At 74.3% G+C, this 47,936-nt stretch carries 36 protein-coding genes and 3 pseudogenes; 25 read left to right on the forward strand and 14 right to left on the reverse strand.

The window, feature by feature from the left end:
• Positions 1 to 122: 122 nt before the first annotated feature.
• A complete protein-coding gene (locus P3T27_RS38410; protein ID WP_280685983.1) occupies positions 123 to 1,766 on the reverse strand; it encodes a translation initiation factor 2 in 1,644 nt (547 codons plus the stop codon).
• 439 nt (positions 1,767 to 2,205) lie between these two features.
• Positions 2,206 to 3,138: a LysR family transcriptional regulator substrate-binding protein gene (locus P3T27_RS38415; RefSeq protein WP_280685984.1), complete on the reverse strand. Its 933-nt coding sequence runs from the start codon at positions 3,136 to 3,138 to the stop codon at positions 2,206 to 2,208.
• A gap of 192 nt (positions 3,139 to 3,330) precedes the next feature.
• Here P3T27_RS38415 and P3T27_RS38420 point away from each other — a divergent pair, with 192 nt between their 5' ends.
• Genes P3T27_RS38420 through P3T27_RS38430 form a run of 3 tightly spaced genes read left to right on the forward strand, consistent with a single transcriptional unit; the run spans position 3,331 to position 6,287 of the window.
• A complete protein-coding gene (locus tag P3T27_RS38420) occupies positions 3,331 to 4,272 on the forward strand; it encodes a DMT family transporter (RefSeq protein WP_280685985.1) in 942 nt (313 codons plus the stop codon).
• A 9-nt stretch (positions 4,273 to 4,281) separates the two neighbouring features.
• Positions 4,282 to 5,646, forward strand: coding sequence for a sensor histidine kinase (locus P3T27_RS38425; protein ID WP_280685986.1), 1,365 nt, complete (start codon positions 4,282 to 4,284; stop codon positions 5,644 to 5,646).
• Positions 5,631 to 6,287, forward strand: a complete 657-nt coding sequence (locus tag P3T27_RS38430; protein ID WP_280685987.1) for a response regulator transcription factor — start codon at positions 5,631 to 5,633, stop codon at positions 6,285 to 6,287. The genes P3T27_RS38425 and P3T27_RS38430 overlap by 16 nt, the downstream gene beginning before the upstream one ends.
• A 23-nt stretch (positions 6,288 to 6,310) precedes the next feature.
• Here the strand turns inward: P3T27_RS38430 and P3T27_RS38435 are convergent.
• From P3T27_RS38435 to P3T27_RS38445, 3 genes and pseudogenes are all read right to left on the reverse strand, one after another.
• Positions 6,311 to 7,333: pseudogene (locus P3T27_RS38435) on the reverse strand (thiopeptide-type bacteriocin biosynthesis protein); the annotation flags it as partial.
• A 9-nt stretch (positions 7,334 to 7,342) separates the two neighbouring features.
• Positions 7,343 to 8,487: pseudogene (locus P3T27_RS38440) on the reverse strand (glycosyltransferase family 4 protein).
• Positions 8,373 to 9,770, reverse strand: a complete 1,398-nt coding sequence (locus P3T27_RS38445; protein ID WP_280685988.1) for a glycosyltransferase 87 family protein — start codon at positions 9,768 to 9,770, stop codon at positions 8,373 to 8,375. The pseudogene P3T27_RS38440 and the gene P3T27_RS38445 overlap by 115 nt, the downstream one beginning before the upstream one ends.
• 173 nt (positions 9,771 to 9,943) lie before the next feature.
• On the opposite strand from P3T27_RS38445, the gene P3T27_RS38450 reads away from it, so the two are divergent.
• From P3T27_RS38450 to P3T27_RS38490, 9 genes are all read left to right on the forward strand, one after another.
• A complete protein-coding gene (locus P3T27_RS38450) occupies positions 9,944 to 10,888 on the forward strand; it encodes a GNAT family N-acetyltransferase (protein ID WP_280685989.1) in 945 nt (314 codons plus the stop codon).
• Complete coding sequence (locus P3T27_RS38455) at positions 10,881 to 11,672, forward strand: aminotransferase class IV (RefSeq protein ID WP_280685990.1); 792 nt, start codon at positions 10,881 to 10,883, stop codon at positions 11,670 to 11,672. Before P3T27_RS38450 ends, P3T27_RS38455 begins: the two co-directional genes overlap by 8 nt.
• Before the next feature lie 179 nt (positions 11,673 to 11,851).
• Positions 11,852 to 12,709: an ABC transporter ATP-binding protein gene (locus tag P3T27_RS38460; protein WP_280685991.1), complete on the forward strand. Its 858-nt coding sequence runs from the start codon at positions 11,852 to 11,854 to the stop codon at positions 12,707 to 12,709.
• A 94-nt stretch (positions 12,710 to 12,803) separates the two neighbouring features.
• The gene (locus tag P3T27_RS38465; RefSeq protein WP_280685992.1) at positions 12,804 to 15,338 is read left to right on the forward strand and encodes an ABC transporter permease; all 2,535 of its coding nucleotides are present in this window, start codon (positions 12,804 to 12,806) and stop codon (positions 15,336 to 15,338) included.
• A 323-nt stretch (positions 15,339 to 15,661) separates the two neighbouring features.
• Positions 15,662 to 16,132, forward strand: a complete 471-nt coding sequence (locus tag P3T27_RS38470) for a hypothetical protein (protein ID WP_280685993.1) — start codon at positions 15,662 to 15,664, stop codon at positions 16,130 to 16,132.
• Positions 16,129 to 17,700 carry a multicopper oxidase domain-containing protein gene (locus tag P3T27_RS38475; RefSeq protein ID WP_280685994.1) on the forward strand — a complete coding sequence of 524 codons (1,572 nt, stop codon included), beginning with the start codon at positions 16,129 to 16,131 and terminating at the stop codon, positions 17,698 to 17,700. Before P3T27_RS38470 ends, P3T27_RS38475 begins: the two co-directional genes overlap by 4 nt.
• A 182-nt stretch (positions 17,701 to 17,882) precedes the next feature.
• The gene (locus P3T27_RS38480; RefSeq protein WP_280685995.1) at positions 17,883 to 19,241 is read left to right on the forward strand and encodes a DUF2252 domain-containing protein; all 1,359 of its coding nucleotides are present in this window, start codon (positions 17,883 to 17,885) and stop codon (positions 19,239 to 19,241) included.
• Positions 19,242 to 19,357: 116 nt separating this feature from the next.
• A complete protein-coding gene (locus tag P3T27_RS38485; RefSeq protein ID WP_280685996.1) occupies positions 19,358 to 19,897 on the forward strand; it encodes a GNAT family N-acetyltransferase in 540 nt (179 codons plus the stop codon).
• A gap of 60 nt (positions 19,898 to 19,957) precedes the next feature.
• Positions 19,958 to 20,878: a hypothetical protein gene (locus P3T27_RS38490; protein WP_280685997.1), complete on the forward strand. Its 921-nt coding sequence runs from the start codon at positions 19,958 to 19,960 to the stop codon at positions 20,876 to 20,878.
• 92 nt (positions 20,879 to 20,970) lie between these two features.
• Here the strand turns inward: P3T27_RS38490 and P3T27_RS38495 are convergent, their stop codons facing one another.
• Together P3T27_RS38495 and P3T27_RS38500 are read right to left on the reverse strand one after the other, a co-directional pair.
• On the reverse strand, positions 20,971 to 21,879 hold the full coding sequence (locus tag P3T27_RS38495; protein WP_280685998.1) for a diacylglycerol kinase: 909 nt from the start codon (positions 21,877 to 21,879) through the stop codon (positions 20,971 to 20,973).
• Complete coding sequence (locus P3T27_RS38500; protein WP_280686018.1) at positions 21,876 to 23,444, reverse strand: FAD-binding oxidoreductase; 1,569 nt, start codon at positions 23,442 to 23,444, stop codon at positions 21,876 to 21,878. Before P3T27_RS38500 ends, P3T27_RS38495 begins: the two co-directional genes overlap by 4 nt.
• A 74-nt stretch (positions 23,445 to 23,518) precedes the next feature.
• Between P3T27_RS38500 and P3T27_RS38505 the strand changes: the two genes are divergently transcribed.
• Together P3T27_RS38505 and P3T27_RS38510 are read left to right on the forward strand one after the other, a co-directional pair.
• Entirely contained in the window at positions 23,519 to 24,175 is a 657-nt protein-coding gene (locus tag P3T27_RS38505; RefSeq protein ID WP_280685999.1) for a TetR/AcrR family transcriptional regulator, read from the forward strand.
• The gene (locus P3T27_RS38510; protein ID WP_280686000.1) at positions 24,172 to 25,746 is read left to right on the forward strand and encodes a glycerol-3-phosphate dehydrogenase/oxidase; all 1,575 of its coding nucleotides are present in this window, start codon (positions 24,172 to 24,174) and stop codon (positions 25,744 to 25,746) included. Before P3T27_RS38505 ends, P3T27_RS38510 begins: the two co-directional genes overlap by 4 nt.
• Positions 25,747 to 25,834: 88 nt before the next feature.
• Here P3T27_RS38510 and P3T27_RS38515 read toward each other — a convergent pair whose 3' ends face one another.
• Positions 25,835 to 26,128 carry a hypothetical protein gene (locus P3T27_RS38515; RefSeq protein WP_280686001.1) on the reverse strand — a complete coding sequence of 98 codons (294 nt, stop codon included), beginning with the start codon at positions 26,126 to 26,128 and terminating at the stop codon, positions 25,835 to 25,837.
• A 248-nt stretch (positions 26,129 to 26,376) separates the two neighbouring features.
• Here P3T27_RS38515 and P3T27_RS38520 point away from each other — a divergent pair, with 248 nt between their 5' ends.
• Entirely contained in the window at positions 26,377 to 26,952 is a 576-nt protein-coding gene (locus P3T27_RS38520; protein ID WP_280686002.1) for a TerD family protein, read from the forward strand.
• Positions 26,953 to 27,013: 61 nt separating this feature from the next.
• On the opposite strand, the gene P3T27_RS38525 is transcribed toward P3T27_RS38520, so the two are convergent.
• Positions 27,014 to 28,291, reverse strand: coding sequence for a monooxygenase (locus P3T27_RS38525; RefSeq protein WP_280686003.1), 1,278 nt, complete (start codon positions 28,289 to 28,291; stop codon positions 27,014 to 27,016).
• Positions 28,292 to 28,474: 183 nt separating this feature from the next.
• Here P3T27_RS38525 and P3T27_RS38530 point away from each other — a divergent pair, with 183 nt between their 5' ends.
• The 5 genes from P3T27_RS38530 (at position 28,475) to P3T27_RS38550 (ending at position 33,649) form a co-directional block, all read left to right on the forward strand.
• On the forward strand, positions 28,475 to 30,541 hold the full coding sequence (locus P3T27_RS38530; RefSeq protein ID WP_280686004.1) for an NADPH-dependent 2,4-dienoyl-CoA reductase: 2,067 nt from the start codon (positions 28,475 to 28,477) through the stop codon (positions 30,539 to 30,541).
• A gap of 79 nt (positions 30,542 to 30,620) precedes the next feature.
• Complete coding sequence (locus tag P3T27_RS38535; RefSeq protein WP_280686005.1) at positions 30,621 to 31,160, forward strand: PadR family transcriptional regulator; 540 nt, start codon at positions 30,621 to 30,623, stop codon at positions 31,158 to 31,160.
• Between the two features lie 104 nt (positions 31,161 to 31,264).
• Positions 31,265 to 31,996 carry a hypothetical protein gene (locus P3T27_RS38540; RefSeq protein ID WP_280686006.1) on the forward strand — a complete coding sequence of 244 codons (732 nt, stop codon included), beginning with the start codon at positions 31,265 to 31,267 and terminating at the stop codon, positions 31,994 to 31,996.
• Between the two features lie 331 nt (positions 31,997 to 32,327).
• Positions 32,328 to 33,293: a DUF4331 family protein gene (locus tag P3T27_RS38545; RefSeq protein ID WP_280686007.1), complete on the forward strand. Its 966-nt coding sequence runs from the start codon at positions 32,328 to 32,330 to the stop codon at positions 33,291 to 33,293.
• A 116-nt stretch (positions 33,294 to 33,409) separates the two neighbouring features.
• The gene (locus P3T27_RS38550) at positions 33,410 to 33,649 is read left to right on the forward strand and encodes a helix-turn-helix domain-containing protein (RefSeq protein ID WP_280686008.1); all 240 of its coding nucleotides are present in this window, start codon (positions 33,410 to 33,412) and stop codon (positions 33,647 to 33,649) included.
• A gap of 53 nt (positions 33,650 to 33,702) precedes the next feature.
• Here the strand turns inward: P3T27_RS38550 and P3T27_RS38555 are convergent, their stop codons facing one another.
• The 3 genes from P3T27_RS38555 to P3T27_RS38565 form a co-directional block, all read right to left on the reverse strand.
• Positions 33,703 to 34,044: a hypothetical protein gene (locus tag P3T27_RS38555; RefSeq protein ID WP_280686009.1), complete on the reverse strand. Its 342-nt coding sequence runs from the start codon at positions 34,042 to 34,044 to the stop codon at positions 33,703 to 33,705.
• 462 nt (positions 34,045 to 34,506) lie between these two features.
• Positions 34,507 to 34,947, reverse strand: coding sequence for a hypothetical protein (locus tag P3T27_RS38560; protein ID WP_280686010.1), 441 nt, complete (start codon positions 34,945 to 34,947; stop codon positions 34,507 to 34,509).
• Positions 34,948 to 35,154: 207 nt separating this feature from the next.
• Positions 35,155 to 38,316 carry an EAL domain-containing protein gene (locus P3T27_RS38565; RefSeq protein ID WP_280686011.1) on the reverse strand — a complete coding sequence of 1,054 codons (3,162 nt, stop codon included), beginning with the start codon at positions 38,314 to 38,316 and terminating at the stop codon, positions 35,155 to 35,157.
• 223 nt (positions 38,317 to 38,539) lie between these two features.
• On the opposite strand from P3T27_RS38565, the gene P3T27_RS38570 reads away from it, so the two are divergent.
• From P3T27_RS38570 to P3T27_RS38590, 5 genes and pseudogenes are all read left to right on the forward strand, one after another.
• Positions 38,540 to 41,965: an amino acid adenylation domain-containing protein gene (locus tag P3T27_RS38570; protein ID WP_280686012.1), complete on the forward strand. Its 3,426-nt coding sequence runs from the start codon at positions 38,540 to 38,542 to the stop codon at positions 41,963 to 41,965.
• Complete coding sequence (locus tag P3T27_RS38575) at positions 41,962 to 42,717, forward strand: leucyl/phenylalanyl-tRNA--protein transferase (protein ID WP_280686013.1); 756 nt, start codon at positions 41,962 to 41,964, stop codon at positions 42,715 to 42,717. Before P3T27_RS38570 ends, P3T27_RS38575 begins: the two co-directional genes overlap by 4 nt.
• A gap of 160 nt (positions 42,718 to 42,877) precedes the next feature.
• Positions 42,878 to 43,513, forward strand: a complete 636-nt coding sequence (locus P3T27_RS38580; RefSeq protein ID WP_280686014.1) for an SRPBCC family protein — start codon at positions 42,878 to 42,880, stop codon at positions 43,511 to 43,513.
• Positions 43,514 to 43,636: 123 nt separating this feature from the next.
• Positions 43,637 to 45,136 carry a hypothetical protein gene (locus P3T27_RS38585; protein WP_280686015.1) on the forward strand — a complete coding sequence of 500 codons (1,500 nt, stop codon included), beginning with the start codon at positions 43,637 to 43,639 and terminating at the stop codon, positions 45,134 to 45,136.
• 154 nt (positions 45,137 to 45,290) lie between these two features.
• A pseudogene (locus P3T27_RS38590) lies at positions 45,291 to 46,498 on the forward strand (IS3 family transposase).
• Here the strand turns inward: P3T27_RS38590 and P3T27_RS38595 are convergent.
• Together P3T27_RS38595 and P3T27_RS38600 are read right to left on the reverse strand one after the other, a co-directional pair.
• Complete coding sequence (locus P3T27_RS38595) at positions 46,455 to 46,910, reverse strand: transposase family protein (protein ID WP_280686016.1); 456 nt, start codon at positions 46,908 to 46,910, stop codon at positions 46,455 to 46,457. The pseudogene P3T27_RS38590 and the gene P3T27_RS38595 sit on opposite strands and share 44 nt — an antisense overlap.
• 177 nt (positions 46,911 to 47,087) lie before the next feature.
• Entirely contained in the window at positions 47,088 to 47,570 is a 483-nt protein-coding gene (locus P3T27_RS38600) for a hypothetical protein (RefSeq protein WP_280686017.1), read from the reverse strand.
• Between the last annotated feature and the right edge of the window lie 366 nt (positions 47,571 to 47,936).

The following is a 47,936-nucleotide window of genomic DNA, read 5'->3' on the forward strand; positions in this document are numbered from 1 at the left end:
CAGCCGGACGGGCGTAGACCATCCGGCCTACGCCCACCAGGAAGATCAACAGCTAGGCCAACCGGGTGCCGTACACCTAGATCGTGATAGTCCCGATGGCGCGGGTCTGGTGAGCGTGGGGCTCAGGCCGGGTGGTCCAGCTCCGCCGCCGTGGCGGGTTGCAGGCGGACGCGGTGGGCGGTGCCGCCGAGGAGGGCGGTGAGGGTGGCGGGGAGGGGGTGGTCCGGGCCGGGGTGGGTGGCGAGCCAGGTGTGGACGGCGGAGAGCGCGGCGGCGGGGTCGGTGAGGCGGGTGCGGGTGCCGGTGCGGGCGGGCTCGATGCGGGCGGTGAAGGGGACACCGGCGTCGCGGCGCAGGAGGCACAGGGTGGGGGAGAGGACCACCGCCGCCGTCCGGCAGTTCGGGTACTCGTCGAAGGCCTCGGCCGTCCAGTCGGCGGCCGTCCGGTACTCGTGGTGCCAGCCCGGCGAGGGGGCTGGGCGGTCGGCGCGGCGGTAGAGCAGTGCGGCGCTCTGGAGTTGGCGTGTTCCGGCGCGGCCGTGTTCGGCGGTGCGGTGGTGGAAGGGCAGGTCCGTCCAGGGCGGGAGCCGGTCCACGGTGATCCGCCCGTTCCCGACCCCGGCCCGGACGGCGAACGCGGCCGGGGCGTGCGGGGCCCGCTCGGGCGTCGGTACCGGCAGCGGCCGGGGCTGGACGGGGTGGGGCGGCGGGACGAGCCCGAGGAGCTTGTAGAGCTCCGGGCGCAGGGTGTCCAGGGACTCCCCGGTGAGGGCGAAGGCCTGGTCGGCGAAGCGGCGGGTGCGCGGGGGCCCGGCCGGTTCGGCGAGGGCGGTCGGGGCCGTGTCGACGTCCAGGCGGGGGACGGCGGCGAGCAGGTGCGCCATCGGGCTGCCGGGGACGAGTTCGCCCGCGCCGTCGCAACCGGCGACCACGGGCCGGTCGAGGGCGGCGGCGTAGAGCGCCACCGACCCGTGGTCGGTGACGACGACGTCGCAGGCGACCAGCAGCGCCGCCCACTCCTGGTACGGAGCGGCGAGTACCAGACCGGCGTCCAGGGCGGGCCGCAGGCGGCGGGCGAGGTCGAAGGCGCCGGTGCGGCTGTACTCGTTGGGGTGCACGATCAGGGCCAGCTGGTACCCGTCGTACGGCAGACGGGCGGCGAGTTCGGCGGGCAGGTCGGGCCGGCGGGCGAGCAGCGACTGCGGGCCCCAGGTCGAGGAGAGCACCACCAGCCGTCGCCCGCCCGTGCCGAGTGCGGAGCGGATGGCGTCGCGGCGGTCCAGCGACTCCAGGATCCGGTCGAGCGTCGGGTCGCCGGCGACGAAGGCGTGATGCCGGGCGGAGGGGAGCCGGGCGGCCAGCCGCTCGACCTGGGCGGGGTGGGCGAGGGCGTGCAGGGTGGCGGTCGGGTGGCCGCCGCGGAGCAGGAACGCGGGGTCGAGACCGGACGGCAGTCCCGGCGAACCCTCCTCGGGCAGTGCCTTGTTGAAGCCCGCGCCGTGCGGCAGCAGCACCTGGTGGCCGCGCAGGTCGCCGAGGTCGCCCTTGGGGCTCGCGGTGAGGATCAGGTCGTGCCGGGCGGCGACGGCCTCGTCCCACGGGATGCACCGGGCTCCGGCGGTGTCGACGGCCGCGAGCGCGTCGGTGCCGAACTCCGACCCGGGGACGAGGGTGAACCGGCAGCGGACCCGGTCGTCACCCTCGAAGACGGGCAGCAGGTCGAGGAGCCGGTGTAGCGCGGCGGCCGAGCGGACGGCGAACAGCACCTCGGCGCATCCGGAGGGGGCGCGGTGCCGGCGCGGTGACGTGCAGCGAGGCGTGGCGGAGCTGGCTGGCTGGCTGGCTGGCTGGCTGGCTGGCTGGCTGGCTGGCTGGCTGGCTGGCTGGCTGGCTGGCTGGCTGGCTGGCTGGCTGGCTGGCTGGGGCGATGGTGGTATACCACACCTCAGCACCCCCCGTCGAGGGTGCGCCGGCACCTCCTCGTCGTGGTCGGGGTGGTCCTGCGGCGGCATAGAGGCGATGGTAACGGCCTCGGCGCGCCGATGGCCCGGATCGCCCGGACCCGCCCCTGCCCCCGCTCCACCCGCTCCTCCTCACCGGACGCCCCGTCAGCCCGGCCCCGAATCTACGCGACCTCCGTCGGGCGCATCGCGCCAGGTCAGGGCCGTGGTGGTGAGCTCCGGGACGGAACGCCGAAAAGCGCCGTCAGCCGCCCGCCGCCGCCCCGACCCCGCGCACGGCCCCGGACCCGACCTCGGCCCCGACCCCCTGCGCCGCCCCCACCGCCGCCAGCAGCCCGCCGACCGCCGGCGACCACGGCCGGCTGGTCGGCCCGGTGAGCGTGAGCGTGCGGTGGACGGCGGGCCGGATCGGGACGAGGACGCAGTCGGCCGGGACCATGGTCAGCGCCAGCGCGGGCATCACCGAGACCCCGACGCCCGCGTGCACCATCCCGATGAGCGTGTTGAGGTCGCGGATGCGGTGCCGGGGCGTGAAGCGGGTGCCGGCCCGGCGGTAGGCCTCGCGGATGTGGCGTTCGCAGCCGCCCTCGGAGAGCAGGAAGTCGTCGTCCTCCAGCTCGGCGACGTGGATGGTCTCCTGCCCGGCGAGCGGGTGGTCGCGGCGCAGCAGCGCGTGCATGGAGTCGGCGCCGAGCGCGACCGCCCCGGGCGGGAGCGGGCCCGCGTCGACCAGGACTGCGGCGTCGACGGTGCCCGCCTCCAGCCAGGCGGTCAGTTCGGCGTCCTCGCCCTCGAAGACCCGGACGGTGACCTGCGGGTAGGCGTCCTTCCAGTCCCGGAGCAGCCCGGGCAGCAGTGCCTGGCACACGGTGGTCGGCGCGGCGAGCCGGACGGTGCCGGTGGGGCCGCCGGAGTGCCGGGTGGCGATGGTGCGTACGGCGGCGGCGGAGGCGACGGCGGTGCGGGCGTGCGGGAGGATCTGCTCGCCCAGCGGGGTGGGCCGGGCCGGGTTGCCGCGCAGCAGGACGGGCGCGCCGAGGACGCGCTCCAGCGCGGCGACGGCGTGCGAGACGGCGGACTGGCTGATGCCCAGGTCGTCGGCGGCCGCGCCGAACCCGCCGGCGTCGGCGACCGCGACCAGGGCCCTCAGCTGGGCCAGGTTGACCTCCGAGGCCATGAGACTTCCTCATCCTTCCGGCACTGCCACTTGTTGGACTCATGGTCCGCCGCCGGGCCAGACTCTGTCCAGACGACACAGACGACACAGACGACACAGACGACACAGACGGAACGGACCGGGCGCACGCCTGGAACAGCCCCGGAACGGTACGGAACGGGACGGGGCGGGACGAACGGGGAGGTGGTCGGGGTGCGGCGCTGGTTGCCGGGCTTCGTGGCGTTGTCGGCGATCTGGGGCGCGAGCTTCGCGCTGATCAAGGTGGCGGTGGAGGCGGGGGTGCCGCCGCTCTGGGTGGCGCTCTGGCGCTGCGTCCTCGGGGCGGTCACGCTGTGGACGATCCTCGTCCTGCGTGGCGAGCGCGCTCCCCGCGACCGCGCGCTCTGGGGGCACTCGGCGGTGCTGGCGGTGCTCCTCAACACCGTGCCGTTCACCCTGTTCTCGTTCGGTGAGACCCGGGTCAGCTCCGTCCTCGCCGGGGTGATGAACGCGACCACCCCGCTGTTCACCCTGCTGTTCGCCGTCCTCACCGTCCCCGCGGAGCGCCGCCCGGGCGCGCGCCGGCTCTCCGGACTCGCCCTCGGCTTCGTCGGCGTGCTCACCGTCCTCGGGGTCTGGCGCGGCATCGGCTCCGGCGAGGCCGCCGGCGGCCTCGCCTGTCTGGTTGCCGCCTGCTGCTACGGCGCGGGCTTCGCCTACCTGCGCCGCTTCCTCTCCGGCCGGCCGGAGTCGGTGGTCACCCTCTCCGCCGTCCAGATCGCCTGCGCCACGGTCGAGTTGGCCTTCATCGCGCCGTTCGCCGCGGGCGCCCCGCACTGGCCGGGCGCGGGCGCGGCCGGCGCCCTGCTGGTGCTGGGCGCGGTCGGCACCGGCCTCGCGTACCTGCTCAACCTCGGCCTGGTCCGCACGGCCGGCACCGCGGTGGCCTCCGCCGTCACCTATGTCATGCCGCTGTGGTCCACCGCCCTCGGTGCGGCCTTCCTCGCCGAACCGGTCGGCTGGAACGCCCTGGTGGGCGGAGTGCTGGTGATCGCCGCCGTCGTCCTGACCCGCCCCCGCCCCGGACCCCGCCCGGCGGTCGCTGCCGCCAGTACCGCCGCTGCCGTTCCGAGGCCTGGTCAGACGGTTCGTTAGAGTGACCGGGTGAACGAGGAGGAGCAGCCGCCGGTGGCCGTCTGGGCCGCGCTGCGCGCCCACCCGCTGCGCTTCCCGTTCACCCGGTGGGTGCCGCGCTGCTGGGCGTACCTGCTCGGCGGCGCGCTGCTCGGACCGCTGCTGCTGGTCGTCCTGGCGGCGCTGCTGGCGGTCGGCCTGGGGCTGTCCGTGGTCGGCGTCGGACTGCTGGTCCTCCTCGCCCTGGCCCTCGCGGGCGTCCCGGTGGCCGCCGTCGAACGGCGGCGGCTGCGGCTGGTCGAACCGGTGCCGGTCCCCGACCCGCACCGCCCGCTGCCCGGAGCCGGCCGCCGCGCCCGGCTGCGGACCCGCCTGCGCGAGCGCGCCACCTGGCGCGAACTCGCCCACACCGCGCTCACCGCGACCGTCCTCGCCGCCGCCGCGCTCGGCTTCACCGCCGTGCTGCTGTTCGCCGGCGCCCTGGTCGTCTCCCCGGCGATCGTCTGGGCGCTCGCCCCCGAGACCGTCATGATCATTCCCGGGCGGGTGGTGTCCGGGCCGCTCGCCGCACTGCCGTTCACCGCCGCCGGGCTGGCCGGACTGCTCCTCTGCGCCTACTCCGGTGCCCTGCTGACCACCGCCCACGTGGCACTCGCCCGGCTCCTGCTCGGGCCCCGCGACGAGGACCCCGGCCGGCAGGTCCTCGAACTCACCCGCTCCCGGGCCCGGCTGGCCGACGCCTTCGAGGCCGAACGCCGCCGCATCGAACGCGACCTGCACGACGGCGCCCAACAGCAGCTCGTCGCGCTCAGCATGACCCTCGGCCTCGCCGACCACGCGCTGCGCGGCCGCCTGCGCGAAGCCGACCCGGCCGATCCCTCCGTCGACCCGGCTGCCGATGCGGCTGCCGACCCGGCCGTGGCCCAGGCCGCGGCGCTGGTCGCCCGGGCCCGGGGCGAGGCCCGGCAGGCCCTGGAGCAACTGCGCGGCCTGGTCCGGGGCATCCACCCCCAGGTCCTCACCGACCACGGCCTCGCCGCCGCCGTCGCCGAGGTCGCGCTGCGCCACCCCATCCCGGTCGAGGCCGACCTCGACCTCCCGGGCCGGCTGCCCGCGCCGGTCGAGACGACCGCCTACTTCACCGTCACCGAGGCGCTCACCAACGCCGCCAAGCACAGCGGCGCCACCGCGATCACCGTCCGCGGGAGCGTCGCCGACGGCCGCCTGGTGCTCCAGGTGACCGACGACGGCCACGGCGGGGCCGACCCGGCCGCCGGGGCCGGACTGCGGGGACTCGCCGACCGGGTGGCACTCCTGAAAGGACGGCTGATGGTGACGAGCCCGACGGGCGGCCCGACCACACTGCGGCTGGAGGTCCCGTGCTCCGGGTCGTGATCGCCGAGGACGCCGTCCTGCTGCGTGCCGGACTCGTCGAGCTGCTCACCCTCGGCGGCCACCGGGTGACCGCCGCCGTCGGCGACGCCCGCGCCCTCGCCGCCGCCGTCGACGCGGAACGGCCCGACGCCGTCATCACGGACGTCCGGATGCCGCCCGACTTCTCCGACGAGGGCCTGCGCGCCGCCCTCGACCTGCGTGAACGCCACCCCGGCCTGCCCGTCCTGGTGCTCTCCCAGTACGTCGCCACCCCGTACGCCACCCGCCTGCTCGCCGCCGCCGGCGCCCAGCCCGCCGGCCTCGGCTACCTCCTGAAGGACCGGGTCGGCGAGGTCGCCGACTTCCTCGACGCCCTGCGCAGGGTCGCCGCCGGCGAGACCGTCATCGACCCCGACGTGGTCCGCGTCCTGATGCGCCGGCAGTCCGCCGACCGCCCGCTCACCCGCCTCACCCCCCGCGAACGCGAAGTCCTGACCCTCATGGCCGAAGGCCTCAACAACCAGGCCGTCGCCGCCCGGCTCACCATCACCGAGGCCTCGGTGGTCAAGCACTGCGGCAACATCTTCATGAAGCTCGACCTCGACCCCACCGAGGGCAACCGCCGCGTCCTCGCCGTCCTCGCCCACCTCCGCGGCGAGTAGGGCGCGTGCGCCGCCCGCCGGTCGTCCCGCCGGGCGTGGTCGGCGAACTGGGCGAACAGGTCGGCGGCGCGCCGGGCGTCGTCGTCCGGGTCGGTGCCCAGGTTGCGCCCGACGTCGTCCCGCAGCACCTGCCAGACCCCGCGGTGCTCCCAGCCGACGATGCCGAGGCCGTCGAGGAGTTCACCGAGGAGGTACAGGGAGAACCGCCACTCCGCGACCGTCTCCGGTCGGCCCGGCGCGGCGAGGGCGTCGTGGTGATCGAGCCAGGCCAGGGAGTCGACGGTGAACAGGTCGTGGACGTGTCGCATCGACCGCGGGCCGCCGAAGAGATAGGTCTCCGGCTCGTACCTTCCGCACCGCGGCGGCCGCGACCGTCCGTCCACCTCGCGGAAACGGCGCACGAGTTCCTCGCGCAGTTCCTCGGTGTCCGAACGGCCGGCCTCGAACCGTACCCGCAGTCCTGGCGGTTTGTGCATGAAGAAGAAGGAGCGGGCCGAGCCGTCGGCGATCAGGTCGCGGGCCGTGTCCGCGACGGCGCGGTAGGTCCGGTGCCAAGTGGCCGGTCCCGGCGTGAGGTTGATCTGGACCCAGCCGTCCTCCGGCCTGTCGTCGCGCAGCGCGGACAGCCCGGCGGTCAGGAAGGTGCGGCGCGCGGCCTCGTATTCGGGGCCCGCGGAATCGACCGGTACCGTTCCCCGCGGAAGGCCGCGAACGTCCTGGAGGCAGTCGGCCAGCAATCGTTCGACGTCCAGCATCGTGCCCACCTCCTCGTGATTTCCGCTGTACTCCTCGGGTTTCCGTGATCCGGTCGGATTGAAAACCGGAAGGCAAATATTCATATGATGAAAAAGGGTTGCGCCCCTTGCGCGTTCGGGATTTCGTGCGCTGGCGGCGCACCTGGCGGGCGCACGCGGTCGGCGGGGCGGCATCGCCGTTTCGCGGCCCTGCCCATCGCTTTCACTCCCCGGAGGAGAGGTCGTCCGCGGGCCGGTGGGGGATGGACCTCGGGTTCGAACTCCCCTCGGGTGAAGCCTGGTTGACAGCATCGGGGGGTGTCAGGAGGGCTCGGCGAGGGCGTCGGGAACGGGGCGGGCGGGAACGGGGCGGGCGGGAACCGGGTGGGCGGGAACTGGGTGGGCGGGGTCGAGGAGGTGGGCGAGACGGTGGGCGGAGGCGTCCCAGGTCCAGTGGGTGGTGGCCCAGTGGCGGCCGGCGGCGCCCATGCGGGCGCGGTCGGCCGCCGGGGCGAGGAGGAGGCGGGTGAGGGCGGCGGCCACGCCGGCGGGGTCGCGGCCGTTGACGACGGTGCCGGTGACGCCGTCGAGGACGGTGTCGGGGCGCCACCGGAGCGGCCGGCGACGACCGGGAGTCCGGCGGCGGCCGCTTCGAGGTAGACGATGCCGAGGCCTTCGGCTTCGAGGCCGGCGCGGCGGGTGCGACAGGGCATGGCGAAGACGTCGGCAGCGGCGTAATGGGCCGCGGTGGCCGCGTGGTCGAGGCCGCCGGTGAATTCGACGGTGCCCGGTTCGGTGCACCGGTGGGCGAGGGCGCGCAGGCGGTCCTCGTCCGGGCCCTGGCCGACGAGCACGAGGGTGGCGCCGGGGACGGCCCGGCGGATCGCGGGCAGGACGCGGATCAGCACGTCCTGCCCCTTGCGCGGGACGAGACGGGCCACGCAGAGGATCACCGGCCCGGACCGGGCCCGGCGCGCGCCGTCCTCGGCGGGCCGGAAGCGGTCCGGGTCCACGCCCGGCACCAGGCGCGCCAGCCGGGCGTCCGGGCCGAGGGCGGGGGTGATCCGGGCACGGGTGTACTCGCCGAGGTAGGTGACGACGTCGACGCTGCGGCCGATCCGGCGCAGCAGACGGCGGGCGCCGGGGGTGCGGGCCCACCAGATCTCGTGGCCGTGGGTGGTGGCGACGGTGCGGCGGATGCCGTCGGCCTGGCGGAGCAGGCCGGGGGTCATCGCGGCGAGCGGGGCGGCGGCGCCGAACCAGACCCGGTCGCAGCCGTGGGCACGGGCGATCTCGGCGGCGCGGCGGGTGGCCCGGGTGGTGGGCAGCAGGGTGCGGGCCTGGTCGCGGATCACCGGGAAGGGGAGAGCGGCGTCGTGGCGGTCCGCGCCCGGTTCGGCGGAGGTGTAGACCACGACGTCGGAGCCGGGCAGGCGGGTGGCCAGGGCGTGGACGAAGGTTTCGATGCCGCCCTGGCGGGGCGGGAAGTCGTTGGTGACGATGAGTGTGGTGCCCATGGGCGGCTGAGACCTCGGTTCGGGTTCGGGTTCGGGTTCGGCGTCGGCGTCGGGTTCGGCGTCGGAGGGAGGAGCAGCGGGAGCCGGGGGAGCAGAACGAGGACGAGCGGCAGCGCGAGGTAGCCGAACCGCCCGGCGGGGGCGAGCAGGAAGGCCAGGGCGAGCCCGAGGGCGAGCCGGTCGGCGGCGGCCGCCGCGTGCCGGGGCGGGTGGGTGAGCAGGGAGGCCGCGAGGGCGAGGGCGGCGAGCAGCAGCAGGCCGACGGCGGCGTACCAGCCGGGCGGGCCGAGGTCGGCGAGCAGCCGTCCGGGCAGGGGGCTGGCGGCGGGAGTGGGCAGGTCGCCGCGCCCGGTGGGGAAGGCGAAGACCTGCTGGAGCATCGGCCGGGGCGAGCGCACCGCGCCGGGCAGGATCAGCAGGGCCGTGCCGCCGACCGCGACGGCGGCGGCACGCAGGGCGGGGCGCCGTCCGGCGGTGGCGGCCAGCAGGGCGGTGACCACGGCGACGGCCGGCCAGGCCGTCCACTTGAGGGAACAGGCGGCGGCGAGGGCCAGCCCGGCGGTGACGGGCCGTTGCCGGGCGGCGAGGGTGAGGGCGAGCCAGCAGAGGCCGGTCATCGGCAGGTCGACGCCGCTGACACAGAGCGGCAGCGCGACCACCGGTGAGGCGGCCAGCGCGGCCAGGGCGGTCCGGCGCCCGGCGGGTGCGGAGCGCAGCAGGCAGGCCAGGAACACGGCCGCGCACCAGAGCCGCGCGTCGCCCACCAGCCGGGCCGGGGCCGCGGGAAGGCCGCCGGACCAGGCCGCCGGCAGGCCGTCCAGCAGGGCCCGGGGCAGTCCGAGGAGCGCCATCCCCGGCAGGTACGGCGTGTATTCGGCGACCGTCCGCGGTTCGGCGAGGTACGGCGTGCCGGTGTGCAGCAGCAGTGCCCCGGAGCGTTCGATCACCCCGACCTCGCTCTGTCCCCGGCCGGTCAGGACCAGTGCGACCAGGGGCACGGCGACCGCCCCGGCGAGGGCGAGGGCGACGGACAGCCGCCGGCCCCGGCGCGGCGGCAGGAGGGCGGCGAGCGCCGCCAGCAGGTAGCCGACGGCGGCGCAGCCGCCCCAGGCGCGGTGCGGGCCGAGGTCGGAGAGGAGCGGGAACGCCCCGGCCCAGCCGGCTGCGAGGAGCCATCCGCCGCACCACGCCCGTGCCTGCCGTCTGCCGTGAAGGTCTTGCCGATTCGTCACCCCTTCATTGCATCGCCGCAGGTCAGTGTGGTCATCACGGTCAGGTCGAGTCCTCTGGTCGGGTTTCCCCTACCTCCGGTCCGAGCCACGGCGCGGCGGGATTCGCATCCGATCTGACGTTCGGTGTTCGATGGATTACGGAAAGTGCCCGCAGCCCCGCTATCGTGGCGCGCGTGGTGAGGTCGTGGGATGCGGCGGTGGAGCGGGCGCAGGACCGGCTGGCGGCGGGGCCGCGGCTGAGGGCGGTCGCCGTGGGGGACGAACAGCGGTTCGCGCTCTGGGACTTGGCGTCCCTGGTGGAGGGTGGGCTGGGGGAGCGGGTGGCCCCGGACGGGCTGGCGCCGGAGGCCGAGCGGCGGTGGCGCGAACAGCTGGGCGAGAGCGGCCGGGAGTGGCCCGGCGGCGAGTTGTACCGGCGCCGCTACTGGGTGCTGGACGAGGGCGGTGCCGTGGCCGGCACGGTGGCTGTGGACAACTGGACCAGGGGGCCGGGCCAACTCGCCGTCTCCTCTCTCTACGTGATCCCCGAGGCGCGCGGCCGCGGCCTGGCCGCCGGGGCGCTGGAGGAGGTGTACGCGGCGGCCGTCGCGGAGGGCCTGCCCGGCTTCCGGCTGGAGACGCACTGGACCTGGCCGCACTCCGTCCGCTACTACCTGCGCCGCGGCCTCTGGGTGGTCGGCTGGAAGCGCTCGCTGGCCCTGGCCCGGATGCCTCAACTCCCGCGCTACCAGGTGCGCGAGGAGGACGGCTGGCTGCACCTGCTGGTCGCGGACCGGGCGCGGGGCTGGGTGCCGATGCTCGCGGCCGGCCGCGAGGGCCGCTGGCTGCGGTTGGGCGAGACGCCCGACTATCGGGCCGCCGACGGCTGGGTGCGCGAGTACGCGCGGTCGACGCTGGCACTGCACCTGGCGCTCGAGGGCCGGCCGCTGGTGCGCGGCCCGCAGTGGTGGGCGGAGGCGTGGCGGTGGTCGGACGCCGGGGAACCGGAGGGGCTGGCGTACAAGATCGAGCAGTTCGAGCAGTCGGCCCGGGCGGCGGGCCGCCCGGTGGTCGGCCCGCAGTACCCGCCGACGGCCCCGGTGGCGGTACCGGGACTGGCAGACTCGGGGGATGGCTGAGATCGAGATCGACGGCGCGCCGGCCGACCCGGCGCGGCTGGCCGCACTGGGGCTGCTGAACTACGGGCACTTCACGACCCTGCGCGCCGAGGCGGGCCGGGTCCGGGGCCTGGAACTGCACCTGGACCGGCTGGTCCGGGACGGCCGGACGCTGTTCGCCGCCGAGTTGGACCGGGTGGCGGCGCGGGAGCGGATCCGCGCGGTGCTGCCCGCCGACGGTGCGCCGGTGATCGTCCGGGTGACCGGGTACGACCCGGAGCTCGGCCTGGAGCGCCCCGGCGGCCCGGCCAGGCCCGGCCTGCTGGTCACCACCCGCCCGGCCCCGACGACCGCGCCCGGCCCACTGCGGGTGCGGACGGCGGCGTACCGTCGGGAGCTGCCGGAGGTGAAGCACGTCGGCCTGTTCGGCCTGGTCCATCAGCGCAGGATGGCCCAACTCGACGGCTACGACGACGTGTTGCTGGTCGACCCGGACAGTGGCCGGGTGACCGAGGGCGCCACCTGGAACGTCGGCTTCCTCGACGGCCGCCGACTGGTCTGGCCGGACGGCCCGAGCCTGCCCGGCGTCACCGCCGCGCTGCTGGCCGGAGCGTACGACGGGCCGCAGTCGCGCGAGCCGGTGGAGGCGTCCGGGCTGGACCGCTTCGCGGCCGCGTTCGCGGTGAACGCGGGCGTCGGTGTCCGCCCACTGGCGGCGGTCGACGGCACCGCCTTCGACCCGGCCCACCCCGTGCTCGCCGAGCTGCGCGCCGCCTACCAGGGGATCACCGCCGACGTGGTGTGAGCCGGGGTCCTTGCCCTGTTACGGGCTCGCGACGCCCGCGCGCGCTGCTGCCCCCCGGAGGGCGGTGGGGATATCCCCACCCCCGGTCCGCCAGCGGCCTCCATGGTTCGCGAGCCCGGTCCTTCCTAGCGTGGAACACGTCGACGACCAGCGACGATCCCCGAAGGAAGGCCCACCCCATGGCACGCCGCCACGACCGCCCATCGACCGAGCCGTACGCGACCGAGCCGTACGAGGCCGGCCCGTACGCCAGCGGGGCGTACGCCGGCGGCCCGTACGCCGGGCAGAGCGTCCGGCCCGCGATCGAGCTGCGCGGGGTGCGCCGTACCTACGGCCGCGGCGGCGAGACCGTGCACGCGCTGCGCGGGATCGACCTCGCGCTCGGGCACGGCAGCTTCACCGCCGTGATGGGCCCGTCCGGCTCCGGCAAGTCCACCTTCCTGCAGTGCGCGGCGGGCCTGGACAAGCCCGACCAGGGGGAGATCCGCCTCGGCGACGAGGACATCACCCGGCTGAGCGAGAACCGGCTCACCAAGCTGCGCCGCAGCCGGATCGGCTTCATCTTCCAGTCCTTCAACCTGCTTCCGTCGCTGACGGTGGAGCAGAACGTGCTGCTCCCGCAGCGGCTCGCCGGCGAGCGCCAGGACCGCGCCCGCGCCCGCGAGCTGCTGGCCCAGGTCGGGCTGGGCGAGCACGCCAAGCGGCGGCCCGGCCAGCTCTCCGGCGGCCAGCAGCAGCGGGTGGCGATCGCCCGCGCGCTGATCACCAGCCCGGACGTGGTGTTCGCCGACGAGCCGACCGGCGCGCTGGACACCACCACCGCGCACGAGGTGCTGGGCCTGCTGCGGCGCGCCGTGGACGACCTGGGCGCGACGGTGGTCATGGTGACCCACGACCCGGTGGCGGCCTCGTTCGCCGACCGGGTGCTGTTCCTGGCCGGCGGCGCGATCGTCGACGAACTCCACCACCCGGAGCCGCAGGCCGTCGCCGACCGGATGGTCCGGCTCACCGCCCGCCCGGTGAGGGTCGCGGCATGAACCAGCGGAACGACCTCGCCACCGAGCGGAACGACACCGCCATCGGGCGGAACGAGCAGGACGACCTCGCGGCCGAGCGGAACGGGGCGGGCGCATGAGCAACGGACTGGCACGCGCCTCGGTGCGCTTCCGGCCCGCGTCCTTCGCGGGTACCCTGATCGCCCTGCTGCTGGGCGCCGCCGTGGTGGTGGCCTGCGGGGCCCTCCTGCAGACCGGCCTGACCGCGGGCGTCGCACCGCAGCGGTACGCCGGCGCCCCGGTGGTGGTCGCGGCCGACCAGGCGGTGAAGACCTCCGTCAAGGTCGGCAGGGACACCGAGACCAGGGAGCTGACCACCCCCGAGCGGGCCCGGACGGACGCCGCCCTGGTGAGCCGGATCGCCGCACTGTCCGGCGTCGCCGCCGCCCGCCCGGACAGCGCCTTCCCGCTGCCGGCCGGGGCCGGCACCCCCGCCCTGACCGGCCGGGGCTACGCCGCGCTCGGCATCGCCGGCCCGGCCGACAAGCTGGTCGAGGGCCGCGCGCCCGGCGCGAACGAGGTGGTGCTGGACGCCGACACGGCGCGCGCTGCCCACCTCGCGCCCGGCGCGAGCCTGACCCTCGCCGCCCCCGGCGGCACCGGTGCCTACCGTGTCTCCGGCCTGGCCGCCGCCCAATCGGCCGGCCCCACCGCCTGGTTCGCCGACGCCACCGCCGACCGCCTGTCCGGCCACCCCGGCCGGATCGACGCGATCGCCGTGCAGCCGCGCGAGGGCGTGGACCGCGCCGCGCTCGCCGCCCAGGTCCGCCAGGCCGTCGGCGCCGACGCCAAGGTCTTCACCGGCGACGGCCGCGGCACCGTCGAGCAGCCCGCCATCGGCGAGGGCCGCACCCTGCTGATGGGGCTCGGCGGCACCTTCGGCGGCTACGCCACCATGACCGCGATCTTCGTCGTGATGAGCACCGTCGCCCTGGCCACCGGCCAGCGCGCCCGTGAGTTCGCCCTGCTGCGCGCCATCGGCGCCACCCCGCGGCAGATCCGCCGCACCATCGCCACCGAGGCGGTGCTGGTCGCGCCGGTCGCCGGCGCGCTCGGCATCCTGCCCGGGCTGGCCCTCGCCCACTGGTGGTTCGACGAGCTGGCCGCGCGCGGCGCGGTGCCGCCGGGCGTGCAGCTGGACGTCGGCCCGCTGCCGATGCTCGCCGCCGTCCTCACCTGCACCCTCGCCGCGCTGACCGCCGGCTTCCTGGCCGCCCGCCGCCCCGCCCGGCTGCGCCCTGGCCAGGCGCTCGGCGCGGCCGCCGTCGAACCGGCCCGCCCCGGCAAGGTGCGCACCGTCATCGGGCTGGTCTTCGCCGCCGGCGGCGTGGCCGCCGCCGTCTTCGCGGCCGCCCTGGACGGGATGAACGCCGCCAACACCGCGCTCGGCGTGGTCATGTGCTTCATGACGGCCGTCGCCCTGCTCGGCCCCTGGGTGGCCCGGATCGCCGCCGCGGTGGTCGGTGCCCCGCTGCGGGCCGGCGGCGCGCCCGGCTCGCTGGCCGCCGACAACACCCGGGCCAACGCCCGCCGGCTGGCCTCCGCGATCACCCCGATCGTGCTCGTCACCGCCTTCTGCGGCACCCTGCTGTTCCTCCAGAGCACCATCAGCCACGCCACCGGCGAGAACGTGCGCAACGGCATCACCGCCGACCACGTGGTCGGCTCCACCGGCCCCGGCCTGCCCGCGGGCACCGCCGAGCGCGCCGCCAAGGTGCCCGGCGTGGACGCCGCGGTCGGCGTGCTGCGCACCGCCGCGGTGTACGAGCACAGCCAGCAGCTCGCCTCCGCCACCGCGCTCGGCGTCGACGGCGACCCGGCCCGGCTGTCCCGGGTGCTCGACCTGGGCGTGCGCGGCGGAGCGCTCGCCGACCTCGGCCGCGGCGACGACACCGTCGCCCTGGACGTCACGCTGGCCGACGCGCTGGACGCCAAGGTCGGCGACCGGGTGTCGCTGCGGCTCGGCGACGGCACCCCCGTGCGGCCCGCCGTGGTCGCCGTCTACGACCGCGGGCTCGGCTTCGGCCAGGTGCTGCTGCCGCGGGCGGCCGTCGTCGGGCACGTCACCGCCGGGTACGACAGCCAGGTGCTGGTCGCCGACGCGCCGGGCGCCGACCGCGCGGCGGTGGCGGCCGCCCTGGCCGGGCTCGCGGGCCCCGGCGGGACGACCGTGACCGACCGGGCCGGGTTCGTCGCCCAGTCCGACAAGATGATGGAGCTCAACGCCTGGGCCAACAAGGTGATGGCCGGCGTCCTCGGCGGCTTCGCGGCCGTCACCGCCGCCAACACCCTGGTGATGACCGTCCTCGACCGGCGCCGCGAGGTCGCGCTGCTCCGGCTGGCCGGCACCACTCGGCGCCAGGTGCGCGGCATGATGCGCTGGGAGGCGCTGCTGGTCGCCGCGACCGGGCTGGTGGTCGGCGGGGCGATCGCCTGGATCGCCCTCGTCCCGATCGCCCGGGGCGTCGCCAACTCCTCCCCGTACGTCCCGCCGGTGCTCGCCCTGCCGCTGGCCGCCGGAGCCGTCCTGCTCTGCCTCGGCGCCACCGGGCTGCCCGCCCGGGCCCTGCTGCGCACCCGCCCGGTGGAGCTGGGCGCCGCCCGGCAGTAGCCGCGGTCCTGGTGCCTTCGGGGCCCCGGCCGGTAGCACCGGACGGGGCCCCTTTCCGTCTGCTCGGAGCCCCCCTTCCGTTCTGCTGCGGGTGCCTTCGGGCGGGTGCGTCACCCGCTTGAGGGCCGCCGGCCGGCGGCCCTCGAGGACCGCTGGACGGCCGGACGAGGGGCTCGCTCGGACGGGTGACAAAAGCCCGGCCGAGCAGGCGCAATGGGGTGGTGGGAAAAGTCCGGAACCCTTTGTCGGAGCCGATCGTGACGTCGGATCAGTTACGCTCTCGCCCGCCCCGACCGACCCGCCGAAGCAGAGAGTAGCCCGACATGAGCAGTCCTCCCGCGGCCCCCGCGCCCCGTTGGCCGCTGATCCTGCTGCGCATCACCGCGACCACCCTGACCCTCCTGGCCGTGCTCCAGGCCATGCTGGCCGGCAGCTTCCTCAACGGCACCTACGAGTCGCTCAAGGACCACGAGGGCAACGCGATGATGCTGGCCACCGTCGTCGTCTGCCAGCTGGTGGTGGCCGCGCTGGTCCGCCGGCCCGGCCGCGGCCCGCTCTGGCCGCTGTGGACCACCGCCCTGCTGACCGTCGCCGTCATCGGCCAGATCGGCGCCGGCTACGGGCGGGCGCTCGGCGTGCACGTCACCCTGGGCGTGCTGCTGGTCAGCGGCGTCCTGTTCGGGCTGGTCGGCGCCTGGCGGATCCCGCTGCCCGCCCGCGCGGGGAGCCTGCCCGTGCCGGACGGCAGCGGACGGCTGCCGCGTCCCACCAGGTCGCGGGAGGTGGTCAAGTGAACCGCCGACGGTTCCTCGGCCTCGGAGCCTCCGTCCTCGGCGCCGGCGCGCTGGCGGCCGTCACCGTCCCCGCGGCCGCCCGGCTGCTCGCCGAGGGCCGCCCCGGCCGGCTGCTCAGCAGCGACCTCGCCCTGCCCGAGCCCTTCCAGGTCCCGCTGCCGGTGCCGGCGGTGCTCCAGCCGGTGCGCACCGACGGGACGACCGACTACTACGAGATCACCCAGCAGGTCGCCAAGCTGGAGATCCTGCCCGGCGTCAGGACCGAGGCCTGGACGTACGGCGGCACCTTCCCCGGGCCGACCGTGGTCACCCGGTCCGGCCGGGCGGCGGTGGTCAAGCACCGCAACGAGCTGCCGGTGGCGACCGTCGTCCACCTGCACGGCGGCCACACCCCGGCCGACAGCGACGGCTACCCCATCGACCTGCTGCTGCCGGTCGGCTCCTCGGGTGCGGGCGCGGACCAGGGCATGTCGGGGATGCCCGGCATGCAGCACGCGACGGGAAACACCGTCACCGGCGAGCGCACCCACACCTACCCGGGCAACCAGCGCGCCGCCACCCTCTGGTACCACGACCATCGGATGGGCTTCACCGGCCCCGCGATCTGGCGCGGCCTGGCCGGCTTCCACCTCGTCCACGACGACGAGGAGAACGCCCTGCCGCTGCCGAAGGGCGAACGCGACCTCCCGCTGATGCTCGCCGACCGCGCCTTCGCCGCCGACGGCTCCTTCCACTACCCCGCCACCGACGCGGCCCTCGCCGTGCCCGGCGTCACCGACGACTACATGAACGGCGTCCTCGGCGACGTCATCCTGGTCAACGGCGCCCCCTGGCCCCGCCTCGACGTCGACCGCGCCCGCTACCGGCTGCGCGTGCTCAACGCCTCCAACGCCCGCCTCTACCGGCTCGAACTCGACCCGCAGCCCTCCGGCGGCGACGCCCTCGTCCAGATCGGCTCCGACGGCGGGCTGCTGGCGGCCCCGGTCACCCACGACGCCCTGGAGATCGCCCCCGCCGAGCGCTTCGACCTCGTCGTCGACTTCTCCCGTTACGCCCCGGGCACCTCCGTGCGCCTGGTCAACCGCTTCGGCAGCGGCCGCACGGCGGAGGTGATGCGCTTCGACGTCTCCTCCCGGCAGGTCAGCGACGACTCGACCGTCCCCGACAAGCTGTCCACCGTCGAGGCCCTGGACGCCTCCGCCGCCGTCGCCACCCGCCACTTCACCTTCCGCCGCAGCCGCGACGACGGCTGGACCATCAACGACGACCCGTACCAGCCCGGACGCGACCTCGCCCGGCCCGCCCTCGGCAGCATCGAGCGGTGGCGCTTCTCCACCGACCTGCACCACCCCGTGCACGTCCACCTCAACCCCTTCCAGGTGCTCACCCGCAACGGCAGGGACCCGGGCCCGTACGACGCCGGTTGGAAGGACACCGTCGACCTGTGGCCGGCGGAGGTGGCCGAGGTCCTGGTGCGCTTCACCGACTACCGGGGGACGTACCTGTTGCACTGCCACAACCTGGAGCACGAGGACATGGCGATGATGGCGGACTTCACCGTGCAGTGAGCACGCGGGTTCATCCGTTTCATCCGTTCGGTCGAGTGCCGGAGGGTGCGCGGTGCGCCCTCCGGCAGCGGTGACCTAGCGTCGCGAGGAGATGCACCCGCCGTCCCGGCGACCTGTCGTCCCGGCGACCTGTCGTCCCGGCGACCCGTCGCCCCGGCGACCCGTCTACCGAGGAGCCGCGCATGACCACCCCCGCCGAACGTCGCCGGCACGGCCGGGCCGCCCGCGACCGCGTCTCCCGCTCCGCCCACGGGCGGTGGATCCCCGCCGCCGACCGGCCGGACCCGGTCGAGGTCCTGGTGCGCCAGGGCGAGGACCGGGTCGCCCGGCTGCTGCCGATCCGCTACGGGCGGATGGCCGACACCCCCTTCACCTACCTGCGCGGCGCCGCCGCCGTCATGGCCGCCGACCTCGCCGCCGTCCCCGACACCGGCCTCACCGTCCAACTCTGCGGTGACGCCCACCTGTTGAACTTCGGCGTGTACGCCTCGCCGGAACGTGCCCTGCTCTTCGACGTCAACGACTTCGACGAGACCTACCCCGGCCCCTTCGAATGGGACGTCAAACGGCTCGCCGCCAGCATCGCCGTCGCCGCCCGCGGCAACGGGCAGGACGAGGACCGCGCCCACCGCGCCGCCCGCGCCGCCGTCCAGGGGTACGCCACCGCGATGCGCCGCCTCGCGGGGCTCGGCGAACTCGACGTCTGGTACTCCCGGATCGCCACCGGCGACCTGCTGCCGCTGCTGCGCAAGCCGGGGCGGCACAAGCGGGCCGAGGACGGCCTCGCCCACGCCCGCCGCCGCACCAGCCTGCAGGCCTTCGGCAAGCTCACCGAGGAACGGGACGGGCGCCGGTGCATCATCAGCGCGCCACCGCTGATCGAACCGCTGAAGAAGACCGGACTGCGCGACATCGGCAAGGTGTTCAGCGACTACCGGGCCACCCTCGCCGAGGACCGCCGGCTCCTCCTCGACCGCTACCGCTTCGTCGACGCGGCCACGAAGGTCGTCGGCGTCGGCAGCGTCGGAACCCGCTGCTTCATCGTCCTGCTGGAGGGCCGGGACACCCGCGACCCGCTGTTCGTCCAGCTCAAGGAGGCCGGGCGGTCCGTCCTGGAGGAGCACCTGCCGCCCACCCGGGTCGCCGCCGAGGTCGCCGCCCACCACGGCGGCCGCCGCGTCGTCACCGGCCAGCACCTCATGCAGGCCGCCAGCGACATCTTCCTCGGCTGGACCACCGGCCCCGCCGGGCGCCACTTCTACGGCCGCCAACTGCGCGACATGAAGGGCTCGGTGGAGGTCGCCGACCTGACTCCGGCCGGCCTGCGCGGCTACGCCGACCTGTGCGGTCGTACCCTCGCCCGCGCCCACGCCCGCACCGGCGACCGCCTCGCCATCGCCGGCTACCTGGGCGGCGCGGACACCTTCGCGGAGGCGATCGCCGACTTCTCCGTCCGGTACGCGGACCAGACGGCGCTCGACCACGCGGAGCTGCTCGCCGCGATCGACGCCGGACGGATCACGGCGCGGCCGGGGATCTGAGGGCGGGGATCTGAGGCCGGGGAGCTGAGGGGCCGGGATCTGGGGGCGGCCCGGCCGCCGGGGCCCGCGGGAAATGCGGTTGCCCCGGTGGGGACGGCTGACATTGGCTTGCCCACATGACCGAACTGCGCACCGACCGCCTGCTCATCCGCCCCTGGCGGGACACCGACCTCGCGCCGTGGGCCGCGATGAACGCCGACCCCGAGGTCCGCGAGCACCTCGGGGACGTCCTCACCCGCGAGCAGAGCGACGCCTCGGTGGCGCGCTTCCAGGCCGAGAGCGCGGCGCGCGGCTACGGCTGGCTGGCCGTCGGGGTACGGGCCACCGGCGAGTTCGTCGGCTTCGCGGGCCTCGACGACGTCGACGAGGGCCTGCCCTTCACCGGCGTCGAGATCGGCTGGCGCCTGGCCCGCGGGGCCTGGGGCCACGGCTACGCGACGGAGGCGGCCCGCGCCGTCCTCGCCCACGGCTTCGGCACCCTCGGCCTCGACGAGATCCTCGCCGTCACCACCGCGACCAACCTCCGCTCCCAGGCCGTCATGCGCCGCCTCGGGATGACGTCCGACCCCGCCGACGACTTCGAGGACCCGGACGCCCCAGAGGGTCCGCTGCGCCCCAACGTCCTGTTCCGCCTCCGCCGCGAGCAGACGGGCTGAGGCCGGTCGGTCGTCCCTGTTGATGCTCCGGTGTCAGTGGCGTGTGCTTGGGTGATCCACATGCTGGCGATCGGGGTGCAGGAGAACGACGGGACGCGACACCTTCGGGTGGGCGCGGACGAGTTGGCGCGGCTGGTGCGGCGGATCGGCGCGGAGGGCGACCGCTTCCTGGTCGCGCAGCGGATACCGGACCTGCCGGAGGTCTTCATCCAGGTGTGGCACGCCGACGGCGGCGACTACACGCTCGAACACCGCGACGGCTCCGCCGCCCGGCACTTCGAGGTGCGGACGGACGGGCCCGATCCGGTGATCGCCGCGATCACCGGCTGGGCGCGGCGCGAGCCGGGCTGGGGCGACAGACTGGACTGGCAGCCGCTCGACCTGGGCCCGCGGCCCGAGCCCGCCCCGCCGCTCGACCTGCCCACCGCCGACCTCGGGCACCTGGAGGACCGGCTGCGCCTCACCCTGGCCGCCGGCTACACCACCCGCGCCGAGCTCGCCGAACTCGCCGAGGACTACCTCGTCTCCGGAGATCACCGCCCGCTCTCCCGCGACCAGGCCGAGCAACTCGCCGACCGGCTCTGGCTGGAGCGCGTCGGCGAGCAGACCGGCTGGATCGGCGAGACCGACCCGGAACGCCTCACCCGCGCCTTCGCCGCCCTGACGGCGGCCGGCCTCACCGCGCGGGAGCACTTCGCCTGCTGCCGCTCCTGCGGCGACGCGGAGATCGCCGCCGCCGCAGCGCCGGACGCCCACGGCTACGTCTACTTCCACACCCAGGGCACCGACTCCGCCGCCGCCGGCCACGGCCTCAGCCTCCGCTACGGTGGCTTCGACGCCTCCCCGCTGACCACCACCGCCATCGGCCACGAGGTCGTCGCCGCCCTCACCGACGCCGGCCTGCCGGCAGTCTGGAACGCCGACCCGTCCCACGCCATCGAGATCCGCCCCCTCCTCTGGCGCCGCCGGCTGACCGGCTGAGCCCCACGGCCGAAGCCGAGCCCGCAATGGCCCTCGGGGCCCGGCGCGTTGGGTGGCGCGCCGGACCGGGTGCGGTCGGGACGTCGGGCGGTTCAGGGGACCAGGAGGTGGAGGGCGGCTCGGTCGACGGTGACGTCGACGGGGAGCGGGGCGATGAACTCGCCGTCGGCGTAGGCGGTGATGGTGGGGGAGTCGATCCGCAGGGAGGTGGTGCGGTGGGTGGTGACCTCGGGGTGGGTGGTGTGGGTGCCCTTGAAGAGGGTGGGGAAGAAGCGGGCGATGCGCAGGCGGGGCATGGCGGCGACGAGGGTGAGGTCGAGGAGGCCGTCGTCGGGGAGCGCGGCGGGGCACATCAGCATGCCGCCGCCGTAGCTGCGGGTGTTGCCGACGGCGGCCAGGGTGAGGTCGCGTTCGATGACGGTGCCGTCGGCGAGGGTGATGCGGAAGGGCAGGGGACGCAGGTTGACGAACTCGGCGAGGATGGCCAGGTTGTAGCGCATCCGGCCGCGGGGCCAGCGCAGCCGGTTGGCGCGGTCGCTGACCAGGGAGTCGAAGCCGGTGGCGAGGACGGAGCCGTACCAGCGGGTGGTGCCGTCGGCGGCGGTGACCCGGCCGAGGTCGACGGTCCGGGTGCGTCCGGCGGCGACGACGTCGGCGGCGGCCTCGGGGGTGCCGAGCGGGAGGCCGTATTCGCGGGCGTGGTCGTTGCCGGTGCCGGCGGGGATCACACCGAGCGGGCAGGCCGTGCCGGCGACGGCCTGCAGGGCGAGGTTGATCATGCCGTCGCCGCCGACCACCACGACCGCGTCGACGCCGTCGGCGACGGCCTGGCGGGCGAGGCGGACGGAGTCCTCGGGGTCGCGGCCCGCGTGCCGGTCGACGTCGAGGCCGAGGGCGCGCAGGCGGGCGACGGCCCGGTGGGCGGCGGGTGCGGCGTGGCCGGCGCCTGCCGCCGGGTTGGTGAGAACGGCGACCCGGTGGACGGTTCTCGGGCCGGTCATGGGATCAGCTTGCCGGGGTTGAGGATGCCGGCCGGGTCGAGTTCGGCCTTGACGGCGCGCAGGATGCGCACGCCCAACTCGCCGATCTCGTCGGTCATCCAGGGCCGGTGGTCGGCGCCGACGGCGTGGTGGTGGGTGATGGTGGCGCCGACGGTGACGATGGCGTCGCAGGCGGCGCGCTTGGCGACGGCCCACCGGGCGAGCGGGTCCTCGCCGAGGGCGGCGACGACGGTGAAGTAGAGCGAGGCGCCGGTCGGGTAGACGTGCGAGATGTGGCAGAGGACGAGGGCGCCGGGCAGGGCGGTGGTGAGGGCCTGGGTGACGGCGGTGCGCAGCTCCGGCAGTCGGCTCCAGTCGGTCGCCGTCTCCAGGGTCTCGCACAGGGCGCCGGCGCTGAGCAGGGAGTCCCGCAGGTAGGGGGCGTTGAACCGGCCGTGTTCCCAGGCCCGGGCGGGGGCTTCGCCGAGGGAGGTGGCGCCGGCGGCGAGCAGGGTGTCGCGGGTGAGCCGGTGGCGGGCGGCGACCTGTTCGGCGGTGCCCTCGAAGACGGTGACGGCGAGGCAGCCGCTGACGGCGGGGGCGCCGCCGATCTGCTCGGTCATGGCGAGGTTGACCATGGTCTCGGCCTCGTCGGAGAGCCGGATGACGGTCGGTCCGGTGCCGCCCTGCTCCACGGCGCGCAGGGCGGCGCTGCCGGTGGCGAAGTCGGGCAGGCTCCACGCCTCGTAGGCCTTGACGGCGGGCAGCGGGTGAACACGGAGCCGGACGGCGGTGATGACGCCGAGGGTGCCCTCGGAGCCGAGGAAGAGTTCGCGCAGGTCGGGGCCGGCGGCGGAGGCGGGGGCGCGGCCGAGGTCGAGCACCCCGGCGGGGGTGACGACGCGCAGGCCGCGGACCATCTCGTCGAAGCGCCCGTGGCCGGCGGAGTCCTGGCCGGAGGAGCGGGTGGCGGCGAAGCCGCCGATGGTGGCGTAGCGGAAGCTCTGCGGGTAGTGGCCGAGTTCGTAGCCGCGTTCGGCGAGCAGGGCCTCCGCGGCCGGGCCGGTGAGGCCGGCGCCGAGGACGGCCTCGCCGGAGGTCTCGTCGAGGTCGTGGAGGCGGTCGAACCGGCGCAGGTCGAGCGAGACGACGGCGGTGAAGGAGCCGCGCTCGGGGTCGAGGCCGCCGACGACGCTGGTGCCGCCGCCGAACGGGACGACGGCGATGCGGCGTTCGGCGCAGAGCGCGAGGACGGCGGCGATCTCCTGCTCGTCGCCGGGCAGGACGACGGCGTCGGGCGCGTCCTGGGGCGCGCGGCTGCGGCGGCGCAGCAGGTCGGGAGTGGACTTGCCGCCGGCGCGCGGGAGCCGGTCGGCGTCGGCGGCGCTGACGTGGGCCTCGCCGACGGCGGCGGCGAGGGCCTTGAGGTCGTCGGCGGAGATCCGCGAGGGGTGCAGCACGACCTCGTCCGCGGCCGGTCCGGGGGCGGCGTCGCCGGTGACGCCGAGGGCGGCGGCGAGCAGCCCCTTGATGTCCGCGGACAGCTCCTTGGCGAGGGCCGGGTCGCCCCAGGCGTCCCACTTCATCGGGGGGAGCGGCAGCGCGGCGTCGGCCGGTCCCGCTTGCGTCTCAGGTGCCATGCGTTACAGTTTCACACATCATGTCAAGTAGTAACGCCGAGCCTCGCAGCGCCGCGCAGCCCCCCGAGGCGGCCCCGGCGCCCCGCAGTACCGACGAGGTGCCCCGCAGCACCGACGACGCGATCCTGGACGCCGCCGCCGACCTGATCGTCCATCTCGGCGTGCGCCGAACGCAGTTGGCGGAGATCGCCCGCCGCGCCGGGGTCAGTCGGCCGACCGTCTACCGGCGCTGGCCGGACGTGCGGGCGGTGATCGGCGCGCTGCTCACCCGGGAGATCCAGGCCACCCGGGAGGGCGTCGTCCTGGAGTTCGGCGGTGGGGCCCCGATCGACCGGGAGGCCTTCGTCGACGGGGTCGTCGAGGTGGCCGTCCGGCTGCGGGACCACCCGGTGCTCGGCGCGCTGCTGCGCTCCTCCGACTCCGACCTGCTGCTGGAGTACGTCGTCGAGCGACTCGGCACCAGCCAGCGCGGCCTGCTGGAGGCGCTGCGCGCCGGCATCGAACAGGGGCAGGCCCACGGCTCGATCCGAGCCGGCGAGCCGGTCGAACTGGCCGCCATGGTCCTGCTGATCGCCCAGTCCACCGTCCAGTCGCACCGCATGGTGGCCTCGCTGCTGCCGGAGGCCGCCTGGCGGCGCGAACTGGCCACCGCGCTGAACGGATACCTCGCGCCATGACCTCGACGCCCGCTGCTTCCTCCGCCAGCCCCTTCGCCGGTTCCAGCCGACTCGACGCGGCCCGGAGGCGGTGGGAGCTGGACGCACTGGGGGACCGCCCGCGGGTCGACCTGCTGGTGATCGGCGGCGGCGTCACCGGCGCCGGGGTGGCCCTGGACGCCGCCGCGCGCGGCCTGCGCACGGTGCTGGTCGAGGCCCGCGACCTGGCCTTCGGCACCAGCCGCTGGAGCTCCAAGCTGGTGCACGGCGGCCTGCGCTACCTCGCCTCCGGCCGGATCGGGGTGGCCCGGGAGAGCGCCGTCGAGCGCGGCGTGCTGATGACCCGCACCGCCCCGCACCTGATCCGTCCACTGCCCCAACTGGTGCCGCTGCTCCCGGGGTTGCTGCGCCCCGGGCAGGCCTCGCTGATCCGGGTGGGCTTCCACGCCGGGGACGCGCTGCGCCTCAGCGCCGGGACGCCGGGCGCGCTGCTGCCCCGGGTGCGCCGGATCGACGCCGCGCGGACACGGCAGCTGGTGCCGGGCGTGCGGACGGCCGGCCTGTCCGGCGCGCTGGTCGCGCACGACGGCCAACTCGTGGACGACGCACGGCTGGTGGTGGCACTGGCGCGGACCGCGGCACAGTACGGCGCCACCGTGCTGACCCGGGTGCGGGCGGAGTCCGTGACGGGAACCTCCGCCCGGCTCACCGACACGCTCACCGGGCAGTCGCTGACCGTCGAGGCCGGCGCGGTGGTCAACGCCACCGGAGTCTGGGCGGGCGAGGTGGACACGTCGATCAAGCTGCGGCCCAGCCGGGGCACCCACCTCCTGGTGGACGCCGCCGTGCTCGGCCACCCCACCGCGGCGCTCACCGTGCCGGTGCCCGGCTCGACCAGCCGCTTCGTCTTCGCGCTGCCGCAGCAGCTCGGCCGGGTGGCGATCGGGTTGACCGACGAGGACGCGCCCGGCCCGATCCCGGACGAGCCGGTGCCCACCGAAGGCGAGCTCGCGTTCCTGCTCGACACCGTCAACGCCGCCCTGAGCACCGCGCTGACCAGGGCGGACGTGCGCGGCGCGTACGCGGGGCTGCGGCCGCTGATCGACACCGGGGGCGGCAGCACCGCCGACATCTCCCGGGAGCACGCGGTGCTGGAGTCGCCGTCCGGGGTGGTCACGGTGGTCGGCGGCAAACTCACCACCTACCGGCGGATGGCCGAGGACGCGGTGGACACCGCCGTCCGGCTGCGCGGCCTGCCGGCCCGTGCCTGCTGGACGGCCCGCCTGCCGCTGGTCGGGGCCCCGACCCACCGGGACAGCCGCCCGCTCCCGGCGACCGGCGCGCCCGGCTCGCTGCTCGCCCGGCACGGCGGCGCGGCCTGGGAGGTGCTGGCCGCCGGCGACCTCGGGCCGATCGCCGAAGGCCTGGACGTGACGCGCGCCGAGGTCGCCTACGCCGTCACGCACGAGGGCGCGCTGGACGTCGCCGACGTGCTCGACCGCCGGACCAGGATCGGCCTGGTCGCCGAGGACGCCGAGCGCGCCCGCCCGGCGGTCGAGGAGATCCTGACGCAGCATCAGGGCGGCGCTTAGACAGTGCTGCGGCGGGCCCGAGCTCTCACGCGCCCGGTCGTGGTAGACGTGATGACCGTCAAGGGCAGGGGGCATCGGCCGGGCGGTCTCAGCGCGCCGCGTGCTCCGGCATCGGGTGCTCGGATCCCGCGACCGCCAGGACGCAGGCGTACGGCTGCTCGGCCGCACCCGTCCGGTCGAGCCGGACGGAGAGCGGCAGCGGCGGCTCCCCGGCGAGCTGGGCGGAGAGCGTCAGCGGGTAGACGCCGTGCCCGTGGACGCGGTGGAAGGCGCACTCCTTGCCGTCCACCAGCAGCTCGGTCTCGGTGATCCAGCCGGTCCGGACGTTGACGGTGACCGAGTGCCCGGCCTGGTCGGCGTGGAAGCTGTACCGCTGACGCATGGGAACCTCCCGCGCGGGGGCTTCGATCGGGGAAGGCCGATCGGGAAGGACCAGAGGATCCACGGCCAGTCTAGGGCGGCCACCCGGGCCGGGGCGCCCCGGTGGATCGGCACCAGCGGGCCGGGGTGACGGTCGGTTCCCGGTGGAGCCCCTGAGAAATCCCCGGGGTGGGGCCCGACCGCAGGTGGATTCCGGTGATCTCTACAGTGTTGTAGATTCGTCCGCAGGGAGAGATCGAGGAGGGCATTGTGGGAGTTTCGCTGGCCAAGGGTGGCAACGTCTCGCTGAGCAAGGAGGCGCCCGGTCTGAGCGCCGTGATCGTGGGTCTCGGCTGGGACGTGCGCACCACCACCGGGGCCGACTACGACCTGGACGCCAGCGCGCTGCTGTGCAACGCGCTCGGCAAGGTGGTCTCGGACCAGCACTTCGTCTTCTTCAACAACCTGCACAGCCCCGAGGGCTCGGTCGAGCACAGCGGCGACAACCTGACCGGTGGCGGCGACGGCGACGACGAGCAGATCAAGGTCGACCTGGCGCGGGTGCCGGCCGACGTGGCGAAGGTGGTCTTCCCGGTGTCGATCTACGACGCCGACGCCCGGCTGCAGAACTTCGGGCAGGTCCGCAACGCGTTCATCCGGGTCGTGAACCAGGCCAACGGCCAGGAGATCGCCCGCTACGACCTCAGCGAGGACGCGTCCACCGAGACCGCGATGGTCTTCGGCGAGCTGTACCGCAACGGCGCGGAGTGGAAGTTCCGCGCGATAGGGCAGGGCTACGCCTCCGGTCTGCGCGGTATCGCGACCGACTACGGCGTCAACGTCTGATCCCTGCGGGTGATCTGACGGGGTTTCGGCGGATCGGCCGGACCGGCCCCGGGCGGGCGGCTCACGCGGGCCGCCCGTCCGGCGTCGGCCCGAGGGCGTGGCCGCCGAAACCCCCGCCGCCGGTGAGCTGTTGCCGCCACCAGGCGGTCATCGCCGGCTCGTCCATGGTCGACCAGTCGGGCGCCGCGGCGACCTGCGCCCGGCCGAGCCGTCGGCCCAGTTCCACCAGCTCCCGTCCGACCACGCCCCGCTCGTGGTCGTACCCGGCCAGCAGCGACGACCAGGACCCGCCCCCCGCCTGCCCTGCCCGCTCGAAGGCGTGCGCGTCCTGCAGTGCCTTCACCGCGCCGCTGGTGTTGTGCGGCCGGACGACGGTGGCCGCGTCCCCGCCGAGGAGCAGGCGCCCGGCCGTGCGGCGCGGGGTCTCCAGGTCGTAGACGGGCTGCAGGAAGGTCCGCTCGCGCGGGGTGATCGTGACCAGGGCGGCCCAGTACGGCGGCAGGTGCCGTTCGGCGAGCTGGCGCAGCTCGTCCACCTGGGCGTCGGTGAGGGTGCCCGCCGGGATGCTGGTCGGGCCGTCGAGGCGCAGCCAGGCGGGGGTGGGCGCGTAGAAGACCCAGTTCGCCTGGGTGCTGCCGGGGGTGAGACCCGGGATGCGGTAGATCACGACCTGGCCGCCGGGGTAGCAGACGGTGGCGCACTCGTCCTCCGGCCAGGCCCCGGCGCCCCCGGGCAGCTCCGCCAGCAGCGCGGTGTCGTAGCTGCCGCGCCAGCACACGTACCCGGCGTACTCGGGCCGGGCCTCCGGGCAGACGGCCGCGCGGACCACCGAGCGGTAGCCGTCGGCGCCGATCACCAGGTCGTACGGTTCGCGGGTGCCGTCGGCGGCCGCGGTCCAGGCGCCGTCCCGGTCGTTGCCGACCGCGGTGACCGTGCTGCCCAGCCGGAACTCGACCCGGTCGGGCGTCCGTTCGCGCAGGGCCTGCCAGAGCACGGCCCAGTGGTGGGAGTGGAACGGCATCGGCTGGTTCCAGAGCACCCGCCCGCGCCCGCCCGGCCCGTCGTCGGACGGGTCCCGGGTGACCCAGCGGCGGACGGTGAGGCGGTGGCGGCGGACGCCCTCGGCGAGGTGGCCGGCGCGGACCAGTTCGGCGAAGCGGTCGTCGTGGATGCAGATCCCGACGCCGCGGTCCTCCAGGCGGCCGGGGCTGCGTTCCAGGACCACGATCCGGTCCGCCCCCAGCCGGGCGGCGGCCCCGGCGAAGGCGCTTCCGGCGATGCTGCCGCCGATCACGGCTATCGAGCCACCCCGCACGGCCGTCCCCTCCCAGATGCCCATGATGTCAATGCGACAATACGCGGATCCTTGGGCAGAGTTGGCGTGAATCGGGGAGCCGGGGCGGCACCCCGTCGTCATCCCCGCCGCCGCCCCTGCCGGCACTCTTTTGCAACTAGTTGCACATCCCACCGGCGTCCCCTACTGTGCGGTAACACCGACCCCGCCGCCCCCCAGGAGACATCGATGAGCACGTCGATCAGCACGTCGATGAGCACCGCCCCCGGCAGCAGCCGCTACCCGCACCTGCTCAGCCCGCTCGACCTCGGCTTCACCACCCTGCCCAACCGCGTGATCATGGGCTCGATGCACGTCGGCCTGGAGGAGGCCCCCGGCGGCTACCGGCGGATGGCCGCCTTCTACGCCGAGCGCGCCCGCGGCGGCGTCGGCCTGATCGTCACCGGCGGCATCGCCCCCAACGAGGCCGGGCGCCCCTGGGAGGGCGGCGCGATGCTCACCACCGAGGCCGAGGCGGACCGCCACCGCGTCGTCACCGACGCCGTGCACGCCGCCGGCGGCCGGATCGCCCTGCAGATCCTGCACTTCGGCCGCTACGCCTACCACCGCGACCTGGTCGCCCCCAGCGCCCTCCAGGCCCCGATCAGCCCCTTCGCCCCCCACGAGCTCACCGCCGCACAGGTCGAGCAGACCATCGAGGACTTCGCCCGCTGCGCCGAACTCGCCCGCCGCGCCGGGTACGACGGCGTCGAGATCATGGGCTCCGAGGGCTACCTGATCAACGAGTTCATCGTCGCCGCCACCAACCGGCGCGAGGACGAGTGGGGCGGCCCGTACGAGCGGCGGATGCGCTTCCCGGTGGAGATCGTCCGCCGGGTCCGCGAACGGGTCGGCGAGGACTTCATCATCGTCTACCGCCTCTCCATGCTCGACCTGGTGCCCGGCGGCTCCACCCTCGACGAGGTCGTCCGGCTCGCCCAGGCCGTCGAGGCCGCCGGGGCGACCATCATCAACACCGGCATCGGCTGGCACGAGGCCCGCATCCCCACCATCGCCACCTCCGTGCCGCGCGGCGCGTTCGCCTGGGTGACCAGGAAGGTGATGGGCAAGGTCGGCATCCCGCTGGTCACCACCAACCGCATCAACACCCCCGAGATCGCCGAGCAGTTGCTCGCCGAAGGCTGCGCCGACCTGGTCTCGCTGGCCCGCCCGCTGCTCGCCGACGCCGACTTCGTCGCCAAGGCGGAAGGCGGCCGCGCCGACGCCATCAACACCTGCATCGGCTGCAACCAGGCCTGCCTCGACCACACCTTCAGCGGCCTGATCACCTCCTGCCTGGTCAACCCGCGCGCCTGCCACGAGACCGAACTCGTGCTCGCGCCCACGCGGTCACGCAAGCGGATCGGCGTCGTCGGGGCCGGACCGGCCGGGCTCGCGTTCGCCGTCTCCACCGCCGAACGCGGCCACGACGTCACGCTGTTCGACGCCGCCGAGGCCGTCGGCGGGCAGCTGGACATCGCCCGGCGCATCCCCGGCAAGGAGGAGTTCGACGAGACGCTGCGCTACTACCGCACCCGGCTCGCCGAGTTGGCCGTCACGCTGCGCCTCGGTGCGGCCGCCACCGCCGAGCAGCTCGCCGCCGAGGGCTTCGACGAACTCGTCCTCGCCACCGGCGTCACCCCGCGAACTCCCGCCGACATCCCGGGAGTCGACCACCCCAGCGTGCTCGGCTACCTCGACGTGCTGCGCGACGGCGCACCCGTCGGCGAACGGGTCGCCATCCTCGGGGCGGGCGGCATCGGCTTCGACGTCGCCGAGTTCCTCACCGACCGGGGCGACGCCGCGAGCCTCAACCCGCCCGTGTTCCAGGCCAAGTGGGGCATCGACCCGGACTACCGCGAGCGCGGCGGACTGCGCCGCCCCGAACGGCCCGCACCGCCGCGCACGGTCCACCTGCTCCAGCGCAAGACCGGCAAGGTCGGCGCCGGGCTCGGCAAGACCACCGGGTGGATCCACCGCACCGAGCTCAAGCACCGCGGCGTCACCATGGTCGCCGGCGCCACGTACGACCTGATCGACGACGCCGGGCTGCACTTCACCGTGGACGGCGAACGCCAGCTGCTGCCCGTCGACACCGTGGTGCTCTGCACCGGCCAGGAGCCGCGCCGCGACCTGTACGACGCGCTGCGCGAGCGCGGCCTGGAGGTCCACCTCATCGGCGGCGCCGACGTCGCCGCCGAACTCGACGCCAAGCGGGCCATCAAGCAGGGCACCGAACTGGCCGCGACGCTCTGACCCGACCGGCGACGGGATCCCGGCCTGCCCCGACGGACCCTAAGGCCGACCTACTCCGACGGACCCTAGGATCGACGGCATGTCGCTGCCGCACGCCATCCTCACCGCCCTGCTGGAGAAGCCGTCCTCGGGGCTGGAGCTGACCCGGCGCTTCGACAAGTCGATCGGCTTCTTCTGGCCCGCCACCCACCAGCAGATCTACCGCGAACTGGGCCGGCTGGAGGCCTCCGGACACATCCGGGCCCTCCAGCCGTCCGGCCCCGTCCGCGGGCAGAAGAAGGAGTACGAGGTCCTGTCCGAGGGCCGCGCCGAACTGGCCCGCTGGACGGCCGAGGGCGACGCGCCCCGCGCGGTCCGGGAACCGCTGCTGCTGCGGCTGCGCGCCGCCGCCGTGGTCGGCACGGACGGCCTGGCGGCCGAGCTGCAGCGCCATCTGACGCTGCACCGCGCGCAGTTGGACGACTACCTGGAGATCGAGCGGCACGACTTCCCGGTCGAGGCGGCGGACGGGGAGAACCGCCTCCAACACGCCGTGCTGCGGGCCGGCATCGGCCTGGAGGCCTTCTGGGTGCAGTGGCTCGCCGAGACCATCGAAGCGCTGCCGTCGGACCGGCCCTGACCTGCGGGTTTCCCGCGCAATCCGGCTCCCCGCGCGCCCCGCCCCGGCCCCGGTGGGAGACTGGTGATCTGTCCCTGCCCGAACTCTCGACCGGGGGCCAATCCATGCATCTCCCGAGGCCTCTTAGCGCCCTCACCGCCGCAGCCCTCCTCGCGGCGGTCACCTTCGGCCCGGCCCACCTCGCCACGGCCGTGGCGCCCACCCAGGACCTGCCCTCCACCGATCAGCTCACGTCGGCGCTGCTCACCGTCGACGACGTCGGGCCCGGCTTCACGGAGGTCCCCAGCACGGCCAGCCCCGGCCCCGAGGAGAACCCGACGCCGGCCAGTGGCTGCGACGCCCTCAGCGCCCTGATCACCATGCACACCGGCGAACCCGGCCCTTCGACCCCGCACGTCGAGGTCGCACTGGACGGTCAGGACGGCAACCCGATGGTAGCCGAGGCCCTCACGGCCGAGGACCCGGCCAAACTCACCACGGACGTCAACACCGCCACCGACGCCCTGAAGAACTGCCACACCATCACCTTCGACGCCGGCACCGACGACACGGTGACCTTCACCGTCACCCCGATCACCCTCGGCGACCGCCAGGACGCCCCCGCCGTCCGCCTCGACGGCACCCTGGCCGGCGTCCAGCTCAACGCCTTCGTCGGCATCGAACGCTTCGGCACCGTCGGCCTGGCCTTCGCTTTCTATCAGCGCGACGGCGACTCCTCCCAACTCGCCTCCGTGCAGTACCGCACCGCCGTCGCCAAGGTCGAGCACACCCTCGGCATCACCGCCGGCGCCACCACCCCACCCACCGCCCCCGCCACCAACGGCACCGCCGTCTGACCCGGCGCCATCCGCCACCGCGGCCCCGGAGCGGGCCACGGTGGTCTGGCGCGCCTGGAGCCGTACCGGACGGGGACAGTGCCGGTCCGCCCGCCCTTGACCTCAAGTCCGCTTGAGGAGCGAGGGTGGTCGGCGCAGGCGCTCAGGCCTCGACGCGCTGCCGGTCCCGCACGGGGGTCGGGGTCGGGGCGTTCCGGGTCGGTGCGCTCCGGGCCGGTGCGTTCCGGGTCGGGCGTGCGCGGGGTGGCGGCTGTCCGCTGATCAGCGGACAGCCGCGCTCCGCACGGGTGTCGTCGGGACCGGCCCGGGCGGGCCCTGCTACGACAGTCCCATGTCCCACCACCTCAGCGGCCCCAACCTCCGCTCCCCCCGAGGCGACGCGCGGCTCGACCTGACCGACCTGTTCGCCTTTCCGGCCGCCGACGCGTCCGGGCGGACCGTCCTGATCATGAACGTGAACCCCTACGCCCCCACCCGGGCGGCCGAGTTCCACCCGCAGGCCGTCTACCGGATCAACATCGACAGCGACGGCGACCACCGCGCCGACGTCGCCTACTCCTTCACCTTCTCCGCCCCCAGCACCGGCGGACAGAGCGTCACCGTCCACCGCGCGACCGGCACCGCCGCCCAGCGGCACGAACCCGCCGGCGACGTCCTCTTCTCCGCCGTCCCGGTCGCCTTCGGTGACGCGCCCGACGTCGTCGAGACGGACGGCTACAAGCTCTCGGTCGGACTGCGCAGCGACCCCTTCTTCGCCGACCTCGAAGGGATCGTCAACGACTTCACCTGGACCGGCAAGGACGCGATGGCCGAGGCGAACATCTTCGGCATCGCCCTCGAAGTCCCCGACGCCGACCTCGGCCCCGACCCGACGATCGGCGTCTGGGGCCGGGTCAGCGTCCGCGAGGGCGGCCGGCTCCTCTCCGTCGACCGTGGCGCGCACCCCTCCCTCACCGCCTACTTCAACAAGGAGGAGGTGAAGGACGCGTACAACGCCGGCGAGCCGGCCGACGACTGGGACACCTACCGCGAGGCCTGGACGGCCGTCCTCCAGCACGCCGGGGACTACACCACCGAGGCCGCCACCGAGACCCTCAAGCTCGTCCTGCCCGACATCCTCCGCTACGACCGCTCCCGCCCCGCCGCCTACCCCAACGGCCGCACCCTCGTCGACGACGTGACCTCGGCCCGCCTCACCATGGTCTCCGGCGGCAAGATCACCAGTGACCACATCCCCCCGCACACCGACCTGCTCCCCACCTTCCCCCACCTCGGCCATCCGCACCCCGTCAAGTAGCGGGTCAAGTAGCCGGACGACAAAGCGGCGGTCAAGAATCCTTGACCGCCGCTTCGCCCTTCTCGTCCTGACTATGTGTCAGGCTGTGCGACCCCACGGGTCGATGAGGAGATTCGGTGAACCACGCACGCCCGCTGATCGAGGACTTCCCCGCGCACCCGGACGGCGACCCGGCCGCGGCCCTCGCCCGCGCCGTCCACCAGCGCCGCACCGCCCTCGGCCTCTCCACCGCCGACCTCGCCAAGCGCGCCGACCTCACCGAGGCCCAGATCCGCACCATCGAAGCCGGCCACGCTGCCCCCACCCTCCCCCTCCTCACCGCCCTCTCCCGGGCGCTGGAGGCGGAGGCGTTTTGAGGTCGTCCCGATGACGAGAGTCGGAACGGACTGAATCGATCGACCGGACGCCGTCAGGAGAACAGCCTCCACGGCCAGCGCCTGCGCCGTTCGGTACTCGCCGACGACTCGTCGAGTTCCGGATAGGCGCCGTCGGGTCTGTTGTGTCCGATGTCGAGGTCCTCGCCTGCCCGGTCGGAGACCCACCCCGGCCCGTAGTTGGACCAGACCGAGATTCCGTCATCCGTCACCTGGACGACAAAAGGGATCTCGGTACCGGCCGGGGCCTCGCAGTTCACGACGACCGCTTCGCCCGGCTCCATCCAGAAGTCGCTCCCCTCGGGCTCGAGCATGAGCTCAACCCGTTGATCAATACGGTTCTCGATCTCGACCTTGAATATCGCCTTCGATTCCATTGGAACATTATGACGCGGCCGTCATCGAAGCACCCGGAGGGAGTGTCAATAACTTGGGCCACCCGCCGTTTGTCGGGGTGGCCCAAGGTCGATCAGCTACTTCCGATCAATAGCGGCGTTACCTTCTGCGCCACTTCCTGAGGACATAACGCGTTGCCGCTTGGCCGGGCGGTCAACTCACCGGCCTGAAGATGAGCGGCAGCGGTGTCCGGCCTGCCCACCGGGCGCCGCTACCTCGGCCCGGGCCGAGATAGCGCATCCAGATGAATGGATCCGCGTGGTCGGAACCCTGCCCTGCAGCTCGCGGGTGTCGACCCGGCGGCCACGCCACCCCGACCCTCCCCCCTCCTCGCCACGTTCTCCCGGGCACTGGAGGCCACCGCCTAGGCGCAGACGGTCCGGCGCCATGTCGTCGAGTTCCTGCGGATCTCCAGGACGAATGGATTCCGTATCTGCTGTTGACTACAGCAGGTGGTGCTTCTGGTGCTTTCCGTCGAGTGATGCCAAAGCTGTGTGGACCAGGCCGGCTTGAGGGCTGGTCGCGCATTCCTTGAGGAATGCGCGAACCCTTGTTGCGGACCACCCGGCGGCCGCGGCGGTCGGCCAGAAGCGCAGTCCGTTCGACGGGGCGAGAGGTTGGACGTGGTCGAGGATCATGTCGATGACCTCACTCGCCGGGGTCAGGTGGAGCATGGCGACGGCTCGGAAGGCGCCATCGGCGAGCATGGGGTTGTGCCGGCTCAGGCACCACGAGATCGACTCGCGCGTGCCTTCCTGGGCGACCCCGAGTCGAACGATCGCGTCGCCCAGTGCCAGGTAGAGGGTCGTCGCCTTGATCGGACGTTCCGCGAGATCCCGTAGAAGGGGCGCGGCCGGTGTGTAGCGGCAGGTGCCGGCAGCCATCGCCATCTGGTACTGCGTTTCCCATGTTCGGGCGTCCCTGACCTCCCGCTCAAGCGCTGCGAGGAGTGCCGGGCCGGCAGCTGGGTCGGCGAGCTTCCGTCGTCTTTTGGCGGCGGATCGGCGCTTCGGGGAGCTCTTGTCGCCGAGTTGATTGATCGATTCCTGAACCGGCGTGGGAATCCCGGGCGGAATCCCCGGGGCGCCGCGTCAGACTTGCTCGTAGGTGGTGTCCCCGACGAGGGCACGGGCCTGGGGGGCGGTCAGGGGGTGGGCGAAGAGGTAGCCCTGGCCGAGGGGGCAGCCCATGGCGGCGAGGAGGTCGCGTTGTTCGGGGTGTTCGATGCCCTCGGCGATGACCTGGACGTCGAGGGTGTCGGCGATGCGGACGATGCCCTCGACGAGGGCGTACTGCTGGGGGGAGAGGCCGAGGCCGTCGATGAAGGACTTGTCGATCTTGAGGATGGAGATCGGGAACTCGCGCAGGTAGGAGAGCGAGGAGTAGCCGGTGCCGAAGTCGTCGATGGCGATGCCGATGCCGAGGCCGTTGAGGGTGGCCATGTCGGCGTGGACGCGGTCGTCGCGGCGCATCAGGACGGATTCGGTGAGTTCGAGGACGAGGGTGTGCGGGTCGATGCCGGAGGCGTGCAGGGCGCCGCGGACGACGTCGACGAAGCCGGCGTCGCGGAACTGGCGGGCGGAGACGTTGACGTTGACCCGGAGCGGGGGCCGGCCGGCGGCGGCGCGGGTGGCGGAGCTGGCGGCGTGCCAGGCGGCGGCCTCCTGGGCGGCGCGTTCCAGGATCCAGGCGCCGAGGGGGACGATCTGGCCGCTCTCCTCGGCGAGGGCGATGAACTCGTCGGGCAGGACCATGCCGCGCCGGTCGTGCGGCCAGCGGACGAGCGCCTCGAAGGCGACCAGATCGCCCGTGCGCAGGTCGACGATCGGCTGGTAGTACAGCTGGAAGGCGGATTCGGCGATGGCCGTGTCCAGGTTCTCGTTCAGCTCGTGCCGTTCCACCAGCCCGGCCTGCAGGGCCGGCTGGTAGTGGTGCCACTGGCGGCGGCCGGCGGCCTTGGCGGAGTAGAGCGCGAGGTCGGCGTGGGTGAGCAGTTCGGTGGCGTCCACGCTGTCCTCGGTGGTGGCGACGCCGATGCTGGCGGCGACCCGGACGGCGCCCGCGCTGAGCTTGAACGGTTCGGCGAACACCGTCAGCACGGTGTCCGCGATGGCGTCCACGTCCGCCGGGAGCAGCGCGTCCTCCACCAGGACGGCGAACTCGTCGCCGCCGAGGCGGGCGGCGGTGTCCGAGCTGCGCAGGGCGGTGGAGATCCGCAGTGAGACGGCGACCAGCAGTTCGTCGCCGACCGCGTGGCCCTGGGTGTCGTTGACCACCTTGAAGTCGTCGAGGTCGAGGAAGAGCACGCCGGTGACGGCGCCGCTGCGCTGGCCGCGGGACAGCGCGTGGCCGACCCGGTCCTGGAACAGCACCCGGTTGGCGAGGCCGGTGAGGGAGTCGTGGAAGGCCCGGTGGGTGAGTTCGCGCTCCATCTGGCGCTGCTCGGTCACGTCGCGCAGGGTGAGCACCAGGCCGCCGACGGTCGGGTCGGCGCGCAGGTCGTTGAAGCGCACCTCGGCCTCGATCGGGGTCCGGTCCTGCCGCAGCAGCCGCCAGTGCTCGCGGGGCTGTTCGCGTGACGGCGGGCCCGCCGGAGGGGGTTCGGCCGGGCCGCGCATCCGGGCCAGGGCCTTGCCGACGGCCCGGCTGTCCTCGGGCGGGACGAGGTCGGTGAGCAGGGTGCCGTCGAGGCTTGGGTGGCCGAGGACCCGTTCGGCGGAGGAGGAGGCGTAGCGGACGCTGTCGTCGGCGTCCAGGATCAGGATGACGTCGCTGGCGTTCTGCACCAGGGTGCGGAAGTACAGCTCGCTGTTGCGGCGGTTGACCTCCTGGCTCAGCACGACCCGTTCGACGGCCAGGGCGGCCTGCCCGGCCAGGATCTCCAGCGAGCCCCACAGGCTGGTGAGTTCCTGTGCGGTGCCGGTGACGATGAGCGCGCCGATCAGCGGGTCGCCGGAGGGGCGCTCGTCGAGGGTGAGCGGGCACAGCAGGGCGGAGGGCATGCCGTCGAGGCGGGTGGCCAGGTCGCTGCCGATGTCCTCGATGGGCAGGAGCCGGGTCTCCCGGTAGGCGGCGAGTGCGAGCGCCTGGCCGGAGTCGGCGGCGGGGCCGAGGAGGTGCTGGGCGGCGCCGCGTTCGGCGTGCCGGACGTGCAGGACGCCCGCCTCGGTGACGGCGAGCAGCGCGACGTGTCCGGGTTCGGTGGGCATCAGGGTGGAGGCGGCGGCCTGGACGGCGTCCGCGACCTCCTCGACGCTGAGGGCCGCGGTGAGCCTGGCGCCGGCCTCGCGCAGGGCCCGCTCCCGGGCGATCGCCTGCCGCCGGGCGACCACGACGACCGCCAGCCGGGCCAGCACCAGCAGGTAGAGGAGCGCCGAGAAGGTGCCGATCACGCCCGCGTTGCGGGTATTGCCGTTCAGCGACTCGATGATCAGGATGGCCGGGGCGATCAGCGAGGCCAGGGTGAGCAGGACGAGGCGGCCGGCGCTCAGGTCGGGCTGCTGGGTGGGGACCGGTCTGGTCAGCTCGACCATGGACGGGTGCAGCGCGGCCGCGCCCCAGGCGGTGTAGAACGCGGCCCAGCCGAGGTCGACGCCGGTGCCGATGTGCCAGCCGCCGTGCAGCTGGATCAGCCCGTACAGGGTGTCCGAGACCAGGATGCCCACGGTGCCGACGGCGAGCAGTTGCAGCGAGCGGCTGTTGCCGCCGCGCGGGGTCAGCAGCCGCAGCAGCAGGGCGAGGACGACCACGTCGCCGAGCGGGTAGGCGATCGAGACGGCCTTCTGGAACCAGCCGAGGTCGGGGTTGAGGGCGTACGGGAGGATCAGGTAGATCCAGGCGAGCAGCGCCAGGCCCATGGTGAGGATCAGCGCGTCGAGGAGGCCGGCGCGGTCCTGACGGGCCGTGCGCCAGCGGATGAAGCCGAGCACGCCGGCCGCGTACAGCACGAACTCGGCGAGGTAGAAGCCGTCGGCGACGGACGGGAACGGGTTGTCGAGGTGCAGGAACTGGGTCTGGACGACCTGCACGACCTCGCCCGCGGAGAAGCTCAGGTTGGCGAGTGCCAGCAGGTACCAGAACAGCGCGTGCGCGGGGCGGTTGAGGCGGACGCCGACCACGATGGCGGCGACGCCGCCGAGGCCGATGCCCGTCCACCAGATGATCCGCTGTGCGGGGAAGGCGTAGTAGATGCCGGTGAGCAGCACCATCCACAGCAGGTAGCAGACCATCAGGCGTTGTCGCCGAGGTGTCAACGAGGCTACCTCCTCCGCGACGTCACCCGGCCGGTCGGACGGGGGAGTTCGGGCGAGGGCGGGTCTTGGCGGTGGAGGGGTCATCTCGTTCCGGGCCGACGGGCGCACAGGACCGTGACGTCCGGTCGGATCGCGATCGGACGCTCTCCCTGTGGCGTGAGTGCGTATAGTCGGAAATGTCGCACCCCCTAGCATTCTGCCGCCACAGCACGAGGTCAAGCCGGTGGACGACGCAGCAGACAGCGCACAGGGCGTACGAACGGATGTGAACTCCGGGCGGCACGCCGTGGTTCGAAACGACAACGGTCAGTATGCGATCTGGCCCGGCGACTTGACCGTGCCGGGCGGTTGGCAGCGGGTGTACGGGCCGGCCGCCCGCGCCGCCTGCCGGGCCTACGTGGAGCGCGAGTGGCGCCCGCCCGGGCTCGGGTTCCCCGGGGAGCACCGCCGCGGGCGGGCGGTGGCGGCGGGCCTGGCCGACACCGTGCACGGCCTCTTCGCCTCCCGCGCCGCGCGCGACCCGGACGCAGTCGCCGTGATCGCCGAGGACGCCACGCTGAGCTACCGCGAGCTCGACCGGCGCAGCGACCGGCTGGCCCGCGCGCTGCGGGCCCGCGGGGTCGGCACCGAGCAGGTCGTGCCGGTCTGCCTCGATCGCGGGGCGGGCCTCGTCGTCGCCTGGCTCGGGGTGCTGAAGGCGGGCGCGGCGTTCCTGCCGTTGGACCCGGGGTTCCCGGAGCGGCGGCTCGCCCGGCTCGTCGAGGACTGCGGGGCGCGGGTGGCCGTCACGGACGGTAGGGACCTGCCGGGTACCGAGTCGCTCGCGGTGGACGCCGGGGGATTGACCGGCCCGCTGCCCGAGGGACCCTCGCCGGACGGCGCCGGTCCGGATGGCGCGCTGCCGGGCGATGCCCTGCCGGACGACGTCGGGCCGGACGACCTCGCGTACCTGATCTACACCTCCGGCACCACCGGCACCCCCAAGGGCGTCCCGGTCACCCACCGCTCGCTGGTGTTCACCCTCGACCGGGTCGTCCGCGGTTACGGGCTCACCCCCGGCGAGCGGGTCCTGCAACTCGCCGCGCTCGGCTTCGACACCGCGCTGGAGCAGGTCTTCGCCGCCCTGCACGCCGGGGCCAGCCTCGTCCTCGGCGGCGGCCGCACCTGGGCGCCCACCGAACTGGTGCAGGGGATGGACGAGCTCGGCCTCGCCGTCGTCGACCTCACCCCCGCGTACTGGCACCACGTGCTCGCGCTGCTCCCGCCCGGCGGACCCGGCCCGGACGGGCTGCGGCTGGTCCTGGTCGGCGGGGACACCGTGCACGCCGACGACTGCCGCAGCTGCCTGGACCGGCTGCCCGGCGTCCGTCTGGTCAACGCCTACGGGGTCACCGAGGCCGCCGTCACCTCCACGCTCTGCGAGGTCACCCCCGCTCTGCTGGACGCCGCGCCGGGCGGGCCGGCCGCGCCGGTGCCGATCGGCCGACCGCTGCCCGGCGTGCGGGTGCACGTGCTGGACGCCCGGCTCAACCCCGTCCGGCCCGGTGAGAAGGGCGAGATCCACCTCGGTGGGCCCGGCCTCGCGCGCGGCTACTGGCGGGCCCCCGTGTCGACCGCCGAATCCTTCCTGCCCGACCCGTACGCGCCGGTGCCCGGCGAGCGGATGTACCGCACCGGCGACGCCGGGCGTTGGCGGGCCGACGGACAGCTGGAGATCTTCGGCCGCTTCGACGACCAGGTGAAGGTGCGCGGCTACCGCGTCGACCCCGCCGAGATCGAGGCTGTCCTCGCCGCCCACCCCGAGGTCCGGCAGGCCCGGGTCGCCGCCGACGGCGAGGCCTCCGACGGCAGCCACGTGCTCACCGCCTACTACACGCTCGCCGACGGCGCCGCCGACGCCGGCACCGCCGCCGCCGGATCCTGGGCCCGCCGCGTCCGGATCCGCGCCTACCTGGCCGAACGGCTGCCCGCGTACCTGGTCCCGACCGAGTTCGTGGTGCTGGCGGACCTGCCGCTCACCCCGGCCGGGAAGGTCGACCGCCGCCTCCTGTCACGTGCCGATCCGCGGGCGCACCGGCCCGACGGCGGGGCGCGCCAGCTCGACGGCGGGGCGCACCGGCCCGACGGCGGGCCCCGTGCGCCGGACGACGGACCGCACGCGTTCGACGGAACCGTCGAGGCCGCGATCGGGCACCTGTGGACCGAACTGCTCGGCGGCGAGGAGGTCGGCCCCGCCGACGACTTCTTCGCCCTCGGCGGCAACTCGCTGCTCGCCATGGAGATGCTCGCCCGCGCCCGGATCATGCTCGGCATCGACGTCACCCGGATCCGTGCCCTCACCCGCGCCCTGCTGCGCGACGCCACCCTGCGCGCCTTCGCGACCGCCGTCCGGCTCGCCCGCGCCGACGGCTCCGGCGCCGGCGAGGCCGCCGTCGACTGGGCCGCCGAAGCCCGACTCACCCACCCCGTGGCGCAGTCCTGGAGCCCCGCGCCCAGCCGCGCCGAGCCCGCCGAGATCCTGCTCACCGGCGCGACCGGCTTCTGTGGCGCCCACCTGCTGCACGCCCTGCTCGCCACCACCGGGGCCCGGATCCACTGCCTGGTCCGCGCCCCGGACGAGGAGCACGCGCTGGAACGCCTGCGCGCCGCCCAGCAGCGCTTCCTGCGGCACGACCTCGTCGACCCCCGGGTGGTGCCGCTGGTCGGCGACCTCGCTGAGCCCGGACTCGGATTGACGCAGCGTCAGTTCGACCGGCTGGCCGGGAGCCTGGACGCCATCCACCACCTCGGCGGGCAGGTCAACTTCATCTACCCGTACCACCAGCTGCGCGGGCCCAACGTCGGCGGTACCCGCGAGATCGTCCGCCTCGCCGGGCACAGCCGGGGCATACCCGTGCACTACCTGTCCACGCTCGCCGTGCTGGCCGGCTTCGGCGCGGCCCGCGTCGGCGAGGTCACCGAGCGGACCCCGCTCGCCCACCCCGACAAGCTCGGCGTCGGCTACGTCGAGAGCAAGTGGGTCGCCGAACAGCTGCTGCACAACGCGGCCGCCGCCGGGCTGCCGGTCACGGTGCTGCGCACCAACGACGTCACCGGGGACCTGGCCACCGGCGTGATGAACACCGGCACCGAGATCTGCGCGCTCATCAAGTACCTGGCGGACAGCGGCACCTGCCCGGACGTGCGGCTGCTGCTCGACTTCGTGCCGGCCGACCGGTTCGGGCGGGCCGTCGCCCACATCGCCGCCCACGCCCCCGCCAACGGCGAGGTCTACCACCTGACCTCGCCGGACCCGGCCGTCCTCGCGGACCTCGCCGAACGGCTCCGGGCGCGCGGCCACCCGATCGCCGAACTCCCGTACGGGGAGTGGGTGCAGGGCCTGGTCCGGTTCGCCGCCGGGCACCCCGGCCACCCCATCACGCCGTTCGTCCCGCTGTTCGTCGACCGCGCCCCCGGGTCGCAGCTGTCGCTCAGCGAGATGTACTTCCGGCCCACCTTCCCGCGCTTCGACCGGACCAACACCGATGCCGCGCTCGCCGGCAGCGGGATCGAACTGCCCGCCGTCGACGCCGGGCTGCTCGACCATTACCTGCGGCGGCTGGCCGCGGAGGGCTTCCTCGGGCCGCCGCCGCAGGCGCCGCGCGGATGAGCGTCTTCGACGGGGTGGACGTCCGGGGCGGGCCCGGGGACGGGCCGGTGGCGTTCGGGGCCGGGCTCGGAGCGCGGGAGCTGCTGGCGGCGTACCGGCGCGGCCTGTTCCCGATGCCGGCGGCGGACGAGTACGCGAGCGCGTACAACGAGGCGCGGTACGAACCGGCGGTCGGGACGGGGGAGTCGTCGCTGTTGCCCGGCGGGGACGATCCGTACGCGCTGGCCTGGTGGTCGCCCGACCCCCGGCCCGTCCTGCCGCCCGGCGGCGTCCGGCTCGGCAGCCGGCTGGCCCGGCGGCTGCGCCACCGGTCGCCGTGGTGGACCAGTGCCGACCGGGCCTTCGGCGAGGTGCTGGACCGCTGCGCCGAGGGCCGCCAACCCGTCTGGCTGACCGAGGAGTTGAGGGGCGGGCTGGCCCGGTTGCACGCCCTCGGCGTCGCCCACAGCGGTGAGGTGTGGGAGGGGGAGGAGCTGGTCGGCGGGGTGTTCGGCGTGGCCGTCGGGCCCGTCCTCAGCCTCGACTCGATGTTCCACCGCCGCCCGGACGCCGCCCGGGTCGCCGTCGCCGACCTCGGGGCGCGGTTCGCCGCGGCCGGCGGGCGACTGCTCGACGCCCAGTGGGACGGGCCGCACATCCGCAGCCTCGGCGCCGAGCCGATGCCCCGGGCCCGGTACCTGGCCGAGCTGGCGGCGGAGGTGCCGGTGGGTCCGCTGTCGGGCGAGGCGCTGCCGGTGGCGCGACTGGTCTGACCTGCGGGTTCGGCGCGGCTCGTAGGGCTATGCGCTCAAGGGATAGTGAGAGGTTCTAGCGAAACCTGTTGACCCTTCACGCCGCCTCGCGTTATAACTTCTAACGAACACGCTGGCATCTATCTCGGCGCGACAAGCCGACCGATCGAGGGGAACTCCCATGTCCGGCCTCCGCCGCACCGGAATCCGCACCGCCCTGCTCGCCGTCCCGCTCGCCGTCAGCCTTCTCGGCGCCGCCGCCGCGCCCGCCGGGGCCGCCACCTCCCGACCCGGCGCGTCCCTCACCTGCCAGGGGAAGGGCGTCGACCCCAAGGCGCTGGTCCGCTACCGTGCCGAGACCGTGATCGACGCGCCGCTGCGCACCATCTGGAAGGTGCAGACCGACGTGGAGCGCTGGCCGTCCTGGCAGGCCACCGTCGAGACCGTGGAACGCCTCGACGGCGGTCCGTTCCGCAAGGGTTCGGCCTTCCGGTGGACGACCCCGGTGCCCCCGAACCCCTCGACTCCCGCCACCAGCCTGGACATCACCTCGACCGTCGAGCAGCTCAAGCGCGGCTCCTGCATCCGTTGGACCGGCCCGGCGACGGGCGAGGGGCTGCGCATCGACGGCGTCCACGTCTGGAACTTCACCACGGTGCAGGGCGGTGTCCGGGTGAGCACCGAGGAGACCCACGCCGGTGCCCAGGTCGACGCGAACGTTCCCTTCGCGACCGAGATCCTTCGCCAGGGTCTCGACGCCTGGCTGCGGGACCTCAAGGCCGCCGCTGAGGCCCGCGCCCATCACCGGCCGCGCTGAGTCGCGAACCGAAGTCCGCTGTCGGGCCATCCGTCGTCGTCGGGGCGGGCGGACTGACCTGCGATTCGGCGCGGCTTGGCCTGTCTTCGACAAACTTATTCCTCGTCAGTAACATGACGCCGCGTGTTCAAAAGCTCCATAGGCAGGGCTACTGCCCCCGCCTTCCTCACCCTCGTCCTCGCCGGGGTCGCCGCGTGCGGGCCGACCACCACCGGTACCCCGCAGGCCGCCGTCGGCACCCCCGAACCGGCCGCCACCACCGCCGCCACCCCAGCAGCCGCCACCGGAGGCCCGACCGCCGCACAGCCCGCGGGCACCCCCCGCGCCCGGGCCGCCGCCCCGAGCCGGACCCCCGCCACCGGGCGGCCGACCGCCGCCGGCGCGCCGGTCACCGCCGCCCCGGCCGGCGAGCGGCAGGCCGCCATCGCCGCCCCCGCCAAGGACGGCGGCGCGGCCACCGCCGCCACCCAGAACCTCCAACTCACCGCCTACGACCCGGCGGGCGGCACGGCCGTCCTCTCGGCGCCGCCGTCCGCGAGCCCCACGGCCACCGCCACGGCCACTCCCGCCCCCGCGGTCCAGCCCGGGCAGCTGATCGCCAGTCCGCCCACCGCCGCCGCGCCACAGGGCGCGCTGGTCGCCGTCACCGGGGTCCGCCCCGGCGCGGGCGCCAGCCTCAACCTCACCACCCGCCCGGCCACCCTCGCCGAACTCCTCGGCGGTACCGAGGCCGACGGCAGCGTCCCCGTCGACCCGCACGGCATCACCGTGACCCCGCTGGTCAAGGACCTCAAGGCCACCGTCGGCGCGGGCATGGCGGGCGTGCAGGCCGACGCCTCCGGGACCCTGGAGGTCGACGTCAAGGCCCCCGTCCCGCTGCCCGACGGTGCGAGCGTGGACGCCTCCGGCTCCCTCCAGCTCCACCCCGCCGTCCACTTCGCGTACCACGGGGCGGCCGCCGGCAGCCCGCGTACGGCGTCGATCGGCTTCGACCTCGGCGCCCACGCGCAGTGGAAGGTGACCGGCGACCTCGCCCGCAGCACCGGCGCGGCGCCTGTCCGGCTGCCCTTCGCCAAGCTGCAGGCCAGTCCGGTGCTCACCGTCGCCGGGCTGCCCGTCGTCGTCAACCTCGGCCTCACCTGCTACCTGGAGATCAGCGCCGACGGCCAGGTGCACCTGGAGGCCGAACAGGAGGCCACCGGCACCTGGTCCGTCCGCGCCGACTACACCGGTGGCAAGGGCTGGACCCCCACCACCGACGCCGACACCAAGGTTTCCCCGGTCCGGGTGCGCCTCACCGGCAAGGCCGGCGTCCGCGCCGCCCTCGGTGCCCAGGTCTCCGTCGGCCTCTACGACACCGTCGGCGTCGAGACCACCGTCGCCCCCTACCTGCGGGCCCAGGCCGAAGGCTCGCTGACCGCCGACTCCTCCGGCAACCCGCCGCAGGCCCAGGGCAGTTGGTCCCTGGTCGGCGGCATCGACCTGACCGGCTCGCTGCTCGCCCACCTCAAGGTGTTCGGGACCCCGGTCGTCGAGGGCACGTTCCCGCTTCCCCCGTTCCATCGTGAATGGCCCCTGGCGGCGGGCTCCGTGGCCCTGCCGTCCCCGCGTCCGAGCAGCTGACGATCGGGGAAAGCCTCGAAGCACCGCACGTCGGCGCGGGACCGGCTGCCCCCCGTTGGTCTCCAGGGGGGTACGCCGGTCGCGGGCCTTTCCCTCTATGTGTGGACACCCTGGACACTGGACCTTGAGGATTCAGAGGATGAGGAGTCCCCCCGTGGTGATGAAGGTGTACTCGCCGGAGTTCAAGGCGGACGCCGTCGCGCTGTACGTGAACAATCCCGGGCGTACGATCCGCTCGGTCGCCGACGACCTCGGTGTCAATCACGAGACGCTGCGGAACTGGATCAACGCTCACCGGGCCCGCCAGCGCGAACAGGTCGCCGACGGCCCGGCCGCCGGCCCCGGCGTCCCTGTACCCTCCGAGAACATGCTGGAGAAGGAGAACAAGCAGCTCAGGGCCCGGGTTTGAGAGCTGGAGACCGAGCGGGAGATCCTGCGCCGGGCGGCCAAGTATTTCGCGGGCGAGACGAGCTGGTGAGTCGCTTCCAGTTCGTTGACGGCCACCGTGACGCCTTCGGCGTGAAGCGGCTGTGCGAGGTGCTGGGCCTGTCCCGCTCCGGGTTCTACCGGTGGTCGGCTGCCTCGCCGGCCCGCGAGGCCCGGCGCCGGGCCGATGAGGACCTGGCGGCGCGGATCACGGCGATCCACACGGAGTCCGACGAGACCTACGGCAGCCCGCGCGTCACCGCCGAGCTGCGGGCGTGCGGCGTCGCGGTCAACCACAAGCGGGTGGAGCGGGTGATGCGCGAGCGCGGGATCGTCGGCGTGCACCTGCGCCGGCGCGTCCGCACCACGGTGGGCGAGCCGTCCGCGGTTCCGGTGCCGGACCTGTTCGGCCGGGACTTCACCGCTGCGGTTGCGAACACCAAGTACATGGGCGACATCACCTATCTCCCGGTCGGTGACGGGGAGTTCCTCTACCTCGCGACAGTGCTGGACTGCTTCAGTCGCCGGGTGGTGGGCTGGTCGATCGCCGACCACATGCGCACCGACCTCGTCGCGGACGCCCTTCGCATGGCCGCCGCAACCCGCGGTGGCCTCGGTGGAGCGATCTTCCACAGTGATCACGGGGCTCAGTACAGCTCGAAGCAATTCGCGGACCTGTGCCATGAGTTGGGCGTCACGCGGTCCATGGGCGCCGTGGGGACCTCGGCGGACAACGCCGCCTGCGAGAGCTTCCACGCAACCCTGAAGCGGGAGACTCTCAAGGGCGCCCGCCGCTGGGCCGGGGCCCGCGCCTGCCGCCTGGCCGTCTTCCGGTGGCTCACCAGGTTCAACACCTGGCGCAGACACTCGGCCAACGGCCATCTCAGCCCCATCAGCTACGAACGTCAGTCAGATAGCATGATGCTTGCCGCATAACCGCACGAACGTGTCCATGCTTCGGGGGGAAGCCCCCCACGTGCTCCAGGGCATGGTTGAGCCGGGTGGTGAACCGTGCGTACGGGGCAGCCAGCCGCGAGAACCGCTCAGCAAACGTCCGACGCGGACAGTCCGCCGCCCCACAGATGAAACGCCGGACCACCAACCGGATCACGAAGCCCTGCTCAGCGAGCGGAAGATCCTTCAATCTGCGGCGATAGCGGTCGTGCACCCGGTCCGAGAAGCGGCCACAGTCCGGACACTCCGCCCCGGCACCCCGGCCCCGCGCCACCACCTCGACCGTACCGAACAAGGCGGTCACCGCCTCGACGTCCAAGTCGTCGATCCCGTCGAACACGAGCGAGTCCCAGAACGATGCGTTGGTCTGCATGACCAGCACGATCACCGCCACCGGCCGACCACGGCAGATACCACCAATGAGTTGACGGAGTGTCACATCCGGCTGCCGGGCAGCCAGGCGTACGCGGTCTCACGCGACCCAGCCCCTCACAATCGAACACCAAGGTGACGCTCCGCGACCGCTCCCCAAGATCTGTGCCAGAACCCACAACTCACGTACAAGGCCAGGTCAGCCCGCGAGCGGTTGGGCGACTGAGACAGTGACCCGGTCACCGAAGCGGCCGCGCAGGTCTGCCTGGGCGCTGGCCAGATTGCCGCTGACGCCGACCTCGACCACGCCGAGCGTGAAGCTCACTGCCGATCCGTCGCCCACCATGACGATGCTGTAGTCGCTCGTGTGCCCTATCAGTGCCGCGACCCGGTTGCGGGTGGCGGCCAGCTCGCTGATCGAGCGCGGCGCGTCGCGCAGGTTCACGCGCACGCCCAGACCCAGGTGGGCGAGGGCGGCGTCGAAGCCGCCACCGCCCGGCTTCCGGTAGACGATGACGCAACCGTCCGGAACGTCCACCATCAGGCCCGTGAAGACATCCTGGTAGGAGCCGCCGAGGTGTGAAACCGCATCCGCAGCCGTGTCCAGCTGCTGCTGATCCGGTCGGGCCGAGCTCGGCGGAGGGCTTGCGGCGGCGGGGGACGCGGCGGCACTCGTCGGCACGGGAGCGGACGGCACGGGAGCGGACGGCACGACATTTGTCTGTCCAGCGCAGGCTGCGCAAGCCAGCAGAGCCGTCAAGGCCAGGGTGACAGCGGTCAGGTGTATCGGCGTTGGGGTACGGGGCATCGATCCAGCCTCATTTCATCGGCGACGGTTCGTGATCGTACGCGGGCGCGAAGCGGCGTGCGTAAAGAAGGCCGGCACCCTGGGCCCGGATCCATCGATGGAGCGCCGTCTCCAGGCCTCTGGCATCCGGGAGTGAGCTTCCCTTGGTGTGCGGGAGGTGCTGATTAGCTGGTCAGGGCGGGTGTGGGTGGTTCGACGGCCACTGGTTCGGTCGTCGCCTGGTCGGCGTAGTGCTTCGCC

Origin of the sequence: Kitasatospora sp. MAA19, assembly GCF_029894125.1 — a bacterium.
In the GTDB taxonomy this organism is placed as follows: Bacteria; Actinomycetota; Actinomycetes; order Streptomycetales; family Streptomycetaceae; genus Kitasatospora.

Coding starts and splice junctions, on each gene's coding strand:
- P3T27_RS38460 (WP_280685991.1), top strand. CDS start 11,852: ATGGCACGCCGCCACGACCGCCCATCGACCGAGCCGTACGCGACCGAG.
- P3T27_RS38480 (WP_280685995.1), top strand. CDS start 17,883: ATGACCACCCCCGCCGAACGTCGCCGGCACGGCCGGGCCGCCCGCGAC.
- P3T27_RS38555 (WP_280686009.1), bottom strand. CDS start 34,044: ATGGAATCGAAGGCGATATTCAAGGTCGAGATCGAGAACCGTATTGAT.
- P3T27_RS38500 (WP_280686018.1), bottom strand. CDS start 23,444: ATGAAGTGGGACGCCTGGGGCGACCCGGCCCTCGCCAAGGAGCTGTCC.
- P3T27_RS38580 (WP_280686014.1), top strand. CDS start 42,878: ATGTCCGGCCTCCGCCGCACCGGAATCCGCACCGCCCTGCTCGCCGTC.
- P3T27_RS38525 (WP_280686003.1), bottom strand. CDS start 28,291: ATGGGCATCTGGGAGGGGACGGCCGTGCGGGGTGGCTCGATAGCCGTG.
- P3T27_RS38465 (WP_280685992.1), top strand. CDS start 12,804: ATGAGCAACGGACTGGCACGCGCCTCGGTGCGCTTCCGGCCCGCGTCC.
- P3T27_RS38530 (WP_280686004.1), top strand. CDS start 28,475: ATGAGCACGTCGATCAGCACGTCGATGAGCACCGCCCCCGGCAGCAGC.
- P3T27_RS38515 (WP_280686001.1), bottom strand. CDS start 26,128: ATGCGTCAGCGGTACAGCTTCCACGCCGACCAGGCCGGGCACTCGGTC.
- P3T27_RS38495 (WP_280685998.1), bottom strand. CDS start 21,879: ATGACCGGCCCGAGAACCGTCCACCGGGTCGCCGTTCTCACCAACCCG.
- P3T27_RS38560 (WP_280686010.1), bottom strand. CDS start 34,947: ATGGCTGCCGGCACCTGCCGCTACACACCGGCCGCGCCCCTTCTACGG.
- P3T27_RS38505 (WP_280685999.1), top strand. CDS start 23,519: ATGTCAAGTAGTAACGCCGAGCCTCGCAGCGCCGCGCAGCCCCCCGAG.
- P3T27_RS38490 (WP_280685997.1), top strand. CDS start 19,958: ATGCTGGCGATCGGGGTGCAGGAGAACGACGGGACGCGACACCTTCGG.
- P3T27_RS38485 (WP_280685996.1), top strand. CDS start 19,358: ATGACCGAACTGCGCACCGACCGCCTGCTCATCCGCCCCTGGCGGGAC.
- P3T27_RS38545 (WP_280686007.1), top strand. CDS start 32,328: ATGTCCCACCACCTCAGCGGCCCCAACCTCCGCTCCCCCCGAGGCGAC.
- P3T27_RS38510 (WP_280686000.1), top strand. CDS start 24,172: ATGACCTCGACGCCCGCTGCTTCCTCCGCCAGCCCCTTCGCCGGTTCC.
- P3T27_RS38540 (WP_280686006.1), top strand. CDS start 31,265: ATGCATCTCCCGAGGCCTCTTAGCGCCCTCACCGCCGCAGCCCTCCTC.
- P3T27_RS38575 (WP_280686013.1), top strand. CDS start 41,962: ATGAGCGTCTTCGACGGGGTGGACGTCCGGGGCGGGCCCGGGGACGGG.
- P3T27_RS38470 (WP_280685993.1), top strand. CDS start 15,662: ATGAGCAGTCCTCCCGCGGCCCCCGCGCCCCGTTGGCCGCTGATCCTG.
- P3T27_RS38415 (WP_280685984.1), bottom strand. CDS start 3,138: ATGGCCTCGGAGGTCAACCTGGCCCAGCTGAGGGCCCTGGTCGCGGTC.
- P3T27_RS38535 (WP_280686005.1), top strand. CDS start 30,621: ATGTCGCTGCCGCACGCCATCCTCACCGCCCTGCTGGAGAAGCCGTCC.
- P3T27_RS38455 (WP_280685990.1), top strand. CDS start 10,881: ATGGCTGAGATCGAGATCGACGGCGCGCCGGCCGACCCGGCGCGGCTG.